This is a genomic window from Haloarcula sp. H-GB4 (genome assembly GCF_030848575.1).
Lineage (GTDB): Archaea > Halobacteriota > Halobacteria > Halobacteriales > Haloarculaceae > Haloarcula.
The window spans coordinates 1,219,412-1,275,337 of the sequence record NZ_JAVDDX010000002.1 but is presented as its reverse complement, the minus strand read 5'-3'; the positions used below and the strand labels follow the sequence as shown (position 1 = coordinate 1,275,337).

Annotated in this window: 56 protein-coding genes (2 of these 56 only partly in view); 32 read left to right on the top strand and 24 right to left on the bottom strand. The window is 63.0% G+C overall.

Features of this window, described 5'->3' with window-relative positions; genetic code table 11:
- A protein-coding gene (locus tag RBH20_RS15130) for a radical SAM protein (protein ID WP_306710049.1) crosses the window boundary here: on the top strand, window positions 1-347 show its 3' portion. Its footprint begins 682 nt before the window's first position; the window shows 347 of its 1,029 coding nt (coding positions 683-1,029); the start codon falls outside the window, past its left edge; the stop codon is at window positions 345-347.
- A gap of 101 nt (window positions 348-448) precedes the next feature.
- Window positions 449-1,288 carry a DUF1109 domain-containing protein gene (locus tag RBH20_RS15125; RefSeq protein WP_306710047.1) on the top strand — a complete coding sequence of 280 codons (840 nt, stop codon included), beginning with the start codon at window positions 449-451 and terminating at the stop codon, window positions 1,286-1,288.
- On the opposite strand, the gene RBH20_RS15120 is transcribed toward RBH20_RS15125, so the two are convergent.
- On the bottom strand, window positions 1,289-1,606 hold the full coding sequence (locus RBH20_RS15120) for a zinc ribbon domain-containing protein (protein ID WP_306710045.1): 318 nt from the start codon (window positions 1,604-1,606) through the stop codon (window positions 1,289-1,291).
- 107 nt (window positions 1,607-1,713) lie between these two features.
- Here RBH20_RS15120 and RBH20_RS15115 point away from each other — a divergent pair, with 107 nt between their 5' ends.
- Window positions 1,714-2,229, top strand: coding sequence for a DUF21 domain-containing protein (locus tag RBH20_RS15115; RefSeq protein ID WP_306710043.1), 516 nt, complete (start codon window positions 1,714-1,716; stop codon window positions 2,227-2,229).
- Between the two features lie 3 nt (window positions 2,230-2,232).
- On the opposite strand, the gene RBH20_RS15110 is transcribed toward RBH20_RS15115, so the two are convergent.
- The 3 genes from RBH20_RS15110 to RBH20_RS15100 form a co-directional block, all read right to left on the bottom strand.
- A complete protein-coding gene (locus tag RBH20_RS15110) occupies window positions 2,233-2,607 on the bottom strand; it encodes a YccF domain-containing protein (protein ID WP_306710041.1) in 375 nt (124 codons plus the stop codon).
- A gap of 238 nt (window positions 2,608-2,845) precedes the next feature.
- Window positions 2,846-3,937, bottom strand: coding sequence for an aminopeptidase (locus tag RBH20_RS15105; protein ID WP_306710039.1), 1,092 nt, complete (start codon window positions 3,935-3,937; stop codon window positions 2,846-2,848).
- 43 nt (window positions 3,938-3,980) lie between these two features.
- The gene (locus tag RBH20_RS15100; RefSeq protein WP_004959992.1) at window positions 3,981-4,106 is read right to left on the bottom strand and encodes a hypothetical protein; all 126 of its coding nucleotides are present in this window, start codon (window positions 4,104-4,106) and stop codon (window positions 3,981-3,983) included.
- Window positions 4,107-4,265: 159 nt separating this feature from the next.
- Here RBH20_RS15100 and RBH20_RS15095 point away from each other — a divergent pair, with 159 nt between their 5' ends.
- Complete coding sequence (locus tag RBH20_RS15095) at window positions 4,266-4,949, top strand: helix-turn-helix domain-containing protein (protein WP_306710036.1); 684 nt, start codon at window positions 4,266-4,268, stop codon at window positions 4,947-4,949.
- Window positions 4,950-5,015: 66 nt separating this feature from the next.
- Here RBH20_RS15095 and RBH20_RS15090 read toward each other — a convergent pair whose 3' ends face one another.
- Window positions 5,016-5,525 (bottom strand): metallophosphoesterase, encoded by a 510-nt coding sequence (locus RBH20_RS15090; protein WP_306710034.1) that lies wholly within the window; start codon window positions 5,523-5,525, stop codon window positions 5,016-5,018.
- 66 nt (window positions 5,526-5,591) lie between these two features.
- On the opposite strand from RBH20_RS15090, the gene RBH20_RS15085 reads away from it, so the two are divergent.
- Window positions 5,592-6,563 (top strand): cation diffusion facilitator family transporter, encoded by a 972-nt coding sequence (locus RBH20_RS15085; protein ID WP_306710032.1) that lies wholly within the window; start codon window positions 5,592-5,594, stop codon window positions 6,561-6,563.
- Here the strand turns inward: RBH20_RS15085 and RBH20_RS15080 are convergent.
- On the bottom strand, window positions 6,542-7,294 hold the full coding sequence (locus tag RBH20_RS15080; protein WP_306710030.1) for a hypothetical protein: 753 nt from the start codon (window positions 7,292-7,294) through the stop codon (window positions 6,542-6,544). The genes RBH20_RS15085 and RBH20_RS15080 overlap by 22 nt on opposite strands.
- Before the next feature lie 76 nt (window positions 7,295-7,370).
- On the opposite strand from RBH20_RS15080, the gene RBH20_RS15075 reads away from it, so the two are divergent.
- The gene (locus RBH20_RS15075; protein ID WP_306710028.1) at window positions 7,371-9,548 is read left to right on the top strand and encodes an ATP-dependent DNA helicase; all 2,178 of its coding nucleotides are present in this window, start codon (window positions 7,371-7,373) and stop codon (window positions 9,546-9,548) included.
- 57 nt (window positions 9,549-9,605) lie between these two features.
- On the opposite strand, the gene RBH20_RS15070 is transcribed toward RBH20_RS15075, so the two are convergent.
- Window positions 9,606-10,085, bottom strand: a complete 480-nt coding sequence (locus RBH20_RS15070) for a cupin domain-containing protein (RefSeq protein ID WP_306710025.1) — start codon at window positions 10,083-10,085, stop codon at window positions 9,606-9,608.
- Window positions 10,086-10,150: 65 nt separating this feature from the next.
- Here RBH20_RS15070 and serB point away from each other — a divergent pair, with 65 nt between their 5' ends.
- The gene (serB, locus tag RBH20_RS15065) at window positions 10,151-10,813 is read left to right on the top strand and encodes a phosphoserine phosphatase SerB (RefSeq protein ID WP_306710023.1); all 663 of its coding nucleotides are present in this window, start codon (window positions 10,151-10,153) and stop codon (window positions 10,811-10,813) included.
- 269 nt (window positions 10,814-11,082) lie between these two features.
- Here serB and RBH20_RS15060 read toward each other — a convergent pair whose 3' ends face one another.
- Window positions 11,083-12,375, bottom strand: a complete 1,293-nt coding sequence (locus RBH20_RS15060; protein ID WP_306710020.1) for an O-acetylhomoserine aminocarboxypropyltransferase/cysteine synthase family protein — start codon at window positions 12,373-12,375, stop codon at window positions 11,083-11,085.
- A gap of 395 nt (window positions 12,376-12,770) precedes the next feature.
- Window positions 12,771-14,339 (bottom strand): DNA-directed DNA polymerase II small subunit, encoded by a 1,569-nt coding sequence (locus RBH20_RS15055; protein WP_306710018.1) that lies wholly within the window; start codon window positions 14,337-14,339, stop codon window positions 12,771-12,773.
- An 88-nt stretch (window positions 14,340-14,427) separates the two neighbouring features.
- On the opposite strand from RBH20_RS15055, the gene RBH20_RS15050 reads away from it, so the two are divergent.
- Together RBH20_RS15050 and RBH20_RS15045 are read left to right on the top strand one after the other, a co-directional pair.
- A complete protein-coding gene (locus tag RBH20_RS15050) occupies window positions 14,428-15,138 on the top strand; it encodes a S26 family signal peptidase (protein ID WP_306710016.1) in 711 nt (236 codons plus the stop codon).
- Between the two features lie 128 nt (window positions 15,139-15,266).
- Entirely contained in the window at window positions 15,267-15,944 is a 678-nt protein-coding gene (locus RBH20_RS15045) for a S26 family signal peptidase (RefSeq protein WP_306710477.1), read from the top strand.
- Between the two features lie 70 nt (window positions 15,945-16,014).
- Here the strand turns inward: RBH20_RS15045 and RBH20_RS15040 are convergent, their stop codons facing one another.
- The gene (locus RBH20_RS15040) at window positions 16,015-17,589 is read right to left on the bottom strand and encodes a Cdc6/Cdc18 family protein (RefSeq protein WP_306710014.1); all 1,575 of its coding nucleotides are present in this window, start codon (window positions 17,587-17,589) and stop codon (window positions 16,015-16,017) included.
- Window positions 17,590-18,533: 944 nt separating this feature from the next.
- On the opposite strand from RBH20_RS15040, the gene RBH20_RS15035 reads away from it, so the two are divergent.
- The 4 genes from RBH20_RS15035 to RBH20_RS15020 all read left to right on the top strand — a co-directional run bounded on the left by RBH20_RS15035 (window position 18,534) and on the right by RBH20_RS15020 (window position 20,507).
- Window positions 18,534-19,175, top strand: a complete 642-nt coding sequence (locus RBH20_RS15035; protein WP_004590329.1) for an Era-like GTP-binding protein — start codon at window positions 18,534-18,536, stop codon at window positions 19,173-19,175.
- A gap of 4 nt (window positions 19,176-19,179) precedes the next feature.
- Window positions 19,180-19,563: a DUF2073 domain-containing protein gene (locus RBH20_RS15030; protein ID WP_306710010.1), complete on the top strand. Its 384-nt coding sequence runs from the start codon at window positions 19,180-19,182 to the stop codon at window positions 19,561-19,563.
- Window positions 19,563-20,249, top strand: a complete 687-nt coding sequence (locus tag RBH20_RS15025) for a Zn-ribbon containing protein (RefSeq protein ID WP_306710009.1) — start codon at window positions 19,563-19,565, stop codon at window positions 20,247-20,249. The genes RBH20_RS15030 and RBH20_RS15025 overlap by 1 nt, the downstream gene beginning before the upstream one ends.
- Before the next feature lie 132 nt (window positions 20,250-20,381).
- Window positions 20,382-20,507, top strand: a complete 126-nt coding sequence (locus RBH20_RS15020; RefSeq protein ID WP_306710008.1) for a hypothetical protein — start codon at window positions 20,382-20,384, stop codon at window positions 20,505-20,507.
- A gap of 123 nt (window positions 20,508-20,630) precedes the next feature.
- On the opposite strand, the gene mdh is transcribed toward RBH20_RS15020, so the two are convergent.
- The gene (gene mdh / locus RBH20_RS15015) at window positions 20,631-21,545 is read right to left on the bottom strand and encodes a malate dehydrogenase (RefSeq protein WP_004959949.1); all 915 of its coding nucleotides are present in this window, start codon (window positions 21,543-21,545) and stop codon (window positions 20,631-20,633) included.
- Window positions 21,546-21,672: 127 nt separating this feature from the next.
- Between mdh and RBH20_RS15010 the strand changes: the two genes are divergently transcribed.
- Window positions 21,673-22,485, top strand: coding sequence for an Sjogren's syndrome/scleroderma autoantigen 1 family protein (locus RBH20_RS15010; protein ID WP_306710003.1), 813 nt, complete (start codon window positions 21,673-21,675; stop codon window positions 22,483-22,485).
- Here RBH20_RS15010 and RBH20_RS15005 read toward each other — a convergent pair.
- From RBH20_RS15005 to RBH20_RS14990, 4 genes are all read right to left on the bottom strand, one after another.
- Window positions 22,482-24,980: a DEAD/DEAH box helicase gene (locus RBH20_RS15005; protein ID WP_306710001.1), complete on the bottom strand. Its 2,499-nt coding sequence runs from the start codon at window positions 24,978-24,980 to the stop codon at window positions 22,482-22,484. The two genes, RBH20_RS15010 and RBH20_RS15005, sit on opposite strands and share 4 nt — an antisense overlap.
- A gap of 66 nt (window positions 24,981-25,046) precedes the next feature.
- Window positions 25,047-25,646 carry a dolichol kinase gene (locus RBH20_RS15000; RefSeq protein ID WP_306709999.1) on the bottom strand — a complete coding sequence of 200 codons (600 nt, stop codon included), beginning with the start codon at window positions 25,644-25,646 and terminating at the stop codon, window positions 25,047-25,049.
- The gene (glyS, locus tag RBH20_RS14995) at window positions 25,647-27,383 is read right to left on the bottom strand and encodes a glycine--tRNA ligase (RefSeq protein WP_306709997.1); all 1,737 of its coding nucleotides are present in this window, start codon (window positions 27,381-27,383) and stop codon (window positions 25,647-25,649) included.
- Window positions 27,380-28,225, bottom strand: a complete 846-nt coding sequence (locus RBH20_RS14990; RefSeq protein ID WP_306709995.1) for a CBS domain-containing protein — start codon at window positions 28,223-28,225, stop codon at window positions 27,380-27,382. The genes glyS and RBH20_RS14990 overlap by 4 nt, the downstream gene beginning before the upstream one ends.
- A 373-nt stretch (window positions 28,226-28,598) precedes the next feature.
- Between RBH20_RS14990 and RBH20_RS14985 the strand changes: the two genes are divergently transcribed.
- Together RBH20_RS14985 and serA are read left to right on the top strand one after the other, a co-directional pair.
- Window positions 28,599-28,766 (top strand): hypothetical protein, encoded by a 168-nt coding sequence (locus RBH20_RS14985; RefSeq protein ID WP_306709992.1) that lies wholly within the window; start codon window positions 28,599-28,601, stop codon window positions 28,764-28,766.
- 146 nt (window positions 28,767-28,912) lie between these two features.
- Window positions 28,913-30,499, top strand: coding sequence for a phosphoglycerate dehydrogenase (serA, locus tag RBH20_RS14980; RefSeq protein ID WP_306709990.1), 1,587 nt, complete (start codon window positions 28,913-28,915; stop codon window positions 30,497-30,499).
- Between the two features lie 32 nt (window positions 30,500-30,531).
- Here serA and RBH20_RS14975 read toward each other — a convergent pair whose 3' ends face one another.
- The 5 genes from RBH20_RS14975 to RBH20_RS14955 form a co-directional block, all read right to left on the bottom strand.
- A complete protein-coding gene (locus RBH20_RS14975) occupies window positions 30,532-30,747 on the bottom strand; it encodes a hypothetical protein (RefSeq protein ID WP_004959918.1) in 216 nt (71 codons plus the stop codon).
- A 93-nt stretch (window positions 30,748-30,840) separates the two neighbouring features.
- Window positions 30,841-35,028, bottom strand: a complete 4,188-nt coding sequence (locus RBH20_RS14970; protein ID WP_306709987.1) for a DNA-directed DNA polymerase II large subunit — start codon at window positions 35,026-35,028, stop codon at window positions 30,841-30,843.
- A 1-nt stretch (window position 35,029) separates the two neighbouring features.
- Window positions 35,030-35,452 carry a PPC domain-containing DNA-binding protein gene (locus RBH20_RS14965; protein ID WP_306709985.1) on the bottom strand — a complete coding sequence of 141 codons (423 nt, stop codon included), beginning with the start codon at window positions 35,450-35,452 and terminating at the stop codon, window positions 35,030-35,032.
- 189 nt (window positions 35,453-35,641) lie between these two features.
- A complete protein-coding gene (locus RBH20_RS14960; RefSeq protein WP_306709983.1) occupies window positions 35,642-36,151 on the bottom strand; it encodes a 2'-5' RNA ligase family protein in 510 nt (169 codons plus the stop codon).
- Between the two features lie 40 nt (window positions 36,152-36,191).
- A complete protein-coding gene (locus RBH20_RS14955; RefSeq protein WP_005536815.1) occupies window positions 36,192-36,380 on the bottom strand; it encodes a hypothetical protein in 189 nt (62 codons plus the stop codon).
- Between the two features lie 158 nt (window positions 36,381-36,538).
- Here RBH20_RS14955 and RBH20_RS14950 point away from each other — a divergent pair, with 158 nt between their 5' ends.
- The 11 genes from RBH20_RS14950 (at window position 36,539) to argF (ending at window position 48,027) form a co-directional block, all read left to right on the top strand.
- Window positions 36,539-37,633, top strand: a complete 1,095-nt coding sequence (locus RBH20_RS14950) for a hypothetical protein (protein ID WP_306709978.1) — start codon at window positions 36,539-36,541, stop codon at window positions 37,631-37,633.
- Between the two features lie 137 nt (window positions 37,634-37,770).
- Entirely contained in the window at window positions 37,771-38,556 is a 786-nt protein-coding gene (locus tag RBH20_RS14945) for a hypothetical protein (RefSeq protein WP_306709976.1), read from the top strand.
- 400 nt (window positions 38,557-38,956) lie between these two features.
- Window positions 38,957-40,219 (top strand): argininosuccinate synthase, encoded by a 1,263-nt coding sequence (locus RBH20_RS14940; protein ID WP_306709974.1) that lies wholly within the window; start codon window positions 38,957-38,959, stop codon window positions 40,217-40,219.
- Window positions 40,220-40,223: 4 nt separating this feature from the next.
- The gene (gene argH, locus RBH20_RS14935; protein WP_306709972.1) at window positions 40,224-41,723 is read left to right on the top strand and encodes an argininosuccinate lyase; all 1,500 of its coding nucleotides are present in this window, start codon (window positions 40,224-40,226) and stop codon (window positions 41,721-41,723) included.
- Window positions 41,724-41,888: 165 nt separating this feature from the next.
- Window positions 41,889-42,053: a lysine biosynthesis protein LysW gene (gene lysW, locus RBH20_RS14930; protein ID WP_004959888.1), complete on the top strand. Its 165-nt coding sequence runs from the start codon at window positions 41,889-41,891 to the stop codon at window positions 42,051-42,053.
- Window positions 42,054-42,137: 84 nt separating this feature from the next.
- The gene (lysX, locus tag RBH20_RS14925; RefSeq protein WP_306709968.1) at window positions 42,138-43,034 is read left to right on the top strand and encodes a lysine biosynthesis protein LysX; all 897 of its coding nucleotides are present in this window, start codon (window positions 42,138-42,140) and stop codon (window positions 43,032-43,034) included.
- Window positions 43,031-44,068, top strand: coding sequence for an N-acetyl-gamma-glutamyl-phosphate reductase (argC, locus tag RBH20_RS14920; RefSeq protein ID WP_306709966.1), 1,038 nt, complete (start codon window positions 43,031-43,033; stop codon window positions 44,066-44,068). Before lysX ends, argC begins: the two co-directional genes overlap by 4 nt.
- An 18-nt stretch (window positions 44,069-44,086) precedes the next feature.
- Window positions 44,087-44,947 (top strand): acetylglutamate/acetylaminoadipate kinase, encoded by an 861-nt coding sequence (locus tag RBH20_RS14915; protein WP_306709964.1) that lies wholly within the window; start codon window positions 44,087-44,089, stop codon window positions 44,945-44,947.
- The gene (locus RBH20_RS14910) at window positions 44,944-46,071 is read left to right on the top strand and encodes an aspartate aminotransferase family protein (protein ID WP_306709962.1); all 1,128 of its coding nucleotides are present in this window, start codon (window positions 44,944-44,946) and stop codon (window positions 46,069-46,071) included. The genes RBH20_RS14915 and RBH20_RS14910 overlap by 4 nt, the downstream gene beginning before the upstream one ends.
- Window positions 46,068-47,129, top strand: a complete 1,062-nt coding sequence (locus RBH20_RS14905; RefSeq protein ID WP_306709960.1) for a [LysW]-lysine hydrolase — start codon at window positions 46,068-46,070, stop codon at window positions 47,127-47,129. Before RBH20_RS14910 ends, RBH20_RS14905 begins: the two co-directional genes overlap by 4 nt.
- 1 nt (window position 47,130) lies before the next feature.
- Window positions 47,131-48,027: an ornithine carbamoyltransferase gene (gene argF, locus RBH20_RS14900; protein WP_306709958.1), complete on the top strand. Its 897-nt coding sequence runs from the start codon at window positions 47,131-47,133 to the stop codon at window positions 48,025-48,027.
- A gap of 88 nt (window positions 48,028-48,115) precedes the next feature.
- On the opposite strand, the gene RBH20_RS14895 is transcribed toward argF, so the two are convergent.
- Entirely contained in the window at window positions 48,116-49,093 is a 978-nt protein-coding gene (locus RBH20_RS14895) for an orotate phosphoribosyltransferase (RefSeq protein ID WP_373567962.1), read from the bottom strand.
- A gap of 442 nt (window positions 49,094-49,535) precedes the next feature.
- Between RBH20_RS14895 and RBH20_RS14890 the strand changes: the two genes are divergently transcribed.
- The 4 genes from RBH20_RS14890 to RBH20_RS14875 all read left to right on the top strand — a co-directional run bounded on the left by RBH20_RS14890 (window position 49,536) and on the right by RBH20_RS14875 (window position 53,261).
- Window positions 49,536-49,925, top strand: a complete 390-nt coding sequence (locus tag RBH20_RS14890) for a helix-turn-helix domain-containing protein (RefSeq protein ID WP_306709953.1) — start codon at window positions 49,536-49,538, stop codon at window positions 49,923-49,925.
- Between the two features lie 65 nt (window positions 49,926-49,990).
- On the top strand, window positions 49,991-51,382 hold the full coding sequence (gene thrC, locus RBH20_RS14885) for a threonine synthase (protein WP_306709952.1): 1,392 nt from the start codon (window positions 49,991-49,993) through the stop codon (window positions 51,380-51,382).
- Window positions 51,383-51,615: 233 nt separating this feature from the next.
- Window positions 51,616-52,290, top strand: a complete 675-nt coding sequence (locus RBH20_RS14880) for a DUF4166 domain-containing protein (RefSeq protein ID WP_306709950.1) — start codon at window positions 51,616-51,618, stop codon at window positions 52,288-52,290.
- Window positions 52,287-53,261 (top strand): YndJ family protein, encoded by a 975-nt coding sequence (locus RBH20_RS14875; protein ID WP_306709948.1) that lies wholly within the window; start codon window positions 52,287-52,289, stop codon window positions 53,259-53,261. Before RBH20_RS14880 ends, RBH20_RS14875 begins: the two co-directional genes overlap by 4 nt.
- Window positions 53,262-53,267: 6 nt before the next feature.
- Here the strand turns inward: RBH20_RS14875 and RBH20_RS14870 are convergent, their stop codons facing one another.
- The gene (locus RBH20_RS14870; protein WP_306709947.1) at window positions 53,268-53,666 is read right to left on the bottom strand and encodes a hypothetical protein; all 399 of its coding nucleotides are present in this window, start codon (window positions 53,664-53,666) and stop codon (window positions 53,268-53,270) included.
- 200 nt (window positions 53,667-53,866) lie between these two features.
- Here RBH20_RS14870 and RBH20_RS14865 point away from each other — a divergent pair, with 200 nt between their 5' ends.
- Complete coding sequence (locus tag RBH20_RS14865) at window positions 53,867-55,042, top strand: aspartate kinase (protein WP_306709946.1); 1,176 nt, start codon at window positions 53,867-53,869, stop codon at window positions 55,040-55,042.
- A gap of 14 nt (window positions 55,043-55,056) precedes the next feature.
- Here RBH20_RS14865 and fer read toward each other — a convergent pair whose 3' ends face one another.
- Both fer and RBH20_RS14855 read right to left on the bottom strand, forming a co-directional pair.
- Complete coding sequence (gene fer, locus RBH20_RS14860; protein ID WP_306709944.1) at window positions 55,057-55,719, bottom strand: ferredoxin Fer; 663 nt, start codon at window positions 55,717-55,719, stop codon at window positions 55,057-55,059.
- Window positions 55,720-55,809: 90 nt separating this feature from the next.
- Window positions 55,810-55,926 carry the 3' end of a metallophosphoesterase gene (locus RBH20_RS14855; RefSeq protein WP_306709942.1) on the bottom strand. It continues 582 nt past the right edge of the window, so the window shows 117 of its 699 coding nt (coding positions 583-699); its start codon lies beyond the right edge, outside the window; its stop codon occupies window positions 55,810-55,812.

The window sequence follows — 55,926 nt, the reverse complement described above, 5'->3', positions numbered from 1 at the left end:
GTACGAGCGTGTTCAAGGACGCCGCCCAGCACCGCTCGCGGCTCAAGCGGATGGCCCGCAACATCCGCCGCCCGTTCGACGACGTGACCGACGACGGGACGCTCGTCTACGGGAAGGCGTGGACCTCCGAGGCCCGGCTCGAAACCCTCGGCGTTCCCGAGGAGTACTACACCGTCAAATCCGACCACGTCGAACTCGCCTGGTGGCTGCTGGAGGAGATGATCGAGGAGGGCGATGTCGAGAAGGGTGAAATCGTCGAGCAGTACCCGACCTACGACGGGACGGTCGTTGAGCGGACACCGCTGTCGAACAGTGCTGACGCCGGACGAGCGACGGCCGACGACTAGGAACCCAATTCGGTTCGGCTTCTCGATTACTGCCAGTCACAGACCTGCACTGTCCAGCCGTGGCTTTATTTATCAGCTAAGAGAAATGCCGGTGACCCTCCATGCGCCTTGCTATCGACAGCGGTAAGCTCCTGTACGCACTCGGTGTCCTGTTCGCCGCAGCGGCGCTGCTGTATTTCGTCCGCGATGTTGTGTTCAATCTCTCGATAACGGTGAAGGCGGCGCTACTGTTGCTGGGCTTTATTGCGCTGTTCGTTGCGGGTGTGGCCCTCGAACGAGACGTGCTTGACGTCGTCGCCTTTGCCCTCAGTGGCGTGACCTACGTCGTGTTCGTCGGCTACGTCGTCGTTCGGTATTCACCGGGTGAAACGGGGACGTTCCTGTTGCTCGCCGCGTCCGCGGGGCTGTTCGTCGGGCTCGGCTACGCGCTCCGAGCAGGGATTCCGACGCCGTCACGGCGAACGGCGACGGTCGCCCTCGGCGGCCTCCTCATCGTGAGCGGCGGACTCGTGGGAGCCGACGCGCTCAGCGGCGGAGTGACCTACGATGTGCAGACAGACGAGTCCGTCACCGTGTCGGTCCCGGAGACAAGGCAGGGAGGTGGCGGGTACCCACCCGTCAGCAGGCAGGTCGGAACGGTTACCGTTTCGAACCCGTCACCGTTCCTGCGGGCACTCAACCCCCCGACCGTCTCAAGCTGTCTCGTCGGACCTGCCGAGAACCCCCGGGAGGACGTGTGGGTGGATGTGGATAGAGACTGGGACGAAGATACACTCGCCGGGTCGACCACGAAGTCCTACGCAGTGACGGCCGAGTTCCGACTGGACACGAACCGCACCAGACAGATAACGTTCGCCATCGAGCGAGGCAGCGACTGCAGCGTCGTTCGGTCCGAGCCGACGATAGCGATTCAGGTCGACGGAAGCAACAGATTAGACTGACTACTCCAGTTCTGTGAGACACTCCTGACAGTAGGAGGCGTCTTCCATGTTCGGCGTGCCGCAGGTGTCACAGGTCACGACCGATAGACCGGTCTCCGAGAGCGGTGACGCCTCTTCGGTTAGTACGTCAGCCGGCCAGTCAGGGCCGGTTGGCGACTGATCCCGCATCTCGCTGCGCTGGTGGACCTGTTGAATGAGTTCGTCGTCACGCATCGCTTCGAGGCCACGCCACAGCCCCAGAAACAGCAGCGTCGGCGCGACGATGACGAACAGGCCAGCGATGACGCGCAGCGCCAGTTCCACCTGGCCGAGTGGCATACGTTCACAAGGATCTGGAACGTAGAGTATCCTTCGCCGTATCCGTCGGCTCGCGGGCCGACAAGGTGCGTCGACGCCTTCTTGCCTCGTCTCGCTGAACACGGGGTATGAGTGGTACTACCGTGGCAGTCGGTGGTGGACTTGCGGTGGTCTTGCTTCTCGGATTGAGCGCGTTCTTTTCGAGCTCGGAGATAGCAGTGTTCTCGCTACAGAAGGACTGGATCGCGCAACAGGCGGCGACAGGCGACCGCCAAGCCGAGGTGCTGCAAGAACTGTACGACAATCCACATCGCTTGCTGGTGACACTGCTGGTCGGCAACAACATCGTCAACATCGCAATTTCGAGCATCCTCACCGTCCTCGTGGCGGGCTATCTCTCCCCGGGGCCGGCGGTCGTTGCGACCACGGTCGTGACGAGCTTTCTCATCCTAATTTTTGGCGAAATCGTGCCGAAGGCGTTCGGCCTCGGAAATGCCCAGAAATGGGCCTTGACTGTCGCATCACCGGTCCGGGTCGTCGAGCGTGTCCTCTCCCCGCTTATCACGCTGTTCGACGGGATCACCAGCCGAATAAACGCCCTCATCACGGTCGAGACGGACATCGAGAAGCCGTATCTGGACTGACTGTCAGTACTGGTACAGCGAAACGACGAACGGGAGCCTGTTGTACATCCAGATCGCCAGCGGCAGGCCGACGATTGTTAACGATAGCGCGTACGCGATGCCAGTCCAGACACCACTGGCCCACCAGCCGACGAAGACAAACCAGACCGCGCGGACGAGCAGTGAGTGCTGCGAGCCGCCGTCACTCTCCGTGACGAGCCGGTCGCGTCGTTTGAGCGTCAGCACCAGCGGCACCTTGTTTATCATCTTGATTCCCAGTGGGAGGCCGATGATCGTGACGTTCAGGAACCACGCAACCGAGAGCCAGATGCCGGTCACCCACCAGCCGACGAACAGAAACCACGCCGCCCGAACGAGGAGAGACCGCTGTTCACTCATACCTGAACGTACCCCGGCCGGCATCATAAGCTTCCTGTCCGGTGTGTGAGGACAGAAACCGACCCAGCCACACAGTGGGAGATCGAGCGTTACGCTTCGAACCCGTCCTCGAAGACGAACGTCCCGTTCCGCTGGACGACCTGCACCGACCTTTTTCAGCGTCGGGTCGCCAGAGGCGACCGCTCCTTGAAAAACGTCGACGAAAAGGCCGACCGCTCACTCCGTTCGCAGTCGGTACTCAGTCCTCGAACCCGTCTTCGAAGACAAACGTCCCGTTCCGCTGGACGACTTCACCATCGACTTCAATGAACGAGTCCTCGCTCATGTCGACAATCATGTCGACGTGAACGGCCGACTCGTTTTGCTCGTTGTCCTCGCCAACAGTCTCGTCGTAAGCTCTTCCTACTGCCATATGAACGGTATCGCCCATCTTTTCATCGAACAGCATATTGTAGGAGAACTGGTCGATATCTCGGTTCATTCCGATACCCAGTTCGCCGAGTCGGCTCGCACCGTCATCAGTCGATAGTACCTCTGTCAGAAGGTCCTCGTTCTTGCCGGCGCTATGCTCGACGACTTCACCGTCCTCGAACCGGAGGAAGACATCGGTCACTTCCCGGCCCTGATGGTACAGCGGTTTGTCAAAGAGCACCTCGCCATCGACGCTGTCGGGGACTGGCGCAGTGAACACCTCGCCGCCGGGAAGGTTCTTTTCGCCGTAATCATTGAGCGTCTCGTTACCGGTGACAGACATCGTCACGTCCGTTGTCTCCCCGGAAACGATGCGGACCTCGTCGGCAGGATCGAGTATCTCGACCATCTGTGCCTGATGTTCGCGGACGGCGTCCCAGTCTTTGAGGACGGCGTCCCAGACGAAGTTCTCGTACCCCTCCGTAGAGGTCTGGGCAAGCTGGGCGTTAGCGGGCGCGGGGTACTGTGTGAGACACCAGGTCTTTGAGAGGCGTTCGTTCAGAAGCGGCTGCTGGGACTGCTGATAGGCGGCCGTCGTTTCAGGGTCGACGTCGCTGGTCTCGGTGACGTTGTCGCTACCCTTTATCGCGATATACGCGTCCATCTCCTCATATAGCGCTTCGATGTGGCTCGGCGTCTCAAACTCATCCCGGTTGCGGAGGTAGGCGCGACGGAACCGCTCACCGAGGCGGTCCTGTACAACGAGCGGGTTTGCGCCACGGTCGGCAGCGAACTCATGTAGCGCAGTAACGAGGTCCGCAGCCTGCGGGTGGGCATCAATGACGAGATTGTCGCCTTCGCTCAGATCGATAGAGTGGTCAACGATGACTTCCGCGTGTTCGCGAATACGTGGGTCCATACAGATAGGCACCACCGACGGCCCCTAACCGTTACCCTCCCGGCTACTTCTTCTTGCTCTGCTGGAACCCTTCTTTGAATCCCTGAAAGGTCCGGCGGAGCATCAGATACATGAAGAAGAAAAACAGGAGCACAGCAGCGAGGAGTGCGTAAGTGAGCAGGTCAGCCATACCGGCGGTTGTCGAGCCGACATCAAAGTCCTTTCGGGAGTCCCGCCTTCGGGCGTCTACTGTGCGATATTGGAGGGTAAAATGCGGGTTTGACCGATAGCTACAACGACCACTGTGCTTTGGCAAAGACTCATAATCCCATAGAACATACAGATAGTCATGTCGTTGCTGCCCTCTCGGGACCCGGCGACCCCGGACGCCGAACCCCGAGTTATCGGTGTCGACAGTGATGATGCGGACGACGTGCTGTCGGCACTCTCGGCAGAGACCGCGCGCAACTTACTGTCAGAGCTAAACAAGGAGCCAGCACCGCCGTCGGAGCTGGCCGACCGGGTCGATACGTCGCTGCAAAACGCACAGTACCACCTGAAGAAACTCAAGAACGCCGGTGCGGTCGAGGTCGTCGATACGGCGTACTCCGAGAAAGGGCGCGAGATGGACGTGTTCGCGCCGGCCAACCAACCACTCGTTATCTGTGCCGGTGACGAACAGGAGACATCGGGGCTTCGGGCGGCGCTAGCGAACATTATCGGCAGTCTCGCGATCATCGGCTTCGCCAGCCTGCTGGTCCAGCAGGTGTTCGGGAGCGGGCTGGGGTCGTTGTTCGGTGGCCAGGCCGTATCGTCCGGGAGTGCGGACACTGGCGCCCGGGATCCGAGTTTTTACGCCGGGAACACGACCGTGACCGACGGCAGCTTTGAGGCGACTGCGGGCGCACTCGACACCGCCGCACGGGGTGGTGCCGAGGCTGCCGCCGCTGCGATTCCGCCGGGGGTGGCGTTCTTCGCTGGCGGCGCGTTCGTCATTGCAGGCATGGCGGCGCTGTGGTATATGCGACAGTAGCCGCTTGCGACCGTTTTTGCTCCGGTATCCAAAATAGACATAGACTAGACGGATTCCGCAATACGCTTACCGCTCAACGATGGTCGTCGAAATCGGCGTCCCGTCTGGGGAGCGAAGCCGGACGCGAACGTCCCCGGCTATGACATCTAGTTCCGCGTGGGCCGGCTGGTATCGCCGCGGGTCGGCGTAGCTACCCGGATTGACCAGCGTCCAGCCGCCGAAGTCGGTCAGTACAGGCTTGTGCGAGTGACCGACAACGACGATATCGGCGTTTTCCTGCCGAGCCAACATGCTGAGGGCGGTTTCGGTGTGTTCGTGCCCGTGCACAACGACGATCGTCAGGCCTTCCCAAGAGACGGTTGCAACATCGGAAAGCCGGGCCCTGACTGCCGGTCTGTCGTTGTTCCCGACAACGCCGGTGAGTTCATCGCATTCAGCGTCGATAGCATCAAGAACCTGCTCAGTCATGAAATCGCCCGCGTGGAGAACGTGGTCGGCTTCGCGGACAGCGTCAAGCGTCCGACCTGTCAGTCGATGGTCGTCCGTCCCGTGCGTATCTGAGATAGCAGTGAGCATACCGCCGGTAGTGGAGCCAGGTATAAATCCAGAAGCATTTTGCGTCATGAATGTGACGGAAAAATAATGGCAGGGAGCAAGTCAGTCGTCATCGCTGCACTGATAGCCAACGCCGCGATTGCGATACTGAAGTTCTTCGGCTTCCTTCTGACGGGGAGTGCCGCAATGCTGTCGGAGACGTACCACAGCATCTCAGATACCGGGAATCAGGTGTTCCTGCTTATCGGGATTCGGTTCAGCGATCGGGAGCGCGACCGGCGCCATCCCTTTGGCTACGGCAAAGCGCAGTTCTTCTACAGCTTTCTCGTCTCCGTGTTCCTGTTCGGCATCGCTGGGTGGGAGAGCGCGAAACACGGCTGGAACGAGCTTACGGCCGGCGGCCACGGCGGCGGTGGACATGCCGGCGAGGCGGTCGAGTTCCTGTTTTTCTCCTTCCAGCCCCCGGCCTGGCTGGACCCGCTGTGGGTCAACTACACTGTCCTCATCGGCGCGTTTGTGTTCGAAACGTACGCGCTGGTAAAGGCCCGTGCAGAGATGAAAAAGCAGATCGACCGGAACGACTGGTCGGGCTACCGCGAGGCCTTCCGCAAGACCAGCGACGTGACAACGCTGACCGCGCTGACTGAGGACACCATCGCGCTCACGGGGATCGTCATCGCGCTGACTGGGTTGGTTCTCGAACAGATGACCGGCAACCCCTTTTTCGACCGGATCTCCGCGCTGCTCATCGGGATTATGCTGATGGGATTTGCCCTAGCGCTGGCCTGGGAGAACAAGCGCCTCCTGCTCGGGGAGAGCCTCCCGGCGGACGAGGAACAGCGCCTCCGTGATGTCATCATGCAAAACGAGCACGTAACCGATATCATCGGCTTCCGAACGGTCTATTTCGGGCCGAATGAGGTTATCGTCTTCGCAGATCTGCAGTTCGACCCAGCGCTGGACACGGAAGCGATGGATGACGAGATAACGACCCTCGAATCTGCGATGCAGGACACCAACGGCGATATCAGGAAAGTCTACATTGAGCCAGAGCTGTAGGGGTCGCTCTCTGCAAGCCACCACGGAATCGGGACGCGCTCAATATCGGTCGTGACTGTCACTGTCGTGTCGATATCCGGCCGATCCGGTCGTCGCTCAGTGTGTTCGACGTATCTGATTACCCCCTGCCGATCGACGTACAGCCGCGACCGTCCGATTTCGGACTCGTTCTCGGTAGTCGGTGTCTCGGCCGTATCCGTCGCGGCCAGAACAGCGACAGGTCTTCCGTTCCACCGGAGAGAATCCACCTGCCGATACGCAGTATCCGACAGCAGCTGTCGGAGTAGGTCAACTCCGGCCGGGGAGGCGACCAGCGACGTGTTCGGCGTCGCGTCCCTGGTGGCGTACGGCGTATCGGGGTCGTCGCGGACGTTCGTGTACACTGTCCCGTTGGCGCGGACCACGTCATCCGAGATCGGACCGAACCGCCGTCTGACGCGCGTTACCTCTCGCTCATGGTCGATCCAGACGTCGAGCGTGTTCTGTGGCCCCGCCTGTTCGACGTGGCGGTGGAAGCTCCGAGTCGCCAGCGCCTGCTCGTGACGGTCCAGTAGTCGGTCCATGTCGACCGTCCCGTCGCTGATCGGGACTGAGACTGTCGCCTCCGGCGTGTTAGTGGGGACGGGCGCTGGCGTCACCGGGTCGCTGTCGTCCGCCGTTGGTCCAGCCGGAAAGACGCCGGAACAGCCCGCGAGAAGCGCGATACCGACAGCGAGTGTGACGCGCCACATATGGTTCTGGAGGGGCGCTCGCGGCAAGTAGCTGTGGGGGCGAACCCTTTTGCCGGTGAACGGCCAATCGGGGCACGTGGCAACGACGGACGACGGCTACATGCGGTTTTTCCCCTTCGAGGAGCCGTACGACCATCAGCAAGAGGCGATGGGAACGATATACGACGCGCTCGAGGAGGGCCGTGACGTACTGTTCGAAGGGGCCTGCGGGACCGGGAAGACGCTCGCGTCGCTGGTCCCCGCGCTGGAACACGCCCGCGAGACGGGCAAGACCGTCGTCATCACGACGAACGTCCACCAGCAGATGCGCCAGTTCGTCGAGGACGCCAGAGCAATTACCGACCAGGAGCGCCTGCGAGCGGTCGTCTTCCGGGGGAAAGGGTCGATGTGTCACATCGACGTGGACTACGAGGAGTGTCAGGCGCTTCGGGACACGACTCGTGATCTGGTCGAGGTTGAGAGTGATATCGCTGAACTCGAACAGCGTGAGGGAGAACTCCTTTCTGACGGGCAGGCGGGCAGCAGCGAGGCAATGGAGGCCCGCAACGCCGTTGTCGAGGAACTCCGGGATCTGCAGGACGAGCGCGAGGAGATCGAAACCGAGCGCTCGACCTGTGACCACTACTACCGGAATCTTACCGTCGATACCAGCGAGTTCTACGCCTGGCTGTTCGACGACGTTCGAACACCCGACGACGTGTACGAGTACGCCCATCAGCAGGGACTGTGTGGCTACGAACTGCTGAAAGAAGGCATTGACGGCGTCGACCTCGTCGTCTGTAACTACCATCACCTGCTCGACCCGACCATCCGTGAGCAGTTCTTCCACTGGATCGGCCGCGACCCCGAGGACATCATCGCCGTCTTCGACGAGGCCCACAACGTCGAGTCGGCTGCCCGGGACCACGCCCGGCGGACGCTCACCGAGAACACGCTCGACCAGGCGCTCGACGAACTCGACGCCGAGGACGACGCCCGGGCCGACGCCGCAGCGAACGTCATCGAGACGTTCCGGGACGCCCTCGTCGAGGCCTACGAGAATTCTTTCGAGTTCGGCGGCCGCGAGGCCGTCGACGAACACTGGGATGACATCACTATCGCCAACGACGATCGGAAGGACGACCTGACGCTTGCCTTCCTTCAGGGCTACACCGGCCCCGGCTTCCACGAGGAACTGGACCACGCGCTGGCCCTCGGCCGAGATCTCGACGCCCGCTACCAGGAGGCGTTCAAAGAAGGGGACCTCGACACCAGAAAGGAGTGCCAGACCCTGCAGGCCGCCGGCTTCATCTCCGACTGGCTCGATGAGACGGACGAGACTGGCCAGTACCCCGTCGTCAGCGTCCGCCGCGACGAATCGACCGACGAGGTGTACGGCCGCGCGGAGCTGTACACCTGTATCCCCGAGCAGGTCACCCGCGACCTGTTTTCCGACCTCCATGCCGCCGTGTTGATGAGCGCCACGCTCCGGCCCTTTGACGTGACCGAGAACATCGTCGGCGTCGAGGACCCGGTGACGATGGCCTACGGAGCACAGTTCCCCGAGGCGCGCCGCCGAACCTACGCCGTCGACGGCCCGGCGCTGTTTTCCAGCGAACGGGACGACCCACAGACCCAGCAACGCATTGCGCGCACGCTCGAAGACATCGTCCGCTTTACACCCGGAAATACCCTCGTGTTCTGTCCCTCTTACAGCGAGGCCGAGCGCTACCATGACATGACCGCTGTGAGCGCGACCCGGTATCTTGACAAGCCGGGCACGCAGGCCCGTGACCTCCGGGAGGCCTTTACCGACGGCGACGACGGCGTTCTCTACACCTCGCTGTGGGGAACACTGGGTGAGGGCGTGAGCTACGACGGCGACGACGCCCGAACCGTCGTGGTCGTCGGCGTCCCATACCCCCATCTCGACGACCGGATGGACGCCGTGCAGGACGCCTACGACGTGGCCTTCGGCGATAGCGAGGACGACGCGGGCTGGCGCTACGCCGTCGAAATTCCGACGGTCCGGAAGACACGTCAGGCCCTCGGCCGCGTGGTCCGCTCGCCGGACGACTTCGGCGCGCGCATCCTGCTCGACAAGCGCTACACGGAGGCTGCCGAGATGGAGATGCACGACTACGCCGTCCGGGGGACCTTTCCTCCTGAGGAACGCCGCGAGATGGTGGATATCGGCCCTGAGAAGCTCAAGTTCGCGATGTTGAACTTCTATCAGGACATGGGCGCCTACGACGGGCCGCCGCCGAAGCCCTGAGAACGGCTGGAAACGACTGTTACAGTCCGGTCCTGACGCTTGTTTACGACCGCGGGACTAGAGATCCGGTTCAAGTTCGGTGCCACAGTCAGGGCAGACAAGTAGGAACCCCTCGTCAGCCGGTTCCAGCGCGAGGACATCGCTGTCACAGTCAGGGCAGGGCTGTGCAACGCGGCTCTCAGTCGAATTCCTGGGCGCACCGAGTGCCAGCGCGACTACCCGGTCGTCGCTTTCGTTCCGGCCCTGTTGATACTCTCCGGGCGCGAACCGGACGACTTCGTGTGGACCGACGGTGACTGTCTCACTCTCGCCGGCGGGGTCAGGCCGGTGTTCAAAGGTAGCAGTGCCCTCGACGACGTAGAACACCTCTTCTTGATCGAGGTGTGCGTGTAATCCGCCCGAGAAGGCCTCACCGGGGTCCAGAACATATCGGTTGATTGCGACATCAGTCGTACCCAGCGGGTCTGCAAGCCCGCGGCGGTCAACGTCGCCACCCATCGCCTGTGGTTCGATTTCGTCGGCAGAGACGTGCTCCATAGAGGGACAATAGCAGGGGACACACAAAAATAGAGAGCCCATCGTTCGACTGGAAACCGGATGTTTTGAAACCCTCCACACGAAACTCGCGGGCAATGCTAGTCGCCTTCGACTTCGACGGGACGCTCTCCGACTCGGAGATGACGGTCCTACTCGGGAGCCAGAACGGGACGGCCGAGGACATGGCCGACATCACCGAGCGCGCGATGAACAACGAAATCGAGTACGCCGAGAGCCTCCGCCAGCGGTGCGCGTTGTTGGAGGACCTCCCGGACGAGCAGGCCCAAGCGGCCTTCGACGAGGTCGCTCTGCGCCCCGGCGCGGCAGAGGTCATCGAAGCCCTGCGAAACGCCGGCGTCTACGTCGCTATCCTCACTGGCGGGTTCGAGCGCGGCGTCGAGGCTGCACTCGAAACGGAGGGGGTCGAGGTCGACGCTATCGTCGCCAACCGACTGCCCGTGGAAGATGGAACGCTGACCGGCGAGGTCCGCGGGCCGCTCATCTCCGGCACCAAGGACGACGCAATGGAGGTCGTGACGGCGGTCACTGGCGAAGACCGAGACACGACCGTCGCCGTCGGCGACGGGGCCAACGACCTGCCGATGCTCGAAGTCGCGAACCTGGCTATCGGCTTCGACCCGAAACCAGCTGTCGCGCCATCGTGTGACACGTCGGTCGAGACGATGGACGAACTGTACGACCTGCTGGAAGCCGAGGAAATCCTGTAGCAACGTCGTCGTTTTTGTCGGTCACTGGTCCGGTCTGTACGCTACACTGTAGACGGAGAACAAACGGGGAGTGGCACGCTCCCCACGGATGCGAGCAATCGTTGTCGGACCAATGACAGAGTATGGTTGAGCGTGAACCGACGCGTGCTCGCTATCGGCGACGGTTCATTGAATACATCATCCTCTCGCGTAATAAGCCTAATGAACAGGTTAATTATTGCGCTCTAGTGGTTGGACCGTCCAGAAAAGCTCCGTAAAATACTGTATCTTTAGGTTGCCTGTCCGATTGCCTGATCAAGGTCGGCCTTGATGTCCTCAACAGACTCGGTACCGACGGAGAGACGAACCATGTCGTCGGTAACGCCGGCAGCGGCCTTTTCCTCGTCAGTGAGTTGCTGGTGGGTGGTCGAGGCCGGGTGGATGATGAGCGTCTTCGCGTCGCCGACGTTTGCCAACAGAGAGGCGATTTCCGTCGATTCGACGGTCGTTCGGGCGGCATCGTAGCCTGCGTCGAGACCGAACGTTATCATACCGCCGTAGCCACCGTCGAGGTACTCGCTGGCGGTGTCATGCGTTTCGTGATCTTCGAGGCCGGGATAGGTGACCCACGAAACCTCGGGGTGGTCGTCGAGGAACTCGGCGACGCCCATCGCGTTGTCGCAGTGACGGTCCATCCGCGCGGGCAGCGTCTCCAGACCCTGCATCGTCTGCCAGGCGTCGAAGGGGGACTGCTGGCAGCCCAGATCACGGAGGCCGCGGGCGATGGCGGCGTAGGTGAAGGCCGCGTCCTCGAACCGCTCCCGGAAGTTGACGCCGTGGTACGCGGGGTTGTCGCCGGCGATCTCGGGATACTTGTCGGCGTGTTCCTCCCACGGGAAGGAGCCACCGTCGACGAGAACGCCGCCGACGGTGGTGCCGTGGCCGTGGATCCACTTCGTCGTAGAGTTCCAGACGAGGTCGGCCCCGTGTTCGATTGGGTTGCAGAGGTACGGCGTCGCGAAGGTGTTGTCGACGAAGAAGGGGACACCGTGGTCGTGGGCGATCTCGGCAAGGCGCTCGAAGTCGGGTGTGACGAGCGACGGATTGCCGATGGTCTCACAGTGGACATAGGCCGTGTTCTCGTCGATGGCCTCGGCGTAGGCGTCGTAGTCGAGTGTGTCGACGAAGCGCGTCTCGACGCCGTTGCGCGGCGCGGTGTGGGTGTAGTAGGTGTAGGTTCCGCCGTACAGCGACGATGCGGTGACGACGTTGTCGCCGACATCCGCGAGTAGGAACGTCGCCAGATTCAGCGACGCCATCCCTGAGGCCGTGGCGACCGCGCCGACGCCGCCCTCCAGCGCCGCCAGCCGCTCTTGGAGCATCCCGACCGTGGGGTTCATCAGCCGCGAGTAGATGTGGCCCGGTTTTTCGAGTGCAAACTGCTTGGCTGCGTCTTCGGCGTCCTCGAAGACGTATGAGGTGGTCTGGTACAGCGGCGGCGCACGCGAGCGGGTCTCGGCGTCCGGCTCTTGTCCGACGTGCAGCGCGTCGGTTTCGAATCCGTGGTTCTGGTCGTCACTCATACTCTCTCCTTTTACCGGATGGGTCTTAATTGCGCCTCAATCGGTGAGGCCCGCCACTGCTACGAGATACCGGTGATTCTTCGGGCTGTTCCCGATCAGATTCGGGGTAGAAGGCCAAGCCGTTATCGTACTTCTGGAGGAACAGGTAGGCAAGTCTTCTGGCCGGGAGCGAGTGGTGCGACGACCGTCGCACCCGAAGCGACCCGGGGAAAGGCAGGCTTGCATTAGTGAGCTTCTGACATAGCTGACGAGCATACCGCGCGCCGACGGCGCGCGGTTTCCCCGGACTCGCCGCACGCGGCGAGTCCGGTCTTTTTCGCCCACGTTTTTCGAGGAGCCTTCCCACAGCGCGCTCTGCGAGCGCGCGAGGAAAGGTGACGATGAAAAAGGTGGGTTCAGCTGAACTTCCGGACCGTCATATCCAGCGTATCCAGATCCAGAATCGGCGCGAAACCGGCGTCAGGGTCGATGTTGACGCTTTTCTGGAATTCAGTCTGGGCCTGCCAGCAGCCGGAGTTCAGCGCAACGACGTTATGATACTCGCCCCAGCCGAGCTTGTGGACGTGGCCAGTGTGGAACACATCGGGGACTTCCTCCATTGCCAGATAATCGCGGTCCTCAGGGGCGAGCCGAGTGTGGCCGCCATACTGGGGCGCGACGTGGCGCTTCTTCAGGAGCTGGTACATCGCCTTATGTGGTTCCTCGTAGCTGGCCTCCTCATCTGGGAGTTCAGCGATGACTTCGTCAAGCGAGACGCCGTGGTACATCAGCACCGTGACGCCCTCAACAGTGACCAGCGAGGGGTTTGAATGGACTTGGGCGTCGTGGGCACTCATGATGTCCCGGAGCTCCTCGTCGAAGCCCGGCTGGGGTTCGGCCAGCCGAACGGCGTCGTGGTTGCCCGGGATCATCCGGATCTCCATGTCAGCCGGGACTTCCTTGAGGTACTCCGAGAACGCGCGGTACTGGTCGTAGATGTCGATGATGTCCAGTTCCTTATCCTGCTCGGGATAGATGCCGACGCCCTCCACCATGTCGCCGGCGATGAGCAGGTACTCGACAGTTTCGGCTTCGGAGGTGTGGAGCCAGTCGGTAAAGCGATGCCAGGCGTCCTCCATGAACTCCTGACTGCCGACGTGGACATCGGAAATGAGCGCCGCCTGAACGTGGCGGTCAGCGGTCGAGGGGCTGTGCGTTCGTGGCACGTCCGGGAAGTATAGTGAGTCCACGAACAGAATGCCAGCATCGTCGGCCAGCGTTCCCTCGACGGCGATGACCTCGTCCATGAGCAACTGCTGGACGAGGTCGGCGATAGGGCGGTCTTTCATCACCAAACAGGGGAAGGTCCCGTTCGTGTCTTCCAGTTCGACCAGCCAGTGGCCGCTGGCGGTCGAGCGGATATCAGAGACCATGCCGATCAGCGCTGCGTCGCTGCCGCCGCCCATGTTCTCGATTGCGTCGGTCGGCCGGTGGTTCACTCTGCCGCGCAGTTTGCCCGCCAGTTTCTCGTAGCGATCCCGGAACACCGAGACGAAGTCCGAGTACTCCCCGGTTCCAGTGGACTGGCCGGTCATATCGTTCGCAACGTCGATAGCTCGGAGAGATGTGTCTACATCCCGTGACCCCCCCGTTTCAGGTGGAACAGATGCACCCGGTTCAGTCGACGTGGTCGAGTCGGTTCCAGTTGAAACGGGCGGGTGTGTATGAGTCGGAGCGTCGGTCGTTTCGGTTCCGTGGTCTGGTTCGGTACTCGGCGTTCCGTCGCCGCTTTCTATCGCTTTAACCACAGATTCGACGTGATCGGTTGTCAGCTTCAGCGCCTCATCGGGGAGCGTTTCGAGTGCGCGTTCTAGCGTCGACGATGGGTCCCGCGTGTCAGCGATCCGAGTCACTGCCTCACGTTCCGCGTTGTAGCCGCGGCTCGCGAGTTCGCTGACGATGCGTGCCGGCGTCTCCAGAGGCACGTTCCACACTCCGTGTCTGTGGGCAAAAGGATAGCGGACCGACAGCCGTCACAAGATTGATATCCCGCTGTCAGCAATCCGAGATAGGATGGGCCGGGACGAATCGACCAGCAGCACGCCGTCAGGCGGGACAGACGAGTCTGTGAATGCCAGCCCTGCGTTTCGTTTCGGCCTGTACGTCCGTGATATCGCCACAAGTGTCGGGGCGGTCCTGCTCGTCGGCGCGTTCTTGTTCGCCGTCAGTGGGGTGTGGCCGCCACTCGTCGCCATCGAAAGCGGGAGCATGGAGCCACACATCGACACCGGCGATATGGTGTTTGTCATGGACGCAGACCGCTTCTCGGGGCAGGAGGCCCGTCACGGCATCGTAACGGCAGCGGCCGGGGCCGAAACCGGGTATCAGACCTTTCAGCAGCCCGGGGACGTCATCGTCTTCAAACCCAACGGTAACGAGCAACGAACGCCGATTATCCACCGGTCGATGCTGTGGGTCGATGCTGGCGAGAACTGGTACAGCCGCGCGAACCGGGAGTACGTTGGGAGTGCGGACAGTTGCGACGAGCTTCGGAACTGTCCGGCACCTCACGCCGGGTTTATTACGAAAGGTGACAACAAATTGACCAACAATAAATACGATCAGGTCACCGGAGCGAGTACTGTTGTCCGTCCAGAGTGGGTCATTGGAACCGGGACTTTCCGAATCCCGCGTCTCGGATATGTTCGGGTCCAGCCGTCCCAGCTATGGCACACATCAGTGTCGATGCCGGTCGGAGAAGGTTCAGCGCCGGCGGCGACCTGATCAAATCGGACGGGAGCGTTCGGTCCAACAACAGAAAGTTGATTGGTTGCCTCCGAGTATTCGTGGTACGAATGGCCGGGCCAGACCGTCGGTCGTCGGACGGAGACGAAACCGAGGGACCGGGAGGGATGATGTACGTGGTCGATATCGTCAGTAGCGCCGGCTCAGTTCTGCTTGTCGGGATGCTGCTGTTCGCCGTCAGCGGTGTGTGGCCCCCGCTCGTCGCTATCGAAAGCCCGAGCATGGACCCCCATATCAAGGAAGGAGACCTCGTGTTTGTGATGGAAGAAGAGCGGTTCTCCGGCCCGGGTGACCACGGGGGTGTCGTCACCGCCGCAAATGACGACAGCTATCGGACGTTTCAGCAGCCGGGCGATGTTATCGTATACGAACCCGACGGCAACAGTCGGCAAACGCCGATCATCCACCGAGCGATGTTGTGGGTCGAGGAAGATGAGAACTGGTACAGCCGGGCGAACGGGGACTACATCGGCAGTGCGGACAGCTGTGACGAGCTCACCTCCTGTCCGGCCGACCACGCCGGCTTCATCACCAAGGGCGACAACAACGGTCGGTACGACCAGGTCGGCTCCAGCCCCATCAGCGAACCAGTCAAGCCCGGGTGGGTCGTCGGAACTGCGGAGATACGGGTCCCACTACTTGGGCAGGTCCGACTCCAGTGGAACCAAGCCGGTGCGACTGATATAGTAGCGAGCGGGGCAGGACCAGCGGTGACGAACGAAACAGGACCAACAGTGGTGAACGAAACAGAACCGGCAGCCGTGAACGCGACTGTGTCCGGGTAGCTCGTCTCACTCGAAGGGGACTGTTTCACCTGCAACGGGGAGTTCTATTGAGAGACCACAAACACACAGATCAGTTGTCGAACCGGGCCTGAACGAACGGCTGGACATCGTCGATATCGCCGAGTCGCGAATCAGACAAAAGCACTGCCTCCGTCTCTTCGGTTGGAACTGACAGCGAGATTTCTTTCGTCCGGCCGTAGCGGCCCTTCGAGACGACGACAGCGTTGACGATGCCAAGCATATCCAGTTCGGAGATGAGGTCGGTGACGCGACGCTGTGTCAGGATATCGGCGTCAATCTCCTCACAGAGGTTCTTGTAGATGTTGAACACCTCACCGGTGTTGATGTTGTGAACACCATTCTTTTCCAGGAGGATGATAGCGAAAAGGACAATCTTCGACTGCGTGGGGAGCGTCCGGACGACCTCCACAACGCGGTCGAGTTCGATTTTCTCCTGAGCCTGGCGGACGTGGTCTTCAAGAACATTGTCCGTCTGGTCCCGTTCAGCAAGTTCGCCGGCGGTCCGGAGGAGGTCGAGCGCGCGCCGGGCGTCCCCGTGTTCTTGTGCGGCGAAGGCCGCACACAGCGGGATGACATCCTCGGTGAGTGCGTCGCCTTTGAATGCCACGTCCGAGCGTGCCTGGAGGATGTCCCGGAGCTGATTCGCGTCGTAGGGCGGAAAGACGATCTCCTCCTCGCCGAGACTTGACTTGACCCGAGGGTCGAGGAAATCGGTGAACTTCAGGTCGTTCGAGATGCCCATAATCGAGACCCGGGAGTTCTCCAGTTCAGAGTTCATCCGAGAGAGGTTGTACAGGGTATCGTCACCGCTTTTCTCGACGAGCTTGTCGATCTCGTCGAGCATGATGACGACCACGCGCTCATGGTAGTCGACGGCATCGAAAAAGGAACTGTAGACACGATCTGTTGGCCACCCCGTCATCGGGACTTCCTCGAACTCCGACTTGTCGGCTTCCAGCGACTCGATTTCGGCTTCGACATCGTCAACGGAATTAAACGCCGTCTCTTCGAGTGCAGCCGTGTTCTCGCGTGCCTGTGATTGAAGCTCCTCGAGTTCAGCGATGCGGTCGTCGATGAGCTGTGCGTTCTTGTCGATGAACTTGTTCGCGAGCTGCGCCAGCACGCGGTACTGGGTGTCGGTCACCTCGCAGTTGATGTACTCGACCTCACAGGGGACCTCATACTTCTGTGAGGTCGTTTCGAGTTCCTCACTGACGAACTTCGCGGACGCGGTTTTCCCCGTTCCCGTCTTGCCATAAATAAGGATGTTCGACGGCGTATCACCGCGCAAGGCAGTAACGAGAATCGTCGCCATATTGTTGATCTGCTCCTCGCGGTGGGGGAGTTTATGTGGTGTGTACGAGGGACGAAGGACCTCTTTATTCTCGAAAATGGGTTCCCCTTCGAGAAGGTCGTCGAACAGGCCACGGGACGCCTCGTCGGAGGGATTGTCGGACCCCGCATCGAGATTGTCGAGGATAACGTCGTCAAGATCGGACGGGCCAGTCGATGTCCCGGAGTCTGTTTCGATGTCGAGTTGCCCGTCGGACCCGTCAGTCTCGTTCGACGTCTCTGTCGTCGACGGATCGGATTTCGGGGCCGAGTTATCGCTTTCGTCAGTCATAGTCGAGAGGATCCCCTTCGTTTCGTGTGGAGAGAGTTGGAGACACCGGAACAGAGGGAGCGAGGAGTGCGTCAGTACCGTTATTAGTGAGCATCAGCGCTCTCCAGTGCGTCCAGTTGAACCACATGAACCGTACCGTGATTCGATATTAAATATTTCGGTACACCACCCCTGAAACATATATGTTGCCATATTGATTATTTCTGTCGAATGAGGACTGTTGTGGTAAAGAGGACTATAGCTTCGATCTCATCGAGGTCGAACAGACATGATATAGGAGGATAGTGGTTGGAGAGGAAAGAGAGCGGTGGGGAAGTTCCGGGAGCAGGTACACTGTGTGAATATGAGCGAAGAGCATGAAGAGCCGGCACTTGTAGCGGAGACCAGCCGTACCAGGCCGACCCCCCCACCCCTTTGTTTCCGGTGGAACGGGAAACAGCCACGGGGGGAGGGGGTGGGAAGATCTATAATGACCTCTAGAAAGAGGAAAGATTTAATACAGTATCTCATAAACCAAACCCGCACCAGATAAAACAAACAGCTAGTAGGGGCTAGTGTACGGTTTTCTAGTGTCTAGGCCGCTCTAGCTAGCGAAGTCACGAATCGCACCGATCTGAACAACTGGTGCGCTCCCGATTCGACTGGCAATTCTCCCACCCCTCCCCAGGGGTATGTGGCGTTCCACCTGAAATGAAGGGGTGGGGGGCTAGGATGGGACGCGCCACTCCTGATCGTCAGGTTTCGGATGATCGGGCTCCACCCGAACAGGTCCCCGCCACCTGCACCGACCTTGTACGTAGTAACACCCGCACGCTGATCTATACTATGCTATGCCCCCTCGTGTCAAAAAGAAAACTCATGTCTGACGTAGGCTTAAGTGAATTCGCCTATCTTTTACGGGCAGAGCCGCCATACCGGACGACTCCGGGCGGCGGGAGGATAGGATGGGATTGTTAACAAACCTCAAAGATAGCATTTCACGTGCGGCATCGACACTGTTCTCCGAAGAGGATCCGAAGCGTATCGGGATTTACGGCCCGCCAAACGCCGGCAAGACGACGTTGGCGAACCGCATTGCACGAGACTGGACCGGCGACGCCGTCGGCCCGGAGAGTCACGTTCCCCACGAGACTCGTCGTGCGCGCCGAAAGGAGAACGTCGAAATCGAACGCGACGGGAAGAAAGTGACAATCGACATTGTCGACACGCCGGGCGTGACGACGAAGGTCGATTACACCGAGTTCCTCGAACACGACATGGAGAAAGACGACGCCGTCCGCCGCTCCCGCGAAGCGACCGAGGGTGTCGCCGAAGCGATGCACTGGCTCCGCGAGGACGTCGACGGCGTCATTTACGTGCTCGACTCCGCAACCGATCCGTTCACGCAGGTCAACACCATGCTCATCGGGATCATCGAGAGTCAGGACCTTCCGGTGTTGATTCTCGCAAACAAGATCGATCTGGAGGAGTCTTCGGTTCAACGCATTCGAAACGCCTACCCACAGCACGAGACGATTCCGCTGTCAGCGCTTGAGGGCGACAACATGGACGAAGTCTACGATAAAATCGCGGAGTACTTCGGGTGATATAATGGCAGAAGTCAAAGACCCAGACGACGGCGTCCAGATCGACCTCATCAGTGGCGAACGTATGGCGGGGCTGGCCTCGATGGAGAAGATCCGAATGATTCTCGACGGGGTTCGTGACGGCAATATTGTCATCCTCGAAGAGGGACTCTCCCCCGACGAGGAGTCCCGCCTGATCGAAGTCACGATGACGGAGATTAGCCCCGACGAGTTCAACGGCATCGAAATCGAGACCTACCCCAAGTCCGAGGCCGCCGACGCCAGCATCCTTGAGCGGCTGATGGGCAAACAGTCGACCCAGAAGCTGACAGTCATCGGGCCGGCGAACCAGATAGAGACGCTCCACAAGGACGAAACGCTAATCAGCGCCCTCGTCTCTCGCAAATAATGCCCCACCAGTGTACGGACTGTGGCCGTGGCTTCGACGACGGGTCGAAGGAGATGCTCTCGGGCTGTCCCAACTGCGGCGGGAACAAGTTCCAGTATCAGCCAGAGGGAGCAGATATCTCCGAGACGCCGGATGCGGAGCCACCGGAACCACCGGGACCCGACAGCACTGTCGCCCGTACTGTCGGCAAGACCGCCGCCTCGGTGCGTGACTTCGTCAGTGGCTCCACTACGGAGGGGGACCGTCCCGCCGAGCAGTCCCATCGTGACGCCGACCGGTCGGCTGACCCACAGCCGAGTGACCCATCCCACACATCCGGTTCGCCGTCGACCGAACCCGACCCCACATCTTCGACTGAGGATTCAGCCCAGGCCAGTGCTCGTGGCGATATTGTCGAGCCAGACGAACTCCCATCCGACGCGCCGTCCGCGTCCGAATCTGAACATCAGTTCCGCCCTGTCGGTGCTGATCCTGATCCTCCGACGGAACCAGACCGGGAAGACCGCCCCGATCTGGAGGAACTGCGCGCGGAACTCAACGACCAGTTCGAGTCGATCAAGGTGCTGGAACCCGGCCAGTACGAACTGAACTTGATGGAACTGTACGACCGCGAAGAGTACATCATTGCACTGCAGGAAGATGGGCACTACTCCATCCAGGTCCCGGAAACCATCCGCTCCGAGTGATTGCCACGGTCTTCTCGCCGCCTTTCCTGATTCGCTACTCCCGTATTACCCCGTAGAACCGCTGATACAGCATTATGTCTCAATGCGGGCACAACCATTATATAATATGCCGTGGATGCTTCGGATAACGCCATGAGCCACCGAGAACTCTCGACATCGGACTCACACCTCGAAGAGTGGGCGTCACTCCTCGGTGCTGATCTCGATGACGACGGACACGACAGCGACTTACTTGACGAGCAGGACGAGCCCGCGTAACGGCCACTGTTCGTCAGGGAGCACTCCTCGCAGTCACAGTCATGTCTTCACACCGCTGGCGAGGCGAAATAGCAGATCGGGACAGCGCCCGTCCCGGACCTGCCGACCGCGACTAATATCGGGTTATGAGATTTTGTCGTACTGGTCGGAGAGCTTCTCGGCAGCGTCGGCCATCAGGTCCTGCTCGTAGTCGTCGAGGTCCCACTCGACGATCTCTTCGACACCGTTGCTCCCGAGACGGACTGGGACACCGAAGGCAGTGTCCTCGTGCCCGAACTCACCCTCTAGCTTGACCGAGGCCGGCAGCACTTCACCGGTATCGTGGAGGATGGCTTCGACCATGTGTGCGACGCCGCGTGCCGGCCCCCACTCGGTCGCGCCCTTGCGCTCGATGACGTCCATCGCCGATTCCTGCAGGTCGCCGAGCAGCTGCTCTTTCTCGTCGCCGCTGAACTCGGGGTCGGTGCCGTCGACGCGGACCTTTGAGAACACGGGAACCTGTGCATCGCCGTGTTCACCGAGGATCGTTCCTTCGACGTTCTGGACCGGCGCGTCGAACTCCTCGCTCAGGACGTAGCGGAACCGCGCGGAGTCTAGCCGGCCGCCGAAGCCGATGACCTGCTCGCGCGAGCGGTCGCCGGCCTCGTAGAGGTGGCGGTTGAGCAGATCGACGGGGTTCGAGGTGGTCAGCGAGATGTAATCGTCGTTGTGCTCGTCCAGCGAGGACTGGATGTCCTCCATGATGGGCGCGTTGTCGCCCGCGAGGTCGATCCGGGTCTGACCGGGCTGGCGAGGAATCCCAGCCGTGATGACCACCACGTCTGAGCCGGCGGTGTCCTCGTAGCCGCCCTGTCGGACGCGCGTGTTGGAATCGTAGGCGATGCCGTGGTTCGTGTCGGCGGCCTGCCCGACCGTGTCGTCTTCCTTGTCCGGGATGTCAACGAAGACGACCTCGTCAGCGATGTCACGGAGCGCGATGTTGTACCCTGCGGCTGCGCCGACCGTTCCGGCTGCGCCGACTACGCTTACCTTTGTCATACCATTCGAAAAGGCTCGGGCGCGAACGTTAAACGTGTCGAAACCCCGATTCCGCCGCGCATCGTTCAGGCGGTCTCGACGTCTCGCACCCGTAAACTGTTTTCAGCCCCGTGGCGTTGTGACTCGTATGAGCGACTTCGACAAGGAAGCCGAACGTGAGAAACTCCGCGAGAAGTTCGAAAAAGAGGAGGACAACCGGGCGGCGACCGAGCAAATGAGCGAACTCCTGTTGAAGGGTGCGACGATGACGAACGCCCACTGCAGCGAGTGTGGCGACCCCATCTTCCGCTATGACGGCCAGGAGTTCTGCCCCACCTGCCAGAAGCCGGTCGCTCGTGACACGCAGGCTAACGGGGCGGACCCGTCGGATGCTGACGAACAGGAGGGTCAGGTCGACGACGGTGACCAGATTGAGGTTGCCGACCCCAGCGGCGAGGCCCATGTCCAGTTTGGCGATGCTGACGAGGAAGCGGCCGAGAGTGTGGCGGACGCGACGGACGAACCCGCCCAGCAGGAGACTGCACACACCCAGGCCGATGCCGCTTCACACTCTCCCTCCGAACCAGCATCGTCGACGTCCGACTCGGCCGCTCCACCCGAAGCGGGGGGTAACCAGCCGACCCAGCAGTCCAGCCACTCGGAGCCAGCGCCACAGACTGCTCGAACAGGTGTTTCGTCGGAGCCTAGCAGCCGAACTGCTAACGACCAGCCGCGTGGGACATCGTCACAGAACCCCCCTGTTTCCGCTCGACAGACCCAGTCGACCGATAGTCACACAGACGATATCGCGGCGAACATGGATGCGGCGTCGGCGCTACTAGCCGAGACTGCTCACCGTTTCGCCGAGCGCGCTGCGGCGACCGAGAACCCACGTGAGGCTCGCGAACATCTGCAGGCGGCCCGAGAAGCAGCGGAAGCGCTCGATGCAGCGCGGTTCTAGGGTTCGTAGTCGCTGGCGATGACTTCCCGAATCCGGTCGGCTGTTACATCGCCGATACCGGACACGTCCAGCAGGTCGTCTTTGTCGGCGGTCATCACCGCTTCGACGCTCCCGAAGGCTTCCAGTAGCGTGCGCGCGGTCACCGGCCCGACTTCGGCGATTGAAGCGACGACGTACTCCTGTTGCTCGGGGAGCGTCTTGGACTGTTTTTCGCCGTGGACGCTCACCTCGCGGTCGGCTACCTCCTGTTCCCGTCCGGCGATGACTTCCAGCAGATCGGCGGTCTCGTCTTCGTCGCTGGTCCGGAGAACGCTCGCGCCGAAATCGACCGCCAGCGATGCGAGCGCCCCCTGAATCGCCTTGTGATGGACGTTTCGCGCGCCGAAGAGGTCCTCACCTTCGATGATGACGACGGGCCGACCGTAGTTGCGTGTGGCGTCCCCGACCTGTTCGAACATCGACCGGTCCCCGCCAGTCAGCGTGTCCATGAAGTCAGCGACGGTCTTTCGCTCGATGACCACCCGGTCCGAGAGGACATAGTCGCCGACGGCCAGCGTTTCGAGTCGGGTCTCGATTCCGTCCCGTGTCGAGAGGTCCCGGGCGATGTTCGAGTCGAGTTCCCGCTGGTCGGCGACGATTTCGACGGGGTCGTCCTCACTGTCGCGGCCGGCGCTGGCGACCGTTCCCTCGTCGTCGGTCGCCTCGTCCTGCTCTCCGCTACCAGCCTCCTCGTCGTCCGGCGCAGACGACTCCGCCGCGAAGGCGTCCAGCCCGGCTTGGCCGTCCCCGCTGTCGCTCCCATCGGCAGACTTGTTAGCTGTGCTACCCCTCCCGTTTCCAGTGGAGTCCGACTGCCGTGTGGCGGTTTCCGCTTCGTCGGTTCCACTCGAAGCGGTCCCCTCGGCGTCCTCGTACTCGTCGAGACCGGTCTGGTCGAGGCGGGCCTCCAGTTCGCCGGCGACGCTTTTGAGTTCGTTCAGCTCGCGTTTCATCCGCTTCTGGTCGTTGCGGGCCTTCCAGAAGTACGCCTCGTCGCGGGTGTCCTCGGCCAGCAGGACGACGACGCGGCCCTCGGCCTGGCGTCCGGTCCGCCCCTTCCGCTGGATGGCCCGAATCGCGGTCGGGACTGGTTCGTAGAACAGTACGAGGTCAACCTCTGGCACGTCCAGCCCCTCCTCGGCGACGGATGTCGAGACGAGCACCTCGAACTCGCCGTTGCGGAACCGGTCAAGCGTCTCCTGTTGCTGGGTCTGTGTCATCCCCTCGCTGCCGTCGGTGTCGCTCTGGCCGACGAACTTCTGTGTCGTGAAGTGGTCCGAGAGGAAGTCAACGAGCGTCTCAGCCGTATCGCGGGACTCGGTGAAAACGATAACGCGCTCGCCGTTCTCGATACCGAGCGTCTCCGCGAGCAACATCCGGGTCTGGCGGAACTTCGGGTGCAGGTCGTTGTAGGACTCGGCTTTCCGCATCGCTTCGCGGACTTTCGGCTCGCTTACAAGGCGCTGATCGGCCTTCGATGCCCCGGAGGAGCGAGCAGCCTCCTTCAGGCGCTCGAAGTACCGCCGCAGGGACTCGACGCTCTGGGTCTCGACGTAGGTGACGGCGGTCCGGAGCTTGCGGATCTCGGCGAGGAGGCTCATCCCCTGATACCCCTCGCTCTGGTCGTTGTTCATCAGGTCCCGGAGTTGACCCTGAATCTGTTGTATCTCGCGCTCGGAGATGTCCGCCGAGGACTTGTTCGTGACGCCGAGTTCCTTCAACTGTGACAGGCGGTCTTTGATGACCTCGTTGATGGCGTCGCGGATTTCCACGACAACCTCGGGGAGTTCGATGCGGTTCCAGTCGACGCTGGTGTCATGGGTGTACTCGGCCACGTCGGCGTCGTTTTCGGTCATCACGGCAACGTCGGACAGACCGAGGTTCTCACACACTTCGAGGATGGCTTCTTCATCGTCCCCGGGGGAAGCGCTCATCCCCGTTACCAGCGGGTTCTCGGCGTCGGCGTGGTAGCGGTCGGCGATGTAGTTGTAGGCGTAGTCGCCAGTCGCTCGGTGGCACTCGTCGAAGGTACAGTGAGTTACGTCAGCAAGGGAGATGCGGTTACCGACGAGGTCGTTCTCAACGACCTGCGGCGTCGCGATGACGATGCGGGCGTCGTCCCAGAGCGCTGCCCGGTCGTCGGGTCGGACCTCGCCGGTGAACACGACGACATCCTCGTCGTCCAGTTCGAGCGCCTCGCGGTAGAACTCGGCGTGTTGCTGGACCAGCGGCTTCGTCGGGGCCAGCATGAGTGACTTCCCGCCGACGGCGTCGAGTCGCTCGGCGGTCACCAGCAGCGAGACAGTCGTCTTGCCCAGTCCGGTCGGCAGACAGACGAGCGTGTGGTCGGCGCTCGCCGTCTCCGCCAGTTCAGTCTGGTAGCGGCGGTTCTCTAGGAACTCCGGCGTCACCAGCGGGCGCTCGACGTGCTCGCCACCGGCGTCGGTGGTCGCCATTACCCACGCGTTTGTCCCGCCGGTGGTTAAGCGTTCAGATACCGCGGTGAAAGTGAACGAGCGGGTTCAGAGTCCGATCCCGGGCAGGTACTGGACGCCGACCCACATCGCCAGTGCGCCAAACACTGGAATCGAGAAGTTGTCGTCGACGACGTAGCCAGCGATTCGTGGCTTGACGCCGTCGGCGAACGTCGCCGCGACGCCGCCGAGGACGGCGGCGGCAGGAGGCACGAACGGTGCGGCGAGCAGCGTACAGACGCCGAACATCACCAGCAGGACCCAGGCCTGTTTAATGTTGCTGGCGTCGCTGGAGCCCAGCAGGCCGCTGATGGGGTCGCCGATGGCAAGCATCAACATCGCTGGGACGGCGACCGTTACGCTCATACTCGGGAGTTCGACGGCGAAAGCGACGATGGCTATCCCGACGATGTACAGCGCGTAGCCGGCGGGGTTGTCCTGCTCGTACTCGCGGGTGAGCCGGTCGTACACCACCCAGTCCAGTCCGGTCGTCAGCCGTACGGCTTCGAGAATCAGGACGACGGCCAGCGCGACGGCTAAGAACGCCTGTACCACGCGCCACGTGATCAGGTCCGGGCGGAGCAGATGCGCCAGCGGCACCGTCGCGCCGGTGACGTGGACGAGACGCCGGGCTACCTCGTCGGCCATCTACAGGTCGTCGAAGGTTAGCTCGCCGCTTGCCAGCCGTTCGAGCCGGTCGGCGAGCCCGTCGATGGGGAGGCGCTTCTGCTCGGTCGTGTCTCGTTCGCGCACCGTGACCTCGTTGTCCTCTAAGCTCTCGTAGTCCACAGTGACGCAGTAGGGCGTGCCGACCTCGTCCTGTCGGCGGTAGCGCCGTCCGATGGCACCGGAATCGTCGTAGGTGACCGAGAGGCCGGCGGTTCGGAGGTCCTCGGCGATGTCGGTGGCGAGGTCGGCCATCCCGTCCTTGTCCATCAGCGGGAAGACGCCGACCGTCGTCGGTGCCTGCTCCGGCGGGAGGTCGAGGTATGCCCGCTCCTCGCCGTCGACCTCGTCGGTCTCGTAGGAATGTGCGAGGACGGTGTAGATGATGCGGCTCACGCCGAAAGAGGGTTCGACGACGTGCGGGCGGATGTGCTCGCCGTTCTCGGTGACCTCGTCGACGCTGAAGTTCGTCTTGTCGACAGGAACAGTGTGGGACTCACCGTCGACCTCGACGGTGACCTCGTCGCCGTCGAAGGCGTCCGGATTCCGCTCGGCTAGCGCTTCGAGCGCGTCGGCGACCGCGCCGGCCGACCCGCCGAACTCCGGCCCGAGGTAGCTCATGTCGGGGTCGACGGTCGCCCGTTCGGCGGTGATCGGTTCGTCGTACTGCTTGAAGACGGTGTAGTCCTCGCCGGAGTGCTTGGCGTGTTTCGAGAGGTCGTAGTCGCCCCGGTAGGCGAACCCGGTGATCTCGATCCAGTCGCCGTCGACCTCGCTCTCTGCGTCCCAGCAGTCAGAGGCGTAGTGAGCGCGCTCGCCCGCGAGGTGCTGGCGGTAGCGGAAGCGGTCCATGTCGACGCCGATGCGCTCGTACCACTCCTTGGAGACGCCCAGGTAGTAGGCGACCCACTCACTTTCGACGACGCCCTCGTCGACGGCCTCGCGAACGGTGAGTTCGCGCTGACCGCCGTCCTCTGCCTGTTGTTCGGTGGCGGAGTACAGCGGCAGTGTCACGCCAGCCACTTCGTCAAGCGGCGGTTCGTCTTCCTCGGGGTCGATGAAGTGTTCGAGTTCGGCCTGGGTGAACTCCCGGACGCGGACGAGCGATTTCCGGGGTGAGATCTCGTTCCGGTAGGCCTTCCCGATCTGGGCGACGCCGAAGGGGAGCTGATTCCGGGCGTACTCGGAGAGCTGTGGGAACTCGACGAAGATGCCCTGTGCGGTCTCCGGGCGGAGATAGCCCGGTGACGATGACCCTGGGCCGATGTTGGTCTCGAACATCAGGTTGAAGTTGTCGACCGGCTGGTCGGCTAGGGACGTGTAACAGGAGGGACATTCGATGCCGTGGTCGGCGATGAGGTCCATTACCTCCTCGTTGGGAAGTGACTCGGCCTCCTCGATGTCCGTGTTGTCCTCGACGAGGTGGTCCGCGCGGTGGGTCGCGCCACACTCGCCGCACTCGACGATCATGTCGTCGAAGCCGTCGAGATGCCCAGACGCTTCGAAGACGGGTTCGGGCATCACGTCGGGCGCGGAGATCTCTTGGTGGCCTTCCTTGACGACGTAGCGGTCCCGCCAGGCGTCCTCGATGTTTGATTTCAGCGCAGCGCCCTGTGGCCCGTAGGTCCAGAAGCCCGCCGCCCCGCCGTAGGCGCTCGAAGAGGGGAAGTAGAAGCCGCGACGCTTGGCCAGCTCGGTAAGTCGTTCGCCTTCGCTCATAGGCCTCGCAGCAGGTCGATATCCCGTACGATGCCGGTGAGTTCGTCACCAGACAGCAGCGGGATCTGCTCGATGTCGTGCTCGATCATCAGCTGTGCCGCCTCCTCAGCGGTGCGGCGCTTGTTCACCGTCACGACGTCGGCGGTCATGAACTCGCGGACGGGCTCAGCCGGGAGTTCGACGTTACGGGTGGGCATATACCGTCCGCCGACGGCTTTGATCCCTTCCCAGGCCCAGTCGTCGTCTTGGTTGGCGATGGAGTCGCCGGTGTCGTCCTCGCCCTCGACGACGCGGGCGACCGCGATGATGTCGACCTCGGTGAGCATCCCCGACATATCGCCGTCGTCGCCGAGCACGATACCGTAGGGGACGTTCGCATGGGAAAGCTCCCGTTCAGCGACAGTCAGCGGCGTGCCCTCGTACACGCAGTTGATGTCGCGGTTGGCAAGTTCGTCGACGATCTCGCCGCCATCGACGTCGCCGTTGGCGATGGACCGAATCACATCGGTCACCGTGATGATTCCTTTGAGTTGGCCATCGACGATGGGGAGGCGTCGCTCGCCGTCCTCAACCATCATCTGTGCGGCGGCCTCGATGGACGTGTCTCCGCTGATTGTCGGTACTTCTTCCACGAGGATCGCGAGCTGGTCCTCGTCGGGACTCTCGATGAGCGCATCGCGTGAAATAATCCCTCTGAACTCCTCGCCGTCGTCGGTCTCCTTGATAACCGGGACCGACGAGAAAGCCTGCTCCTGGAGGTATTCCAGTGCGTCATCACGGGTACCAGGAATAGTAACCGTGACAACCTCCGAGCGTGGCGTCATAGCGTCTGCGACGTTCATACTGCCAGAACTTCCTGCCCGCATCTACTAAGTCCTTAACATCCGTCCGTTTTCGACATTCAGGTGGCACGCTCGGCGGCCATCGGTTATCCTTGATTGACGTACAGGCGCTATCTTCGAAACCGAACGACCGCACCGCCTCGGAAACAACTACGTCTTCTGCCATATCGACCTCTCGTATCTGGGCTTGAACAAAAACCCGGACACAGGTACTGATGGTTGAAATATAAGGCTCTATGTGTGCTGTCCTATGGCCCACTCTGTCCCAGTCTTGACAAAAGACGAACTATTGTCAGACAGTTGGGTCTGGGTCATACTGTTCCCCTCTATGGGTTTCGCTAAATTTTTATATGGTTGTTACATATTATCATGCATGGAGTCGGATACTGTCGCTCCGGTTGAGATGGCTGCGGACGGAGACATCATGGCGTCCGTCGAAGAGGGTCCAACGGACCAGTTTATCCTCGCTGACGTGACCCGAGATGACGCCTATCTCACAACCCCACTCGCGGACGCTGCCTCGCTTCCGGCCTGGCGATAGGTCGCAATCTGTCGGTTCATTTTTTCGGTGACTCTACCTGAGACAATACTGTCCCAGTGGCGCTGCTGCTCTGAGCTGAGTCCCCGTACGCAGTTGCTCGGACGGAGAAAACAAGCGTTATGCCGCCCCAGTAAGTTCGATTCGGTATGAAGGTACTCGTTACGGACCCTATCGCTGACGCCGGTCTCACGCGACTCCGTGAGGCGGGCCACGACGTCGAAACAGCCTACGAGGTCGAGGGCGACGCCCTCCTCGATGCGGTGGCCGACGCGAACGCGCTTATTGTCCGCTCGGGCACCGAAGTCACTGAAGAAGTGTTTGCGGCCGCGTCCGACCTCATCATCGTCGGCCGGGCCGGTATCGGCGTTGACAACATCGACATCGACGCCGCTACCGACCACGGAGTCATCGTCGCCAACGCCCCCGAAGGCAACGTCCGCGCCGCCGCCGAACACTCCGTCGCGATGGCGTTTGCCACCGCTCGCTCCATCCCGCAGGCCCACGACCGCCTCAAGAACGGCGAGTGGGCCAAAGGCGAGTTCCTCGGCACGGAAGTCAACAACAAGACCCTGGGCGTCGTCGGCTTCGGCCGCGTCGGCCAGCAGGTCGCCAAACGGCTGGGCGGCCTCGGCATGGACATCGTCACGTTCGACCCGTACATCAGTCAGGAGCGCGCCGACCAGTTCGGCGCGGAGCTGGTCGACGACCTCGAGGACTGTCTCGCCAAGTCCGACTTCATCACGATCCACACGCCATTGACCCCCGAGACGGAGAACATGATCGGCGAGGACGAACTCGCCCTGCTCGACGGGGGTTACGTCGTCAACTGCGCCCGCGGGGGCATCATCGACGAGCCGGCCCTTGCTGAGGCTGTCGAGGACGGCGTTCTGAAAGGCGCTGCACTCGACGTGTTCGGCGAAGAACCCCTGCCAGACGACAGCCCGCTCCTCGATGTTGACGACATCATCGTCACGCCCCACCTGGGCGCGTCGACGGAGGCCGCACAGGAGAACGTCGCTACCTCCACGGCCGACCAGATCATCGCCGCAGCTAACGGCCAACCCGTCGCCAACGCCCTGAACGCACCGTCGCTGGACGAGGCGACGTTCAAACAGGTCGGGCCGTACCTCGACCTCGCCGACACTGCTGGTCGCATCGCAGTCCAGCTGTTCGGCGGCCATATGTCCGAAGTGCAGGTCACCTACGCTGGCGACATCGCTGAGGAAGACGTGGAGTACGTCACCGCCAGCGCGCTGAAGGGTGTGTTCGCGCCCTCGGACCTGCAGGTCAACGCCGTCAACGCCCCGCAGATTGCCAAGGACCGTGGCATCGATGTGACCGAGTCCAAGACCCGAACCTCCGAAGACTACCAGAGCCTCATCACTGTCACCGTCTCGGACGGTGAGGAATCTGTCTCCGTCTGTGGGACCCAGTTCGGCGGCGAGGAACCCCGTATCGTCCGTATCGACGACCACCGAATCGAGGCGGTGCCCCACGGGCACATGCTGGTCGTCCGCAACCGCGACGAGCCCGGCACTATCGGCTTCATCGGGACGGTTCTGGGCGAGGCCGACATCAACATCGCCGGGATGTTTAATGGCCGAGAGACCATTGGCGGGGAGGCCCTGTCTGTCTACAACCTCGACGAACAGCCGCCACAGGAGATCATCGAGCGGCTTAACGGTGACAGCCGCATCATCGAAACGACCTACGTCGAACTCGGCGACGAGTAACACAGCAGAATTTTCCGACAGTCGGGTACAGGTTATTCCCCGTGGAGAAGGCGCTCGTACCGGTCGACGACGGCCTGACGGTGTTCCCGTTCCTGTTCGAGCGCGGTTTCCAGCGTGGCCACCTGTGAGCGCAACAGCGCGATCTGTATCTGATAGATCGTACTGGGTGTCTGCCGGGGTGACGGTAACGGGGTCCCCGACCGGTCCCCGGAGTCGAACGACGGCGCTGAATCGCGGGACGAGGCCATACCCGTAGCAGGACCGCCACAGGCAAAAACACCCGTCGGACGGCTGTCACGCGTTCGTCTGTCACCCTGAGAAATCCGGGTGACCGTTGTCGCTCACATGAAGTCCGCGATACCTGACTGCTTGTTGTGGTCGTTCTCGAACACCGACTCGATCTTCCGCTCCAGTATTTTGAGCCGCTGTTTCGTGTAGTCGCGGGCACCGAACTCGTCGGCAACGCGGATGGCCGTGTCGATGTACTTGTTGACCGACCCCTCGTGGACGGTGAGGTTGACGCGGCCGCCACACTCTCGGCAGTCGCCGGTCAGGGGCGCGCGGCGGAACGATTCCCCGCAGTCCAGACAGCGGACCTCCTGTCTGGAGAACGCCCGGAGGTTCCCGATGAGGTCTGGCAGGAAGTGGTACTCGATGATGCGCTCGGCCACGTCGCTCTCGACGACGGCCCGCAGTTTCCGAGAAATCTCCAGTTGGGCGTCCATCTTGTCCTCCATCGAGCCGAGCGTCTTGTACGCCGAGAGGTCCGGCCCGGCGGCGATGTTCGCCGTGTCGTGGGTGTGGCGGAACTCGGTGTATTCGCGGTCGGTCCCCAGCGTCTCCTCGGCGATTTTCATCACGTCCTCGACCTCGGTCGGGTCTTTCATCTCGCGGGTGGCCTCGTAGAACTCCCGGGGATAGGCGTCCATGATGTCCATGTTGTGGGCCTCATCGTCGATTTCGCTGGGGTCGATACGCGATGACATCACCAGCGGGGCGTCCATCTGTCCGCCACGCTGGTTCGGCAGGTACGACTTCGAGAAGTTCAACAGGCCGTCCATCAGGAGCATCACACAGTCCTCGTCGCCATCGCACTGGCCGACGTAGGTCCCTTCGACGGCAACCCGGTGCGTGTCGGCGACCGTGAGACAGTAGACGTGGTCGATGTCGCTTTCGACGTACTCGACAGCTTCGACGGTGTCTGTGGGTGCTGCGCCGTCAGTGGCTTCCGTCGAGGCTTCGCCGCGTGCTGTCATCGTGGTCGTCTCGCCGCCGTCGTATGCGGGGAGATTGTCACCGGAAGTCAGGTCGCTGGCCGGGACCTCCTCGATCCCATCTTGACCGGCCCGGAGCATCGTGTGGTCGGGCGTGACACGGAGCGTCCGGTCACCGACGGTTACTTCGACGAGGTGGTCCGGCGCGGGGTGTTTCGAGACGGCGTCCACGGGCTGGCGACAGGGACCGTCATCATCCAATGACGACACGGTGAGGTCGCCGTCCAGTTCCTGCACGAGCGTCCCGAAGTCGTCTTCTTCGGGGTCGTGCAGCCGGTTTTCGACCAGTTCCTCGATGGTGCCGTATTCCCAGTTGCCACCCTCATCCTCGTACCACAGCCGGGTGTCCGGATGGAAGCAGTTCCGTCGCTTGGCGGCGTGGAAGTACGGATGCGCGTAGCCGACGGCGGCGGAGGTGAAGCCGACCACGCGGCCGACCGTCGCCGCGCTGGTGTGGGGGGCCATTCCGAATACGAGTTCGCCGACGAGGTCCTCGCGGTCGTCGAACTCGTAGAACCGCTCCAGCCCGTAGTACTGCTCTAGAAGGTCGTCAACGAAGCGGGCGGTCTGGAGCATATGCTCGGCCGCGCCGTCTGAGAGGACGATGTCCTGTACCTTTAGCTCGACCAGTTGGTCCTCGTGGGTTAGCGGGTCGCCGTGGATGTCCTCTGTATAGCCCAGTCCCCGTAGTCGCTCAGCGGAGACGTCCAGTTCCGAGGCCCGGACCGCCGTCACGGGAAGGTCCGTCATGTCGTAGCGGACCGTGCCGTCCTTGAACGCCGAGACGTCGTGTTTCGCCCGGAGGATACCCTTCTCCATCGGCTCCGGGACTTTCTCCTCGGATGTGAGCCCCTTGACCGCTTTCAGTTGCTCGAAGGCCGTCTCGCGCTCGCCGACGTTCTGCAGGGCGTCCCGATACGCTTCCTGCAGGTCGAGCACCTTGTACTGGGTCGGCGAGGCGAGCGTCTCACACCGGGAACACTCCGCGCGGCCGGACTCGTCGCGCTCGACCTCGGTTTCGCAGTCGGGGCAGACGTACACCGGCTCGGTGGTCCCGCCGCATTCGGCACAGTTCGCCTGATGGGTCTCGCTCCCGCAGCTGGGACAGCGCCGCCGGGCTACTTCCACTTCGACGCGGCCGGGCGTGTCGCTCATGTCGTCGGCGTGTTTCGTCGCCTTGGCAACGTCCCGCTGTGCGCCGCCGGCCTCGCCGATGGGGCTGAGTGTGTGGACGGCCGGCGAGAGGTCCCGACGCTCTGATTTCTCGGGGCGACCCATCCGGTTGCCAATGCGGGTCGGGGCACGCTCTCGGACCTGGAACGGCGCGATCTCATTGACCGCTTTGATGGCGTTCTGGCCGTCTTCTTGCTCGGCGTCCTCGGCAACGCCGATGGCGTCGACCGACTCGCTCTCGCCGTAGGTCCGCGCGTGCTCGGAGAGTTCCGACGGTGCCCAGTCGCGCTCCAGCGACCGGGAGAACCCGAGTGTCCGCACCAGCGGTACCCAGTCGGTGACCGTAATCGTGTCCTCGTCTTGTGTGTGCTCGATGAGGAGGTGTTCCAGTGTCTGCTGGACGGCGTCGCTCCGTGGAAGGATAAGCGCGCCGTCGTCGCTGTGTGCGTCGCCCGCCGTGCCGTCCATCTCCGGGTCGGCGTACGCGCCGTCGGTCTGCGCGACCTGTGCGTCCTCGACGGCGTCGGCGAGCGCACACATCTGGTCGACGCTTACGTCGTGCCAGAGGTAGGTGTATTTCGGGTGCAGCGGGGCGTCGTACTCGGTTGCCCATTCGATGGCTTCCTCGGCGCTCGGGTCCGTGAGATCGATGTGGGGTGAATCCTGCATCGCCTGCACGTCCGCGCCGGCAGCGTCAAGATCCTGCTCCCACCACTCGACAGTGTAGGAGGCCGGTGCGAGTGGGTGGTTGTTCTCGACGAACTCGCCGTAGTTGACCAGGTACTCGCCCAGGTCGAGTATTTTTTCGACGCCGTTGCGGACTGCCAGTGCCTCTTCGGCATCGTCGATGCGGCGCACGTCGCCGTTGGCTAGGCGCACGGTCGGCCCCTCGATAGTGTCGACCGGCACGACGCCGGCGGCTTTCCCCGGCCGCTCGGTCTTGATCTGGGTCCCGGTCGCGAGGAAGTCGTCGACGAGATGCATCGTTGCCGGGTGGACGCCGGCGGTTGCGAAGCCGTGGTTGCGTGACCGGCCGTAGCGAAGCCGGAACCCGCCCGCCTTCGACGGGTGGGAGAACACCGGTCGGCCGGCGATGAGGTCCCGGAGGTATTTGTCGGCGGGGTCGACCCGCGGCGGTCCCGCCTGCTCGGCAGCGTCGTCCGCACCGTCGTCGTCCGCGCCATCGCCACCGTCGTCGTCGTTCGCCTCGTCTGCGCCGTCTTCCTGCCCGTCTTCGTCCTTGCCGATGGTCCCATCGATGAGGTCCTGCAGCCACGGCCAGTCGACCTCGTCTAAGTTCCGAGTATAGCGCTGGATCTTCGGCGCTTTCAGCGCGATCCCTTCGGCCAGTACCAGACACATCCCGCCACGCGGGGAGTTCGAGTCGACCCGTTCGAGGTCCCGATAGCCCGACACCTCTTCGTCGCCAGTTGCCTCGCCGTCGAGCATGATCGGCATATGCTCGGCGATGAATTTCGTCTCCTTCTCCTTTGGCGAGTACTGGAGGCCGGTGTCCTTGTCGTAGAGGTCGATCTCTTCGGCGTAGCGGCCGATCTCCTCCTCGCGGGCCTTGTACTGGTCGATGCCCAGCAGTGCACGAGCGTAGTCGGCGACCAGCACCGAGAGGGCCTGTGCAGTCCCGCCGGCAGAGCGGATCGGGCCGGCGTAGTAGACGTTGATGAACTCCGTGCCGTCGTCGTTTTCCAGCAGTTCCACGCGGTCGATGCCCTCGATCGGGGCGGCGACGACACCCTCGGTCAGCAGGGCAACAGCAGTCCGGACCGCGCCCTCAACTTTCCCCTCGCGGCTGTCGTAGTCGCCGACAGTCCCCTCGACGAAGTCCTCGACCAGTTCCAGCGCGGCCTCCTCGCGGGACATCTGCCCCTCCAGTTCCCGCACTCGCTCGGCAACGCCGTCGATGCCGAGGATGTTTTCGACCCGGTCGGCCATGTCACGAGCGGTCGGAATCTCGACTTCGGGCTTCGGGTCGCCACCGCGCTCTTTGGCCCGCTCGGCGACGTCGAAGGCGGCTTCGAGCTGGGTTTCGAGCGTTTCGAAGTACTGTTCGTCGGCCTCCCGCATCTTAGATATTCCAGAGGTCCAGGTCGGTCGGCTCGTCGTGCTCCCGCCGGAGTTCTGTATCGAACCCGCGGACGTACAGTTCACCCGCCCAGACGGTACCGGCGTTCAGGTGGCCGGCGACTGCCTCGCCGTCGGGCCGTGAGAGGACGGCGTGGGTATGGGCGAACCGCTCCCCATCGAGATGCGAGATATTGCCCATGCAGGCGGCGACCTCAAGCGGTTCGTCGAAAGTCAGTGAGTCGTATTCGGTCCGGTCTTGGTCGTAGAACATGAGTTCCGCGTCCTGCACTGCCCCAAGACCGTAGAAAAAGCCGGCGTCGATGTCCTGTTCGTCTGCGAAGGCCTCGATCTGCGCGCGCCAGTCCCCACCATGCTCCAGTCGGCAGACGAACTCGGACGTACTGTCGACTTCGCGGTAATCCATATCTGTACTGGATGGCAGGCCGCTCCAAAAGCGTTGCTTTCGGTCCAACCGTTTACATCCGAAGCCGAGACCACGGCCGCTGTGACATAGCCACGGCCCGGCGCGCTGAGCGGTTGTGCGGCACCACCGCGCCGGGGTCGACGTGTGCCGCCTGTTCGCCATTGTGCCAGGACAGACGACTGACCGGAGTTACCCCGGCAGCGACACTCGACTGACCGGCTGGTTCCGGTCGGCGTCGTAGAAGGCGAGTTCGTCGACGGTCCACCGGATCGGCTCGATGTCTCGCTCGACCAGCCGTGCGGCCGCGTCGCGGTCCCCGCCGCGGGCGACGGTTACGTGCGGAACGTACTCGTCGCCTTCCATCTCGTCGACCGGGTCGACCCGCTCGCAGAGCCGCTCGTGCAGGGCGACCAGTCCGGGGCTCTCGACGGCGAGATACACCACCGGCGACGGCCCGGTCACGGCCGTCTCGAACTGCTCGACGCCTGCAATCTTCGCCTCGAATGCCGGTTGGCCGCGAAGCGCCTCACGCCCCTGCGCTTCCAGTCGCGCGTAGGCTGTGTGGTCGCCGTCGCCCAGTCGCTTGGCGACCAGCGTGTGCTCGCCCCGTCCCCGTCGCTGTGCGAGCGGCAGGTCCGACGCGAGGTCGGCCGCCAGCGACGTGACTGCTGACGGGAGCGGGACGTTGATGCTGTACACAGTGAGCGGGTCGCTTGCTGTCGGGAAAAAGAGCGCGGTCCTACAGTCGGTCGACCAGCCACAGGACGATGAGAACGACCAGAATCACGCCGAGGAACGGCTGAAGTATGCCGAGCAGGCCAGTCAACAGCCCGAGTGCCGTATCGAGTACCTCGAGCACCAACCAGACAACAATGAGGACGAGGACAATCTTCAGCAGGGTGTCCACGTCGAGTTTTGCTCTGTCCATGCTCGACAGGACTCTCTCGCGGGGCAAACCCCTTGTGGCCGTGGGAGGTGGCGAGTCAGGCTCGGGCACGAGCGTGGCATGGGATGTAAGGTCGCTGAGTATCAGTTCACTCAATCGGCAATAAACGATATACCTGCCGAGGGGATAGCCGCGGTAGGATGGGTCGGAGCGCTGGAACGCTAGTAGTCGTCTTCGTCGCGGTAGCACTGCTTGTACCGACAGCGACCGGGGCTGGTTTCGGCAGCCTCGGCCAGCAGTCTGTCGACGCGGACGTAGTTGTGATGACCGCAGACGTGGGCCCCGATGGGACCGCCGACTGGACGGTCGCCTACCGTATCCGATTAGACGACGACAACGCCACGCAGGCCTTTGAGGACCTGCGAGCGGATATCCAGGCAAACCCTGCAGCGTACACGGAGCGCTTCGAGAGTCGGATGCAACGCACTGCTGGGGCCGCGGAGAACGCAACCGGCCGCGAGATGGCCATCGAGAACGTCTCCGTGAGCGCACGCGAGGAGACGTTCGGTCAGACGTACGGCGTCATCACCTACCGGTTCCAGTGGACGAACTTCGCTGGCGTCTCCGACAACCGCCTCGAAATCGGCGACGCGCTCTCTGGGCTGTTTCTGGACAGCGAGACCTCCCTGACTGTCCGCTGGCCGGCAGGCTATCAGGCCGACTCCGTCGCGCCACAGGCCGACGAACGGAAGAACGACTCTGTCACCTGGCGCGGCCAACAGACGTTCGGGGAATCGGAGCCACGAGTGGTTGTCACTTCGGGGGACAGCGCTGGCGGTGACAGTGGGTCGAACGGCCTCCTCGTCGGTGGAATCCTCGCGCTCGTCGGTATCGCCGCCGGGGCGTATGCCCTTCGACGATACGGCATCCTTGGCGGCGGTGAGCCAGCCGAACCTCCGGCGTCGATGGTTGAATCGGATGATTCAGAAGCGGAGGCCGCCGCTGGCACGGACGCCGACGCTGGCGCACCGCCGGCCGAACTCCTGAGCAACGAAGAGCAGGTCCTACAACTCCTCGAATCGAACGGCGGGCGGCTCAAACAACAGCAGGTGGCCGGCGAACTCGACTGGACCGACGCCAAGACGAGTCAGGTCATCGGCGGTCTGCGCGATGAGGACAAAGTCGAGACGTTCCGTATCGGCCGAGAAAACGTGGTGACGTTGCCGGACACTGACGTGACTGGTGGTGACGGCAGCGGGGGCGACGGAACCGACAGCGACGGCGAAACAGAGTAATAAAGGCACCGACCGTTCACCGGAACCTGTCAGTTGGCACGAGCGCAGTATTGCGGTTTTAATTCGGCTTAATCGGCGCTAACCCGGCATCACTGATGTCTGTTTATAGGGTCTTGGGTGGACAAGTAGTGGATATAATGAGACGAACGACTCCGGTAGTGCTGGCGCTGCTGCTCGTGGTGAGCACGCTCGCCGCGGTACCTGCCGCAACGATGGCACAGGAAACGGAAGCGGTGCCTGAACAGGCCGATGAGAACGCGACGGCTCCCGGCGCACAGCTGGCGGGCGTCGTCAGCGTGCAGGAGGCTGAACTGGACGGCGAGGTCCAGTCCCGGACGTTCGGCATCCGCATCGCGCAGGCGAACACCGACGATGCGAAGGCGTCCGTCGTCGCAGAGCAGGTGAGCGACTCCGAGTCCCGACTCGAAGAACTCCAGCAGCGCAAGCAGGCGCTGGAGCAAGCCCGCGAGAACGACTCGATGAGCGAGGGCGAGTACCGGGCGAAGGCCGCACAGCTCCACGCTGAAACGAAGAACGTCCAGCGACTGGCAGACGAGACGAACGAAACCGCCAGCCAGCTCCCTGCCGAAGCGCTGGAGAAGAAGGGCATCGACGCGGCGGCGATCAAAACCCTCTCACAGCGCGCGAGCGAACTAAGCGGTCCGGAAGTCGCCGCTATCGCACAGGGTATCGCCGGGCCGAACGTCGGGCAGCAGGCTCGACCTGACGTTGCCAGCGGCCGCGGCGGCGACGTGGCGAACCGAACCGAGATGGACGACCGTCCGGGGACCGGGCCGGAGCGGACCCCGGCGGGTGAACGGACGAACGATACCGATGCTACGCCAGCCAACGAGACGGCCACCGATGGCGGGGAAACCGAGCAGCCGGGTGGTGGGTCCGACACTACTGACGCTGGCCAATAACGCGAGAGAAGGCGAATACGCTGTTTGTAGTCTGTACCTGCCGATCTGTGTGCCGCCACTGGTCGCTACGAGCGACGTGATGGCTGCTGAGAATATGTGTCTGTTGCCCACACTCACACCACTGTGAACACGGAAGCTATTAGTACCCGAGTCACACAGCAGAAAGTACATGACGCGGACCCCCCTCTCCACGATGCTCGCTGCGGACAGCGAGGGGTCCCTCCGTTTCTCCCCACGACGACGACGACCGGGCCGTTTCTAGGCCCACTACTACTTACTCTTCACTCGACAGGTTCGTTTCGTCGCTAGACGCCGTCGTCGTCGGTTCGATGGGATACTCGATCTGTTGTTCGATCGAGAAACCGACAGGCACACCACGGAACCAATTCAGAACACATCCATGCCAGAAGGAAACGGAACCGTCGCGCTCGCTTTCTCGGGCGGGCTCGACACGACAGTTTGCGTATCGCTGCTGAAAGAAGAGTACGGCTACGACGAAGTCATCGGCGTCACCGTCGACGTCGGCCAGCCCGACTACGAGTTCGAGGAGGCCGAGGAAACAGCCGAAGCGCTGGGCGTCGAACAGCACGTCGTCGACGCAACCGAGGAGTTCGCGGACCTCTGTATGGAGGCCGTCAAGGCAAACGCCGACTATCAGGGCTACCCGCTCGGGACCGCCCTCGCGCGCCCGGTCATCGCCAAAGCCATTCTCTCGGTCGCCGAGGAGCAGGGCTGTTCGGCCGTCGCACACGGCTGTACCGGCAAGGGCAACGACCAGCTCCGCTTCGAGTCCGTCTGGCGCGACTCTGACCTCGATGTCATCGCGCCGGTGCGTGAACTCGGGCTCACCCGCGAGTGGGAAAACGAGTACGCTGCCGAAAAGGGCCTGCCCGTTGAGGGCGGCGACGGCGGCCGCTACTCAATCGATACGAACCTCTGGAGCCGCTCCATCGAGGGCTCCGAACTTGAAGACCCGAGCACCATCCCAGCCGACGACATCTACAAGTGGACCGAGAACCCCTCGGACAAGGACGCCGAACTCGTCGAGGTCGAATTTGAGGAAGGTGTTCCCGTTGCCGTCGATGGCGAGGAACTCGGCGGCGTCGAACTCATTGAACAACTCAACGAGCAGGCGGGGGCCCACGGCATCGGTCGCACGGACATGATGGAGGACCGTATGCTCGGGCTGAAAGTCCGCGAGAACTACGAACACCCCGCAGCGACGGTACTGCTGACGGCCCACGAGGCGCTCGAAGGGCTCGTCCTCACGCAGGAGGAGCGCCAGTTCAAGGCCCAGGTCGATCAAGAGTGGTCACAGAAGGCCTATCAGGGGCTCGTCGACGCACCGCTGACGGGGGCGCTCGAAGCGTTTATCGACGACACTAACGAGCGCGTCACCGGGACCGTTACGGTCAAACTCGAAGGCGGCCACTGCCGCCCGGTCTCGCGCGAATCGGACTACGCCGTCTACAGCGAGTCGGCAGCCTCGTTCAACGAGGAGGATGTCTCCGGCGGTATCACCCAACAGGACGCGACCGGCGTCGCGAAGTACCACGGCTTCCAGTCTCGCCTTGCGAACAAGATTCTGGACGACGCGAAGAAAGGGGCCGCCGTGACGGACGGCAGCGGCGACCACGCCGCGAGCGAGGATACGGAGGAGTAAGCGAATGAGCGACGGCGAGGACCACGAGACGGCAAACGCTGACGACCACGACGAGACGGTCGTCCGCCGCGACCGCTTCGCGGGCGGGCCCGCCCGGTCGTTCCTCTCCTCGCTGTCCGACGACGAGCGCATCTTCGCGGCCGACCTCGCGGTCGACCGCGCCCACGTCGTGATGCTGGCCGAACAGGAGATCATCGACCGCGAGACGGCCGGCGAGGTGCTGGCCGCGCTGGCGGACGTGGAAGACGCGGGCCACGGCGCGCTACCTGACGGCGAAGACGTTCACGAAGCCATCGAGAGCGCGGTCATCGAGCGCGTCGGCCCGGACGGCGGGAAGATGCACACCGCCCGCTCGCGCAACGACGAGGTGGCGGCCTGTATCCGCTACCGCCTGCGCGAAGACATACTGGCCCTCCTCGAGACTGTCATCGGTGCCCGCGAGCAACTCATCGAAGTGGCTCGCGCCGAGCGCGAGACGGTGATGCCCGGCTACACGCATCTTCAGCCCGCCCAGCCGACGACGATCGCCCACTGGGTGCTGTCCTACGAACAGGCGCTCCAGCGCGATACCGCGCGGCTTATGGATGCGTATGAACGGGTCAACCAGAACCCGCTGGGGGCGGCCGCGTTTGCGGGGACGCCCTTCGACGTGGACCGCGAGCGCACGGCGGAATTGCTTGGGTTCGATTCGGTGGCGGAAAACTCGATGGACGCCTCGGCGACGCGCGATTTCCTCGTCGAGACGACCAGCGCCGTCGCCACGCTGGCGACGAATCTGTCGGGGCTGGCCGAAGATATCGTCGTGATGGCGAGCAAGGGTCACGTCGACCTCCACGACGACTACGCCTCGACGTCGTCGATCATGCCCCAGAAAAAGAACCCCGACGCGCTGGAACTGGTCCGTGGACGCACCGGCGACGCCGTCGCCGGGCTGAACGGCTTACTGACAAATCTCAAGGGCCAGCCCCGCGCGTACAACCGTGACCTCCAGCGTGCTGGCCGCCACGCCTGGGACGCAATCGACAGCGTCACCGAGAGCGTGGAAGTCGCCGCTGGCGCGGTCGCGACCGCCGACTGGCCCGCCGAGACGCTCGAAGCCGCGGCCACTGATGGGTTTGCGACGGCGACTGGCGTGGCGGACTTGCTGGCGATGGCCGGTGTGCCGTTCCGCACGGCTCACGAGGTCGTTGCCGAGGCCGCCGCTGGCCTGGGGCCTGCGGAAGATGCACCCGACTACGAGGCGTTGTCGGCCGTCGCCGAGGACGTGCTGGACGAGCCTCTGTCAGCCTACGTCGACCGCGACGCGCTGGCGGACGCACTCGACCCAGCCGAAAGTGTCGCGATGCGGGACTCCCGCGGTGGCCCGGCTCCCGACGCTGTCGTCGAGCAGGTGTCGCTGGCTGAAGACGCCCTCGCCGCCGACAACGAGGCACTGACTGACCGCCGGCAGGCGGTTTCACAGGCGACTGACCGCCGCCAGACGGAGGTGGACCGATATGTCTGAACGACCACCGTCCCCTCGTGGGACAACTATACCACACTTCTGATACACGACTCGGAAACGTGGCGTATTTGGAGCTTTGATACGATTAGAGGGCGGTATGTATCGTTAAACTATTCTGATATGTTCGAAGGCTTTAAGTGGATCCCTGTCACAGGATGAACTACAATGGCAGAATGCATCGAGTGTGGGGCGGACGTGTCCCTGCACGACAACCTCGAAGTCGGAGAGATCGTTGACTGTGCTACCTGCGGTGCCGAGCTGGAAGTCGTCGGCGCCGATCCCGTCGAGCTCGACAGCGCACCCGAGCTCGAAGAGGACTGGGGTGAGTGAGGTGTTCGCGGTGGCGCGGCGCTCGACGCCGTACGTGACCGTGGCGCTCGGCGCTGCGAGCCGCGAACCCACGGAGGACTCAGTATGAAAGTCGGACTCCTCTACTCGCGCATCCGCCGGGACGAGAAGCTGCTCCTGTCGGAACTGCGCGAGCGCGACCACGAGATCGAGAAGATAGACGTTCGCAAACAGCAGTTCAACATCCACGAGGCCCCCGAGGCCTTCGAGGATCTGGACATCGTCGTCGACCGCTGTCTGGCGACCAGCCGCAGCGTGTACGCGACGAAGTTCGCGGAGGCCTACGGCGTGCCCGTGGTCAACGGCCCCGAGGTCGCCGACACCTGCGCGGACAAGGTCAACAACAGCCTCGCGCTAGAGGCCGCGGGCGTACCAACGCCGAACACCGACGTGGCGTTCACGAAGGACGCCGCGCTGGAATCCATCGAGAAGTTCGGCTACCCCTGCGTCCTGAAGCCGGTCGTCGGCTCGTGGGGTCGCCTGATGGCGAAGATCGACTCTCGCTCGGCCGCCGAGGCTATCCTCGAACACAAGGAGACACTCGGCCACTACGAGCACAAGATCTTCTACGTACAGGAGTTCGTCGAAAAACCCGGCCGCGACATGCGCGTGCTGGCTGTCGACGGCGAACCCATTGCGGCGATGGTGCGCTCCTCGGATCACTGGCTCACCAACGCCGCCAAGGGCGCAGAGACCGCCGAGTTCGAACTCGACGACCGCGCGCTGGAACTGGTCGAGAAGGCCTCCGACGCGGTCGGTGGCGGGCTGCTTGGAATCGATCTGATGGAAGTCGGTATCGATGAGGAAAGTGGAGAGTTCGAGGACTACACGGTTCACGAGGTCAACCACACTGTCGAGTTCAAGGCCTTGAACGAGGTCACCGACGTGGACGTGCCCGCGAAGGTCGTCGACTGGCTCGAACAGAAGGCGGCGACGGATGCCGACGCCGAGGTGACAGCATGACGTACACGGCAAGCGTCGTTGGCGGCTCCGGCTTCACGGGCGGTGAACTGCTCCGCCTGCTGGACGGCCACCCCGAGTTCGAACTGGCGCAGGCGACCAGCCGCTCGAAGGAGAACAAAACCATCGGGCACTCGCACCCGAACCTTCGCCACTCGGACCTGCGGTTTTCCTCGCCGTCGGACCTGGAGTCGGTCGACGTGCTGTTCGCCGCGACGCCCCACGGCGTCTCGATGGAGCAGATCGACGCGTTCCAAGAGGCCGCCGGCACGGTCGTCGACCTCTCAGCGGACTTCCGGCTCGATAGCGAGGCCCAGTACGACGAGTGGTACGACGGGCACACGCGCCCGGACCTGCTCGAACAGAGCGAGTACGCGCTGCCGGAACTCAACCGCGACAACCTCGAAGGCGCGGACCTCATCGCCTCCGGCGGCTGTAACGCCACGGCGACGATTCTTGGCCTGCTCCCGCTGTTCGAGGCCGATATCCTCTCCGGCGACGAGCAGATCGTCGTCGACGTGAAGGTCGGCTCCAGCGAGGGCGGGGCCGGCGGCGGCGAGGCCTCGAGCCACCCCGAGCGCTCGGGCGTCGTCCGCCCGTATGCGCCCACGGGCCACCGCCATGAGGCCGAGATTCAGCAGTTCCTCGGCATCGACGTGTCGTTTACCGTCCACGCGGTGGACATGATCCGCGGCGCGAGCGCGACCTGTCACGTCTTCCCCGAGGGGCCTGTTTCGAAAGGCGACCTCTGGGGAGCCTACCGCGGCGAGTACGAGGACGAACCCTTCGTTGAACTCGTCGCCGGCGGCGGTGGCGTCTACCGCTACCCCGAACCGAAGTCGGTCGCGGGGACGAACCGCGCCGAGGTCGGCTTCGAACTCGACCCCGGCAACAAGCGGCTAGTCGTGTTCTCGGCCATCGACAACATGATGAAGGGGTCGGCGGGCCAGGCCGTCCACGCGGCCAACGTCGCCCTCGGCATTGAAGAGACGGCGGGCCTAGAGTTCCAGGGGCTCCACCCCGTCGGCGCACCGTAACCCCTGACCTGAGTTCTTATGACAGTCGTTATCAAAGTCGGTGGCGCTCGCGCGGTCGACCCTGCGGGGGCGCTTGCGGACGTGGCATCGTTAGTGGCCGATGGTGAGCAGGTCGTCGTGGTACACGGCGGCTCCACCAAAGTCGATGAGACGCTCGAACGGCTCGGCGTCGAGCCCGAATACGTCGAGACGCCGTCGGGCGTCGTCGGCCGGTTCACCGACGAGACCACAATGGAGGTGTTCGAAATGGCCTTTGGGCATCTCAACACCCAGCTCGTCGCCGGCCTCCAGAGCGAGGGCGTCGACGCGGTCGGTCTCACCGGCGTCGACGGCAAACTGCTCTACGGACCGCGGAAGTCCGCAGTGCGGGTCGTCGAGGACGGGAAAAAGAAGATTCGCCGCGGCGACCACTCGGGCACGACCAAGCAGGTCAACGGCGACCTGCTTGAGTCGCTGCTTGCGGATGGCTACACGCCCGTTGCGGCACCGCCGATGGCCGGGGACGACGACGGTGAAGTAATTCCCGTCAACACCGACGCCGACCGCTCGGCGGCGGCCATCGCCGGCGAACTCGACGCACAGTTGGTGCTGTTGACTGACGTGGAGGGCGTTTACGCGGACCCCGATGACCCGTCGACGCTCATCGAATCGGTCGAGACGGCAAGCGACTGGGACGCTCTTGAAGACGCTGCAGAGGGATTCATGGGCCGGAAAATCATGGCCGCCGAGGAGGCGCTCGACGGCGGCGCATCGGAGGTCGTGGTGGCCGACGCCAACGCCGAGTCACCGATTCTCTCGGCGCTTGACGGCGGCGGAACCCACGTTCACGCGAGCGCACTCGAACAGGACACAGACCAGACAGCGACGGAGGAACAATGAGCGGATTCGTCTTCAACGAGAAACCTATCCAGATCGAACGTGGCGACGGTGCCTACGTCTACGACGACGACGGCACAGAGTACCTAGACATGGGCGCGTCCTACGCCTGTGTCCCGCTGGGCCACAAGCACCCGGCGGTCCAGAGCGCCGTCAGCGAGCAGCTAGAGAAGATCACGTACGTCCAGGCGTCGTACCCGAACGCCGAACGGACGGCGCTGTACGACCTGCTTGCAAAGACTGCACCGGACCCGATCGACAAGACCTGGCTCTGTAACTCCGGGACCGAGGCCAACGAGGCCGCGCTGAAGTTCGCCCGGTCGGCAACCGGCAACTCCAAGATTGTCGCGACGATGCAGGGCTTTCACGGCCGGACGATGGGCGCGCTGGCGACCACGTGGAAGAACAAGTACAAGAAACCCTACGAGCCGCTCATAGGCGATGTGGAGTTCGTCCCCTACGACGACAGCGAGGCGCTCGACGAGGCTGTCGACGAGGATACCGCCGCGTTCATTGTCGAACCGGTTCAGGGTGAAGGCGGCATCAACCCCACCTCGGACGGCTATCTTGAAGACGCCCGGGAGATCACCGAGGATGCCGGGGCCGCGCTCATCTTCGACGAGGTCCAGACCGGAATGGGCCGGACCGGTGCGCTGTGGAACTCCCAACGTGCTGCCGTTGCGCCGGACATGATAACCGCGGCGAAGGGGCTGGGCAACGGCCTCCCCATCGGCGCGACGCTGTGTCGCGACTGGATCGCTGAGAACTACGGCTCCCACGCCTCGACGTTCTCCGGCGGGCCGGTCATCTCGGCGGCTGCCGGCGCAACGGTCTCGACCATTATCGAGGACTCGGTGCCCGGCAACGCCGCTGTTATCGGCGATTACCTCCTGACTGAACTGGAAGCAGCTATCGGCGACGACGTGCGGGACATCCGCGGCGAGGGGCTGATGATCGGTGTCGAGGTCGGCCGCGGGGCGAACGCGGCGCTGAAAAAGCTCGCGTTGAACCATCAGGTGCTCGCGCTGCCGGCCGGCCGCACGGTTATCCGTCTCCTCCCGCCACTGACCATTGACAAGGACCACGCCGACGCCGTCGTTGACGCGATGGCGGAGGTGGTGGGATGAGCGAAGCCGCGACGCCCGAGGCTGACACCGAGGCACGTGACCTGCTCGAAGCTGTCGTCCGCATCCCGTCTGTCTCGCGGAATGAGACGGAGGCCGCCGAACGGTTAGTCGAGTTCTTCGAGGCCCACGGCCGCGAGGCGTGGCTTGATGAGGTCGGTAACGTCCGCGCGCCCGCTGACGACGGCGTCTTGCTCACTTCCCACATCGACACTGTCCCGGGCGACATCCCGGTTCGCGTCGAGGAGGGCGATGAGGGTGACGTGCTCTGGGGCCGCGGAAGCGTCGACGCGAAGGGGCCGCTATGTGCGATGGCCGTCGCGGCCGTCCGCACCGGGGCCTCCTTCGTCGGCGTCGTCGGCGAGGAGGTCGACTCGAAAGGCGCTCGATTCCTCGTCGAGGACCGCGAGTCGGCACCCGGTGCCGTCATCAACGGCGAACCCTCCGGCTGGGAGGGCATCACGCTGGGATATCGCGGGCTGCTGGCCGGGACATACGTTGCTACCAGCGAGTCCGGCCACTCCTCGCGCCCGGAGAACAACGCCATTCAGGACGCTATCGACTGGTGGTCGTCGGTCGACGACGAGTTCGCCACGGACGAGTGGCACCCCGTCTTCGAGCGCGTCACCTGCAAGCCAGTCGACTTCAAGGGCGGCACGTCGAGCGACGGGCTCTCCGTCGAGGCGACGATGGACGTCCAGCTTCGGGTCCCACCGGAGTACAGCACCGATGAGATCCGCGAAATCGCCGACGGGTTCCTGGAGAACGGCACGGTCAACTGGGACGACAAGGTCGAGCCGGTGATGCAGAGCCCCCGGACCAGCGCTGCTCGGGCGTTCCGGGCCGCGATTCGGCAGGTGGGCGGCGAGCCCACGCTGCTCCGCAAGACCGGCACCAGCGACATGAACGTCTACGCGAAGACGTGGGACTGTCCGATGGTGACATACGGGCCTGGCGACTCGGACCTCGACCACGCACCGAACGAGCACCTCCCGCTCGACGAGTACGACCGCTCCGTCGCGGTGCTCGAAACCGCGACCGAACGCCTGCTGGAGGACTGACATGGACATACTCGACGTCGACGACCTCACGACCGACGAACTGGCGACCGTCCTCGACCGTGCCGCGGCTATCAAGGCCGACCACGGCGAGGGGAGTCAGAGTGACCTGCTCGATCAGCAGACGCTCGGCATGATATTCGAGAAGCCGTCGACCCGAACCAGAGTCTCCTTCGAGACGGGGATGACGCAACTGGGCGGCCACGCCGTGTTCCTCGGTCCCGACGACATCCATCTGGGCCACGGCGAACCGGTGAAAGACACCGCCCGTGCGCTCGGGCGCTACGTCGATTTCATCATGGCCCGCGTGTTTGACCACGCGGACGCCGAGGAACTGGCCAAGTACGCCGAAGTTCCGGTCATCAACGGCCTGACCGACGACGCCCACCCCTGCCAGACGCTCGCCGACCTGCTGACCATCCGCGAGCGGTTCGGCGGTTTCGAGGATGTCTCAGTGGCGTGGGTCGGCGACGGCAACAACGTTTGCCAGTCGTTCGTCATCGGCGCGGCGATGGTTGGCCTCGACCTCACTGTCGCAACGCCGGAGGGCTACGGCATCTCCGACAACGTGGCCGCCCGTGCCGCCGGCTTCGGTAACGCGCCTGAGACGACCCACGACCCAGAAGCCGCCGTGGCTGACGCTGATGTGGTGTACTCAGATGTGTGGGTCAGCATGGGACAGGAGGACCAGCGCGGCCAGAAACTCGAAGACTTCGAGGGCTTCCAGATCACGACGGATCTGCTCGGGGACCGACCATTCATGCACTGCCTCCCCGCCCACCGCGGCGAGGAGGTCACCGACGACGCCATCGAGTCGGAGAACGCCGTCGTGTGGGATCAGGCGGAGAACCGCCTGCACGCTCAGAAGGGGCTGCTCGCGTGGTTAGCTGAGCAGGCGTAGACCGTCCCGAGCGAAGTAGGGGACGGCTTTTCCCCATGCTTTGCGCGAATGTGCGCGTGTAGCGCTCACCAAACCGGGAAAACGTGGTCTAGAGAAACACCGACGAAGCCCGCTTGACGAAGTCGACGGGGTCTGCCCTAAGCTGTTCGACGTATCTGAGTGGGTCAGATTTGACAGCTTCAATAGACATCTGGCCGTTTCTGGCGACGCGGTTCAGATACCCCTGCTGGAGCATCCGGTTTTGCTCCTTGCTGTAGACGGGTTTGCTCGTCTGCATGGCAATCGTCCGCGCCTGAGAGTGTGAGCTCTCGATGAACAGTTTGGCATCCGAGGACTGGTACACCGTGGCCTTGTACTCGCCGTGGTTGCCTGCGGCGACCCGTGTGGCCTTGTCCGGATACTGCATCATCACCAGTTCGTCGTACTCGATTCCGTGTTCGTCAAGCCAGGCGGCAGTCTCGTTGCGGTACTTCTCCAGCCGACAGGTGACGATCTGCCCGATTTCCACCGAGGGAACACAGATCGGATCGACAGTCGAAAGAAACTCCCGGTATTTCGGCCCGTCGTCGTTCTCTTCGGGTGTCGGGTCGCGACAGAGGATACCGTCCAGGTCAACACAGGAGTCCTCGAGGAAGTCGTGGTGCATCATGTTCCACTCGAATACTCTCGGGAACGCCAAGGTCTGGGCATACGTATCGACGAACTGTTCGGAGCCCTCGTCCACGTACACAGCGCCGTAGTACACGTCCGCGGACAGATCGAACCCGTCGATTGTCGACTGCGCGCCGGTCATTTCGCTTCCGGTATAGACGGTGTCGTCGACGACTAGTATCTTCGAGAACTTCGAGAGGTCGAACTCGCCGTCGTATCGTTCCCCCGTCTGTAGGAGTCTCCCCTCCCGTAACCCGTCGATATCCGTCATCGGGAGATTGAGATGCAGTGAGAGTAAGTTCGACACTAACATTCCGCTTCTGGGTATTCCGACGATCAGATCCAAGTCGTCCGGTAGATCGACGATCCATTCCTGCGTATCCGAACTGAGATGGTCGAAACTCCTGTAATTCATTGGTTTCTAGGATCGGGAAGTAGTAGCGTCCTCATCGCAACTTGGGCACTACGAGGAGAAATACGCTTACTTCTTTTTAACTGACACCAGTTGGCGAGTTTTAACTCTTTTGATTTGTAACTCAAAAAGAGAGTAAAACGAGCGTAACTATCCTTTCCGACAGCCATGATTCCGTCTTAGAGCAATTCTCCACCTGAAACAGTGCCCTTTTCGATACGGTTGACAATGGTTCTCACAGTATTAGTTGTTGCTAGAATCTTACTAGCTGTGCGTTCAAACTGAAACAGTACTCAGTTTGATATATGTCAACTGGCCACAGGGATATGGTTCCCGAGCTATCGCCGACGGCTCGGAATCGGATGGACGCGGTCAGGGCCGGTGCCATAGCGGTGAGGTTGAGGTAACGGCCCAGTTTATCGGGATTGGAATAATACAAATGGGTATGTCTGTCAACCCGTCTCCGAACCAGTTCCACGAGCTGATGGTCGACGACGAACCGAATCTCTCAGATGTGATGGCTTCCGTCTTCGGCGTTCAGGAACACGAGGTACGGACGTATCAGACATTACTTGAGACACCTGCAAGTACTGTCGAAGAACTCGCTGACGAACTCGGCCGGGACCGCTCGAACGTCAACCGGTCGCTGTCAACGCTCCGCGAGAAGGGGCTCGCGACGCGGAAACGGCGGTTGCTTGACGGCGGCGGCCACGTCTACCAGTACACTGCGACACCGTTGTCGGAGGCCCGCGAACTGATGCACGAGACCCTCGACGAGTGGACTGCCGCGGTCCATCACCGTATCGACGAATTCGACGCTAGCCCCAGCGAGTGATAGCCGCCGCACCGTGAGCGCCGACGATATGGCCGACAACCGTCCGACTTTTGCCCACTGGGGGCATGGTCCCGACAATGGCTGACCTGCAACTCACCGACGATGTGCCGCCGGTTGCCGATGACGGCGTCTGGCTGGCCTGTATCGAGTGTGGTGAGACGTTCGCTCCCTTCGACGCGATTCGCTACACGTGCGACGACTGTGATGGCCTGCTCGAGGTCCGCTACGACGACTTGCCGACCTTCGACGAGTTCGAGGGCTCGGGGGTCTGGCGGTACAACGCCGCCCTGCCCTTCGAGGAGGGCGTCACGCTCCCAGAGGGTGATACCCCGCTGCACGAGATGCCTCGCCTGAAAGACGACATCGGTGTCGACGCGCTCCGCGTGAAACACGAGGGGATGAACCCCACCGGCTCGTTCAAGGACCGCGGCATGACCGTCGGTGTCCGGGTCGCTCAGGAAGTCGGCGTCGACCGACTGGCCTGTGCCTCGACGGGCAACACGTCCGCGGCGCTTGCAGCCTACGGCGCTCGCGGCGGAATGGAGACGCTCGTTCTCCTGCCCGCCGGGAAGGTCGCGGCTGGCAAAATCGCACAGGCAAGCCTCCACCGGGCCCGGATTCTGGAGGTTGACGGCAACTTCGACCAGTGTCTCGACATCGTGCAGGACCTCGCCGCCCGCGGCGAGGCCTACCTGCTGAACTCGCTGAACCCTTTCCGTCTGGAGGGCCAGAAGACTATCGGGCTGGAGATCATGGAGGAGTTCTACGCCGACAACGGCGAGTATCCGGACCGCATCGTCCTGCCGGTCGGCAACGCTGGCAACACCGCGGCGCTGTACAAGTGCTTCCGCGAACTCGTCAAGGCCGGCGCGATAACCGAGGAGCAGGTGCCCAAACTCACCGGTGTGCAGGCCGAGGGAGCCGCTCCGATGGTCGAGGCCATCGAGAACGGATACGAGGACACCCGCCGCTGGGAGAAAGTCGAGACCCGCGCGACCGCCATCCGCATCGGCAATCCGGTCAACGCGCCGAAGGCGCTGCCGGGCATCCGGGAGACCGGCGGCACTGCCGTCGCCGTCTCGGACGAGGAAATTACCGAAGCACAGCGCGACATCGCCGGGGAAGGCGTCGGCGTCGAACCGGCCTCTGCCGCTTCCGTCGCCGGCCTCCGGAAACTCCGGCGCGAGGGCGAGGTCGACAGCGACGAGTCGGTCGTCTGCCTGACCACAGGCCACCTGCTCAAAGACCCCGAAGCGGCCGCCGAGGCCGGGAACGAGCCGGAGCCGGTCGCTAACAGCACCGAGGCCGTGCTGGACCTCATCGAAGAACCGTCGTCAGTCACTCAGACGGTTCGGCGACAGGTGTCGAAGGTTGCCGACGCGCCGCTGGTCCCGACGCTGGTCGCCGGCAGTCTTGGCGTTGCGTATCTCTACCGCAAATTCCGCTCGAAAAAATAATCTGAGCGAACGGGCCGCCAACAACGAGGCTCTGCTCGACTTTCTGGTCGAAAACTGACTGTGCTGGCTCTTTGCTCAGTATTTTCCGTCTTCTACCCAGTAGAAATATCCATCTCCCCCGGGAACAGCTAACCAATGGACGCACAGACGCGGGGCGCGTCGGGAGTGCCGTGCCGGAACACTGCTGTCGAGACGCCGCTTGCGCTGGGGACGCCACCGGCCGGGGGAGTGCTGTGACGGGCGTCTACGAGCGGGCGCTGGGCGAGGCCGCGGCTGACCTCCACCCAAAGGTCCGTGACCGGTACAGCCTCGCTCCGGACGACGGGACGGTCTGTGTCGGCCGTGGCGAGATGGATATTACCCGTGGAACGCTGGTCCTGCCGGCGCTGTACGCGATGACGACCCAGAATATGCTGTTCCCCGAAGCCGGCGAGGACGTGCCGTTCTCGGTGACGACGGTCGCCTATACGACGGACGGTGGTCACGAGGCCATGACGACCCGCCGCGCCTTCGAATTCGGCGACACCACCCGGCTGTTCGACTCGCTGACCGTCTGGGACGCCGAGGCCGAGCGATTGCTCGATTTTCTGGGAACACACGGCCGGATCGCCAGCGAACTCCACCCGCGGGTCGAGGATGGGGCCCTCGTGGTCGCCGGCGGACGCCAGTGGGCTCGTCTGGGAGACCGCTACGTTCCCCTGCCGGGGCCGCTGGCCGCCGACGTTGAGGTGCGCGACCGCTACAACGCGGACGACGAACGCTACCACGTCACTGCGACCGTCGAGAACGACCTCGTGGGACACATGCTCGGCTACCGTGGAACGTTCACGCAGGACCAGACTGCCAGCGACGGGACGCCCGATGACTTTCGAATCGTCCGTGGACTCGACCGACTCCCGCCGCGATGAGCGACCGCGCCGCTGAGTCCCGGAAGCCAGCACTCGACAGCGTCGCCCAGCCGTCTCTCGGCGGCCTCGCCGTGGCAGACCTGAGTGCAGTGTTTGGCGCAGTGGTCTGGCTGGTGATGACGGCTACCGGCGAACTGGACGCTATCGAACGGGCGCTCGCGCTCGCGCCGCTCGTGCTGGTCCCGCTCGCCCTCCGAACTGCAGTGACTGGGGCGTTCGAGGCGCTTGCCAGTCGGTTCACGACCGCTGCCATCTGGCTCCAGCCGGTCGGCGCGCTCCTGCTCGCGGTCTCGCTGATCGTCCCGTCACCAGCACCGCTGGCTGCCGTGCTCGCAACGCCGTGGCTGGCTGTCACCGGCCTCCTCGGACTCGCGGCGCTTGCACGGACTCGGATTCGGGGCGGTCTGGTGCTCCCGGAGACCGCTATCGACGCTGGCTTCGCCTACGTCTCAGTGGGTGCGGTCGCGCTCCTGCTGGCCCATCTCGACCTGACGCTCTGGTTCGACCGCGTCATCATCCGACTGACGGCAGTCCACTTCCACTATGCTGGGTTCGTCCTTCCGTTCGCAACAGGACTGACTGGCCGACATCTCGGTGACCACTCGCCGGGATTCCGAACCGTTGTCGGTGTCATCCTCGTCGGGCCGGCACTCATCGCGGCCGGAATCGCCTTCTCGCCGCTGGTGGAGGTCGTCGCAGTGAGTCTCTTTACCGTCGCTGTCGCGGCCTTCGGCATTGTCGTCCTGCGCCGCGTCGTCTCGACCTGTCCCCGACCACAGGGGCTCGCGCTCGGCATCGCGGCAGTCGCACTTCCCGTTTCAATGGCGCTCGCGCTCGGCTACGGTGTCTCGACGTTCACCGGCCAATCACTGGGGTTGACGATTTCGACGATGGTTGCGCTCCACGGCTCGCTCAACGCCTTCGGGTTCGGGCTGTGTGCGACGCTCGGCTGGCGGCTTTCGATCCCCTGACGGTGGTCAGTGTTCTGCTCGCTCCGGTTCTAACCGGTAGCGCGTCGTCTCCTGTCCGTCGAACCGGGGACCGTTTCCGGTGGAGGTGAACCCGACCGCCTCGACAGCGGTCTGGACTTGCGATTCGTTCTCCGGGAGCAGTAGTTCGACCGTCATGTGTTCCCGGCGCGCGAACTCGATCGGGTCGGTCAGGAGTTCCTCGCAGGCGTCGCTTGACCCGGCCAGTTGTGTCACGTGGACGGTCCCACGTTCGGCGTCGAAGCTCACGAACCCGACAATGCTGTCGTCTTCCTCGGCCACGCGGACGGTCCGGTCGTGGACGAGGTTTCGCATCACGTCCGGCGGCCCGTCAGCGAGGGCGGCCAGTCGCTCGGCGTCATCCTCAATAGCGTCGCGGATATGCATACATGTGCGTGGGAACCCCACGCAAATAAACGGTGTGTCGGACGCGCCGGACCGCGTCCGCCTTCGCGGCAGTAGGGCTTCACACGACGGAATCTCCGGTCGCTGTCAACAGTGAGATGCAGTCACAGATGAACACAGTTATCCCGAGCGACGGATAACGCGAGGGCAATGGTTCACGTACACACGGACACGGTGGTAGCATGCGCGTAGTCGCCAAATTCGGTGGGACGAGCCTCGGTAGCGGCGACCGAATCAACCGGGCCGCAGACTCGATTGCCGCTGCCGTCCAGCAGGGCCACGAAGTCGCTATCGTCGCCTCTGCGATGGGCAACACAACCGACGAACTGCTCGACGAGATCAACTACGACGCAGACTCCGCGGACCGCGCGGAGATCGTCTCCATGGGTGAACGGACCTCCGTCCGAATGCTCAAAGGGGCACTCGCTGCCCGCGGCATCGAGGCTGTTTTCCTCGAACCCGGCAGCGAGGACTGGCCGATCATCACTGACGAGTACGGCGAGGTCGACGTTGAGGAGACACAGAAGCGCGCCCACGCGCTGGCCGGCCAGCTCAAGGACGTCGTCCCGGTCATTACCGGCTTCCTCGCGGAGGACTACCAGGGCAACGTGACGACGCTCGGTCGTGGTGGCTCCGACACGAGCGCCGTGATGATGGGCGACTACATGGACGCCGACGAAGTCGTCATCGTCACCGACGTCGAGGGCGTCATGACCGGGGACCCACGCGTCGTCGAAGGCGCTCGGAACGTCGGCAAAATCTCTGTGGATGAACTCCGCTCACTGTCGTTCCGCGGGGCCGAGGTGGTCGCGCCGTCGGCGCTGTCCTACAAGAGCGATGACCTCGGCGTTCGCGTCGTCCACTACCAGCACGGCGACTTACTCGCCGGTGGCACGTCCATCGAGGGTGAGTTCCAGAACCTTATCGACCTGCAGGAACAGCCTATCGCCTGCGTGACCGTCGCCGGCCGCGCTATCCGTAACAGCCCGGGCATTCTCGCGGACCTGTCGGGCGCTATCGCTGACGAGGAGATCAACATCGAGGCCAACTCCTCGGGGATGGATTCGCTGACGTTCTACGTCGACGAAGACGACGCCGAGGAGGCCGAAGCACTGCTGCACGCCCGTATCGTTGACGACGAGACGCTCTCGTCGGTCACCGTCGAGGACGAGATCGCCGTCATCCGCGTCACCGGCGGCGACCCGAGCCAGTCGGCGCTCGCCCATCAGGTCGTTGCACCGCTGGCCGACGCCCATATCCATCTCTACGACGTGATTACGTCCGCGACGTCGGTTTCCGTGTTTGTCCCGTGGGAGGACCGCGAACAAGCCCTCTCGCTCGTGCAGGACGTGTTCTGAGCGCTGGGTTCTTTTTAATCGGTTGAGGAGGCCTGCTCGAACCGGCTCGCGGGAAGCAGGAGTTCGCTGACTTCGGGGAGGTGTTTCAGGTTGTAGACTATTTTCGCGTCGTCAGACACCGGTGCGGCGATACACGACAGGCGAATCCCCTTCTCTGTGAGTTCAGGCGGCAGGATGTGGCTCGCCGGCGAGGGCATCTCGCCGTCGACGACTGCCACCGCGCAGTTTGTACACGCGCCGCCGCGGCAGGCAAACGGCCACGCAAAGCCGTTCTTTTCGGCCGCTTCCAGCAACGTGTCGTTCGGGTCGACGTAGAACCGCCCGAAATCAGTCGACCGCAGGTTCGCGTCGGCGGCTTTCGCGAACAGGTCCTCGTCTTCGAGCGTCCAGCCGTGGTCCTCCAGCACCTCGAAGTTGAGAAACTCCACCATCGGGTCGTCCGGTTCCGGCGGGGCCTCTTCAGCCTCGGGTTCGGGTTCCGATGTTTCATCGGGAAGTGGGTCCCCAGGATCGTATCCGTTCTGCAGTCGCTCGTAGGCCGTCTTGACTGTCTGGAACTCAGCCGCTGACCCGCCCTGATCAGGGTGTGCTTCTTTCACCCGCTCGCGGTACGCGTCGACGATCTCCCCGTCGTCGGCGTCCGGCGCGATTCCGAGGACCTCGAATGGGGATTCCACGCCACACAGTAGCGGTCACGGACATAAATTCTCTCGTCCCGCTGCAGTATCTGCAGGCTGCCGGCGACGGACGCCGTGCCGTTCCTGTGGCTACCGGCCCTGCGTCAGTCGGAAGCCGATTTGCCGCGGCAGGTCAGCGTCGGTAACCGCGTCGATGACCGCACTCGTATCGTAGGCCACACGGTGCTCCTCGATAGTCATCTCTGC

Excerpts from the sequence above, each read along its gene's own strand:
- RBH20_RS15005 (WP_306710001.1), bottom strand. The coding sequence starts at position 24,980 with ATGGCGACCACCGACGCCGGTGGCGAGCACGTCGAGCGCCCGCTGGTG.
- RBH20_RS15050 (WP_306710016.1), top strand. The coding sequence starts at position 14,428 with ATGGGCCGGGACGAATCGACCAGCAGCACGCCGTCAGGCGGGACAGAC.
- RBH20_RS14945 (WP_306709976.1), top strand. The coding sequence starts at position 37,771 with ATGAGACGAACGACTCCGGTAGTGCTGGCGCTGCTGCTCGTGGTGAGC.
- RBH20_RS15080 (WP_306710030.1), bottom strand. The coding sequence starts at position 7,294 with ATGTGGCGCGTCACACTCGCTGTCGGTATCGCGCTTCTCGCGGGCTGT.
- serA (WP_306709990.1), top strand. The coding sequence starts at position 28,913 with ATGAAGGTACTCGTTACGGACCCTATCGCTGACGCCGGTCTCACGCGA.
- RBH20_RS15020 (WP_306710008.1), top strand. The coding sequence starts at position 20,382 with ATGAGCCACCGAGAACTCTCGACATCGGACTCACACCTCGAAGAGTGG.
- RBH20_RS14875 (WP_306709948.1), top strand. The coding sequence starts at position 52,287 with ATGAGCGACCGCGCCGCTGAGTCCCGGAAGCCAGCACTCGACAGCGTC.
- glyS (WP_306709997.1), bottom strand. The coding sequence starts at position 27,383 with ATGAGCGAAGGCGAACGACTTACCGAGCTGGCCAAGCGTCGCGGCTTC.
- RBH20_RS14940 (WP_306709974.1), top strand. The coding sequence starts at position 38,957 with ATGCCAGAAGGAAACGGAACCGTCGCGCTCGCTTTCTCGGGCGGGCTC.
- RBH20_RS15060 (WP_306710020.1), bottom strand. The coding sequence starts at position 12,375 with ATGAGTGACGACCAGAACCACGGATTCGAAACCGACGCGCTGCACGTC.
- RBH20_RS15010 (WP_306710003.1), top strand. The coding sequence starts at position 21,673 with ATGAGCGACTTCGACAAGGAAGCCGAACGTGAGAAACTCCGCGAGAAG.
- thrC (WP_306709952.1), top strand. The coding sequence starts at position 49,991 with ATGGTCCCGACAATGGCTGACCTGCAACTCACCGACGATGTGCCGCCG.
- argH (WP_306709972.1), top strand. The coding sequence starts at position 40,224 with ATGAGCGACGGCGAGGACCACGAGACGGCAAACGCTGACGACCACGAC.
- RBH20_RS14985 (WP_306709992.1), top strand. The coding sequence starts at position 28,599 with ATGGAGTCGGATACTGTCGCTCCGGTTGAGATGGCTGCGGACGGAGAC.
- RBH20_RS15035 (WP_004590329.1), top strand. The coding sequence starts at position 18,534 with ATGGGATTGTTAACAAACCTCAAAGATAGCATTTCACGTGCGGCATCG.
- RBH20_RS15105 (WP_306710039.1), bottom strand. The coding sequence starts at position 3,937 with ATGGACCCACGTATTCGCGAACACGCGGAAGTCATCGTTGACCACTCT.
- RBH20_RS14905 (WP_306709960.1), top strand. The coding sequence starts at position 46,068 with ATGAGCGAAGCCGCGACGCCCGAGGCTGACACCGAGGCACGTGACCTG.
- RBH20_RS15000 (WP_306709999.1), bottom strand. The coding sequence starts at position 25,646 with ATGGCCGACGAGGTAGCCCGGCGTCTCGTCCACGTCACCGGCGCGACG.
- RBH20_RS14910 (WP_306709962.1), top strand. The coding sequence starts at position 44,944 with ATGAGCGGATTCGTCTTCAACGAGAAACCTATCCAGATCGAACGTGGC.
- RBH20_RS14975 (WP_004959918.1), bottom strand. The coding sequence starts at position 30,747 with ATGGCCTCGTCCCGCGATTCAGCGCCGTCGTTCGACTCCGGGGACCGG.
- RBH20_RS15045 (WP_306710477.1), top strand. The coding sequence starts at position 15,267 with ATGATGTACGTGGTCGATATCGTCAGTAGCGCCGGCTCAGTTCTGCTT.
- RBH20_RS15110 (WP_306710041.1), bottom strand. The coding sequence starts at position 2,607 with ATGAGTGAACAGCGGTCTCTCCTCGTTCGGGCGGCGTGGTTTCTGTTC.
- RBH20_RS15125 (WP_306710047.1), top strand. The coding sequence starts at position 449 with ATGCGCCTTGCTATCGACAGCGGTAAGCTCCTGTACGCACTCGGTGTC.
- argC (WP_306709966.1), top strand. The coding sequence starts at position 43,031 with ATGACGTACACGGCAAGCGTCGTTGGCGGCTCCGGCTTCACGGGCGGT.
- RBH20_RS14970 (WP_306709987.1), bottom strand. The coding sequence starts at position 35,028 with ATGCGGGAGGCCGACGAACAGTACTTCGAAACGCTCGAAACCCAGCTC.
- RBH20_RS15090 (WP_306710034.1), bottom strand. The coding sequence starts at position 5,525 with ATGCTCACTGCTATCTCAGATACGCACGGGACGGACGACCATCGACTG.
- lysX (WP_306709968.1), top strand. The coding sequence starts at position 42,138 with ATGAAAGTCGGACTCCTCTACTCGCGCATCCGCCGGGACGAGAAGCTG.
- RBH20_RS14915 (WP_306709964.1), top strand. The coding sequence starts at position 44,087 with ATGACAGTCGTTATCAAAGTCGGTGGCGCTCGCGCGGTCGACCCTGCG.
- RBH20_RS15070 (WP_306710025.1), bottom strand. The coding sequence starts at position 10,085 with ATGGAGCACGTCTCTGCCGACGAAATCGAACCACAGGCGATGGGTGGC.
- RBH20_RS14865 (WP_306709946.1), top strand. The coding sequence starts at position 53,867 with ATGCGCGTAGTCGCCAAATTCGGTGGGACGAGCCTCGGTAGCGGCGAC.
- mdh (WP_004959949.1), bottom strand. The coding sequence starts at position 21,545 with ATGACAAAGGTAAGCGTAGTCGGCGCAGCCGGAACGGTCGGCGCAGCC.
- RBH20_RS14890 (WP_306709953.1), top strand. The coding sequence starts at position 49,536 with ATGTCTGTCAACCCGTCTCCGAACCAGTTCCACGAGCTGATGGTCGAC.
- RBH20_RS14950 (WP_306709978.1), top strand. The coding sequence starts at position 36,539 with ATGGGTCGGAGCGCTGGAACGCTAGTAGTCGTCTTCGTCGCGGTAGCA.
- lysW (WP_004959888.1), top strand. The coding sequence starts at position 41,889 with ATGGCAGAATGCATCGAGTGTGGGGCGGACGTGTCCCTGCACGACAAC.
- RBH20_RS15085 (WP_306710032.1), top strand. The coding sequence starts at position 5,592 with ATGGCAGGGAGCAAGTCAGTCGTCATCGCTGCACTGATAGCCAACGCC.
- RBH20_RS15100 (WP_004959992.1), bottom strand. The coding sequence starts at position 4,106 with ATGGCTGACCTGCTCACTTACGCACTCCTCGCTGCTGTGCTCCTGTTT.
- RBH20_RS15030 (WP_306710010.1), top strand. The coding sequence starts at position 19,180 with ATGGCAGAAGTCAAAGACCCAGACGACGGCGTCCAGATCGACCTCATC.
- RBH20_RS14965 (WP_306709985.1), bottom strand. The coding sequence starts at position 35,452 with ATGGATTACCGCGAAGTCGACAGTACGTCCGAGTTCGTCTGCCGACTG.
- RBH20_RS15115 (WP_306710043.1), top strand. The coding sequence starts at position 1,714 with ATGAGTGGTACTACCGTGGCAGTCGGTGGTGGACTTGCGGTGGTCTTG.
- RBH20_RS14955 (WP_005536815.1), bottom strand. The coding sequence starts at position 36,380 with ATGGACAGAGCAAAACTCGACGTGGACACCCTGCTGAAGATTGTCCTC.
- RBH20_RS14990 (WP_306709995.1), bottom strand. The coding sequence starts at position 28,225 with ATGAACGTCGCAGACGCTATGACGCCACGCTCGGAGGTTGTCACGGTT.
- RBH20_RS15025 (WP_306710009.1), top strand. The coding sequence starts at position 19,563 with ATGCCCCACCAGTGTACGGACTGTGGCCGTGGCTTCGACGACGGGTCG.
- RBH20_RS14895 (WP_373567962.1), bottom strand. The coding sequence starts at position 49,093 with ATGAATTACAGGAGTTTCGACCATCTCAGTTCGGATACGCAGGAATGG.
- argF (WP_306709958.1), top strand. The coding sequence starts at position 47,131 with ATGGACATACTCGACGTCGACGACCTCACGACCGACGAACTGGCGACC.
- RBH20_RS14870 (WP_306709947.1), bottom strand. The coding sequence starts at position 53,666 with ATGCATATCCGCGACGCTATTGAGGATGACGCCGAGCGACTGGCCGCC.
- RBH20_RS15120 (WP_306710045.1), bottom strand. The coding sequence starts at position 1,606 with ATGCCACTCGGCCAGGTGGAACTGGCGCTGCGCGTCATCGCTGGCCTG.
- RBH20_RS15040 (WP_306710014.1), bottom strand. The coding sequence starts at position 17,589 with ATGACTGACGAAAGCGATAACTCGGCCCCGAAATCCGATCCGTCGACG.
- RBH20_RS15095 (WP_306710036.1), top strand. The coding sequence starts at position 4,266 with ATGTCGTTGCTGCCCTCTCGGGACCCGGCGACCCCGGACGCCGAACCC.